Here is a 57,671-nt window from a genome sequence, read left to right on the forward strand (position 1 = left end):
AGTCCTAGAGTGCAACGCTTTATTTATGTGATGCATGGTAACCACCACGAATATCCGAGAGACAAGCAGCGTTTGTTCATGCCGCCGGTACCGAGCCTGATCCTGGCTTCAGCGATCTTTGGCAGCCAGTACATTTTCCTGCGGCAGTACACGTTTATGTTCTTCCCGGGTTTTCTGCTGGGCTATCTCATTTATGGCAGCATGCACTATGCTATTCATGCCTGGAATCCTCCTTTTAGATTTATGAAGCCGCTGTGGCGTAACCACCACCTGCATCACTACAAAAGCGAGGGGAAAGGTTTCGGCGTAAGTTCTGCTTTCTGGGACCGGGTATTCGGCACTTTCTTCGACCTGGACAAGGAAAAGGAAGACAAAGAGAAAGTAAAAGAGCTGATGTTTTAGTGTTGTCTGATTTAACTGATTATAAAAAAAGCAGGTGTTTGCGAACACCTGCTTTTTTTATAATCAGATTTTACCACCTTTCTTCATCGTCCGGCAGGTTGTCTTGCCGGAAAGCTTCGCGGGAAGCTATTTTCTGCAGCTGCCTTTCTATGATCAGGCCAGCGATGGGCCGGTAAGGATCAGTGCCCTGCTGGGCGGCGTATGCGAGTATCTGTTTTACTTTTTTCTCTGCCACGTCTATACGGTAGAGGAGAAAGATAAACTGTTGTAAATCGTTGCTGATCAGATATTCCAGTCTTCTGCCCAATATTTCCTCCAGTTGATCGTAGCTGATATTGCCCGGAGGCACACTCACCTCAAATGTTTGTTGTGCCCAGATGGCTGTCTCCTGAAGATATGGTGCAGGGAAGCTGTTCATTATTTCATCTGTTTTATTTTATAGGAAGCGTTGGTGATTACTTTCACCGGCACTTTCAGATCGTGTTTAATGCCTTTGGCTTTGTTCACTTTATAGGTATAGTTACCATTCATTTCCGTATTCTGTACGCAGATGCTGGGCATGCCGCTGCTGCGCATTATCAGATAGTTAGACGAAGTGGTGCCGCTGATTTCGGCTGTGGCTTTGATGTCATCGTCGAGGGTCAGGGTTTGCACCTTGTCGGTATTTATTTTGGAGGTACCACCAATCTTAGCGGTCTGGGAGTCCCAGGTCTGGAGATTCCAGTAAAGATCTATCCTGCCTATGAGGCCGCCGCGGAGAGGTACGCTTTCTTCCCATTGGGTGCCGGTTTTAATGCCATGTGCCGGATACATAATGAGCAACTGCTCCAGCCAGGCGCGGAAGGCATCGGTGCCAAACTGGTCTTTCATCAGTTTTTTATAGGCTTCCTGTTCGTCTTTTTTTAGGGAGCTGAAGGCTGCTTCGGCATTGTTGAGCAGGTTATCCAGACCGTCGACCTTGGTGATCACACCGGTGCTTTGCAGTTCCACGGTAAACGGTTGGTCCAGCAGTTTTTTCAGGCCGGCCTGAAAAGGTTCTTCTGCTTTGTTCACTTTGGCGTCCACAAAGATGTTCTGGTTTTTAGCGTTGAAATTGAATCGCAGCTCTTTATACCGGAACGTGAGTATGGCTTTGCCGGGTATTACATCGGTGATATCGATGGTGATAATATTGTTGTAGTCGCGTGTAACCCGTTGTTGTGTTTCATTGATCGTGGTATAGGTTTCCGTACGGCTTTTCTGTTCCAGTTCAAACTGTTCTCCCTTGTTGAAGTTGTAATTGATGGACATATAGTCCTGAGCCTTAGTGGTAAAGGACAATGTCAGCAAGGTTGCAATGGCGCCCAATAATTTTTTCATTACCGTAATTTATTTTAATCAAACATATTTTTCGATCACACCTAATCCAAACAGGGCGAAGTCGTATTTGGCCGGGTCTTCCGGGTCCAGCTTTTTGAGCTCATGGGTGAGCGATACGGCTGTTTTCCAGTCAGACTTCGCGTCTGATATGAGTCCCAGTCTGGTAGCCACGCGGCTTACGTGAACATCCATCGGGCATATCAGTTGTGATGGTGAAATATGTTGCCACAGCCCAAAATCCACGCCATTTTCATCTTTTCGCACCATCCAGCGCAAATACATGTTCAATCGTTTGCATGCAGAGTGTTTGGCAGGAGAAGAGATATGTTTTTCAGTACGGGCGGGGTGCTCGAGGGAAAAAAACATTTTATGGAAGCCGGTAAGAGCTTTTTCAACGTTTTCATCTTCAGGGTTGAGATGTCCGCTGAAGGCGAATTCAAGGGAAGTGATGTTGGTGTAGTAGTGCTGCAGGAATTCCACGAAATACAGGAGGTCTACCCCATTAAAGGTCCGGTGGCAGAAGGTCATCAGCTTCATCCGGTCGCGCGGGTCATGATTGCGGATGTAGTCATAGGGCGCATTGTCCATATGCCGCATCAGTTCCGTGCATTTGTTGATGATGCTGGTACGGTTGCCCCAGGCCAGTATGGCGGCAAAGAGGCCGGCAATTTCTATGTCCTGCAGTTCGCTGAAGCGGTGTGGGATGCAAATGGGGTCATTTGCAATAAAATCCGGATGATTATAGGATGCCGCTTTCGCATTCAGGAAGTCCTTCAGTTGTTGGATCTTCATAGTGTTTCACATGTGCATCTGCAGCCTGGCTATACGCGTCAACCACCTGTACCGCTGCCCTCCGGCAGCAGCGCAGGTGGTTTATGTCGTCAGCGCTCATAAAATAGGCTGTGGATATGGTCCAGGTAAAAATGATATACCTGGTAAAGATAATTTTTAACCGGTAAGAATTAAAATCAGATTGATGAGCGTGTTATCCGATGGCCTGGTTCAGGTCAGCGATCAGGTCGTCCACATCTTCAATGCCCACGCTCAGGCGGATGAGTGAATCGGCCAGCCCGTTTTTAATTCGTTCTTCCCGGGGGATAGACGCATGCGTCATGCTGGCGGGGTGCCCGATCAGCGACTCTACGCCGCCCAGTGACTCCGCCAGGGAGAACAGGTGTGTTTGGCTCAATACCCTGTTGGCAGCGTCCATGTTATCGTCTTTCAGGGTGAAAGACATCATGCCGCCATAGCCCCGCATCTGTCGTTTGGCGATATCGTGATTAGGATGATCGGTAAAGCCGGGCCAGTATACCTTGTCCACTTTATCATGATTACGCAGGAAGTGAGCGATTTTTTCCCCGTTTTCACAGTGCCGCTGCATGCGCACATGCAGGGTTTTGATGCCGCGCAGCACCAGGAAACAGTCCTGAGGGCCTGGCACGGCACCACAGCTGTTTTGTATGAAATACAGTTGTTTGGCCAGTTCTTCGTTTTTAACGATGATGGCGCCATGCACCACGTCACTATGCCCGCCCAGGTATTTGGTGGCTGAGTGCAGTACAATGTCAGCGCCCAGGTCCAGCGGGTTTTGCAGGTAAGGAGACGCGAAGGTATTGTCTACGCACAGCAGTACGTTATTCTTTTGGGCAATCTGTGCCACCGCTGCAATATCAATGATGTTCAACAGCGGGTTGGTAGGCGTTTCAAGCCAGATCATTTTGGTCTTAGGGGTGATATGCGCTGCTACGCTGGCAGCGTCACTCATGCCTACAAAAGAGAACTTAATACCGTACCGTTCAAATACTTTGGTGAAGATACGGTAGGTGCCGCCGTATAAATCGTTGGTTGCCACAACTTCATCACCGGGCGACAGCAATTTCATGACTGCATCGGTAGCGGCCAGGCCACTGCCGAAGTTAATACCATGGGTACCGTTTTCAATGGCTGCCAATGCGTTTTGAAGGGCGTCGCGGGTGGGGTTCTGTGTACGGGCATATTCGTATCCTTTATGCACCCCCGGTGCACTCTGTACATAGGTGGAGGTTTGAAAGATAGGTGTCATAATGGCCCCTGTGGAGGGATCGGGCGCTACACCTGCGTGTATGAGTTTAGTTCCCAGCTTCATGTCTTAAATATTTTATAATGAACAATTTCTGGTGGTTTTTCAAATATACTCCCTTTTGTGATTGGAACATTTTAGCAGGCACAGCAATTATTGTCCAATTTAGCGTTCCGAAAATTGTTGGTGGAATGATTTAGCACGCTTACGAACATTTTTATATCGTTCACCAAATGAACCCTAACGGGTACGGATATTCGATATACATTCGTTTAGGTTTTTCATAGGATATGGTTAAAATTCTTAGGGCGGTAGTCTTACCGCCCTTTCTTTTTGAAACAGTTGTAAATACTATATAAAATACAGCGGCCCAACGATTTTGACATCGTTGGGCCGCTGTATTTTTATCTTGTGAAGGTGTTATTTCTTAGCACCGCCATCTGTCCACCGGATAGGCAGGCTTACGCTTACCTTGTCCCAGGCGATGATCAGGTTGGCGCCGGGATCTCCTTTTTCAAATACCATGGTGAAGGCATCTAACGGGGTGTCCAGCGGTGTTACCGGGAGAGCTGTTCTCACTACATCTTTACGCTGGTCATATTTGAAAGCGCCCCAGATATCTGTTTCCTTGTTCAGGATAATGGTCCATGTTTTTTCGGTGGGAATAGCATACATGGTATACCGTCCTTTCGGCACGTTTTTACCGGCAATGACCACCGGTCTGAAAAATTCTATTTCAGTGGCTTCGTTGGCGCCCAACCGCCATATTTTTCCGTATTCTTCCAGGTTACCAAAGATCTCCCTGCCTTTTGTCTGCGGACGGCTATAGATGACCCGGGCTACCAGTGTACCAGGTTCCCCCTTCACTTTTACCACATACGGGTACATGGGTGGGTAATAAGCCATGTCCATAGGGCTGGCGTCGAGTGGTGGCAATTTTTTATCCTGGGCTCCTGCGTTGGCGGCGAATACTCCGAGTGCAAAGGCGAAAATGATGGCTTTTTTAAACATCCTGTGAGCTTTATTTTCTTTTAAAACAAATTTGCGGCCCCAAACCTAGAGATTTTTAGTGAATCCGGAAAGTGACCCCCGTGCCTTTAACAGGCCCTTAGCGGTTTTCGTTTTGTAACAAATTTTCCACATATGTCTGGAGGGCAGGAAAAAAGGCCTGATAGCAGTCTTTTAAGGCGTCATAATGTTCAAGAAAGATAGCAAAAATAACGGCAGGACTGCTTTCTAAACCTTTGGCCCGGGCGCTGATGCCCCGGAAGGCCCGTTCCATACCATCATTGCCCCGGTAATTGTACAGCCAGTTGTACTGCCGCATGTAGGCAAACATTTCCAAGAACCTCGCCGGCAACACTTCTTCCTGGTGGATAATGACATCATATACCTCTTTGGAAAAATCATAAAGGGTGTCTTCGGAAAAACGGGTACTGTCCGTGGCCAGAAAATGGTCGTATACCAGATCGGTAAATACGCCGCTGTAAAGGCCGCAGGCGGACCGGAAAAAGGTTTTGGCCTGTGCGGTAACCGCATGTTGGTCGGTAAACGTATCAATAGCCCGGTGCAGCCGGATACCCTGCTGTACGTCCGGACTGTATAATGCCAGCTGCTGCCGGCCTTTTACATAATCCGCGATCAGGTTGCCGGTTATCAGTGCCGGCTGATGAAAGGAAAGGTAAGCATGTGCCAGGTAATTCATAATAAAGCCTTTCTGATGGTTTGATGAGACAAATGTAACGATCGTTTTGCCATTGATAGTCAGCGCATACCGGTTTTCACGTTGAACCGTATTTCTCATCCACTTTAACACAACCTTAACACGCGCCCATGCAACATTGGCAAGGTGGCACCAACAAACAGGCCATGGCTGCGGAAGATGCGCAGTTGTCCGCCACCGGCCAGCCGGACGTCCGATAGTGGATACTCCAAGTTATCAAGTGCCTCCACCAGTAAAGTATGCCTTGACCAACCATCCATTCCCGTCGTAGTTTTGAGTCATCAAAGCAAAAAACCAACACAAAAAACATTTAAAAACCTCATAATTTTTTTCCGCCATGAAAAAATTAATCCTTTTGATGAGTGCAGCATTACTGCTTAGTGCAGGCGCCCTCTTTGCAAATCCGTACGAAACTAAAGTTAACAGCAGAATAGAACATTCTTTTAGCGAGACTTTTGCCGGAGCCAGTGAAGTGAAATGGTATACCGATGATAACAAAACCTTCACGGCTAAATTTAACATGCGCAGCAGCAAAGTGACTGCCTTCTTCGATGATGCAGGGACCCTGCTGGCCACTTCCCGCTATCTGGACCCGGAACAACTGCCATTGGCACTGACTTCCAGGCTCAATAAGAGATATCCGAAAGACAGCATCTATTGCATCGTGGAATATGCTGCCAACGGTAATATCGTGTACTTTATCACCCTCGAGGGAAAAGATACCTGGACCGTATTAAAAGCAGATGGAACCGGTAGCACCAGCGTTCGGAGCCGTCTCAAAAAAGCCTAGTTTTAGTTGTGCTTTCCGTTTGATTGAAATGAACAGGTCTGTGGGCGCCGCCACGGACCTTTCTCTTTTATCTCCCTCTCCCCCTTTCGCCTTGGAAAATTATCTTAACTTTGCCAGCTGTTAAGGCTTTATGAGCCAGGCTGTTAATGTATAAATGATTAAATGACATGAATAAGGGACCCATTTCTCAATTTATCCAGCACCATTACCGCCACTTTAATGCTGCTGCATTGGTGGATGCTGCCAAAGGATATGAAACACATTTACTGGAAGGTGGTAAAATGATGGTAACATTGGCCGGTGCGATGAGTACGGCCGAGCTGGGCATTTCTTTCGCTGAAATGATCCGTCAGGGCAAAGTAGACATCATCTCCTGTACCGGTGCTAACCTGGAAGAGGATATCATGAACCTGGTAGCGCACACCCACTACAAAAGAGTGCCTAACTACCGCGACCTGAGCCCGCAGGAAGAATGGGACCTCCTGGAACAAGGCTTTAACCGTGTTACCGATACCTGCATTCCTGAAGAAGAGGCTTTCCGCCGCATCCAGAAACATATCCACAAAATCTGGAAAGATGCAGAAGATGCCGGTGAACGCTATTTCCCGCACGAGTACATGTACAAACTGCTGCTCAGCGGTGTGATGAAAGAGCACTACGAAATCGATCCGAAAAACAGCTGGATGCTGGCTGCTGCTGAAAAGAATATTCCTATCATCGTTCCGGGATGGGAAGACAGCACCATGGGTAACATCTTCGCTTCTTACTGCATCAAAGGTGAACTGAAAGCTTCTACCATGAAGAGCGGTATTGAGTACATGATTTTCCTGTCTGACTGGTACCGTAAAAATTCCGGTGGTAAAGGCGTTGGCTTCTTCCAGATCGGTGGCGGTATCGCGGGCGACTTCCCGATCTGCGTGGTACCGATGATGTACCAGGACCTGGAATGGACTGATGTTCCTTTCTGGAGCTATTTCTGCCAGATCTCTGACTCTACTACTTCCTACGGTTCCTATTCCGGCGCTGTTCCTAATGAGAAAATCACCTGGGGCAAACTGGATATACATACACCCAAGTTCATCGTGGAATCAGATGCTACCATCGTAGCGCCGCTGATCTTCTCTTACGTATTGGGCTGGTAATATTATTTCGATATTTTTTGATTTAGGGATTTGATTATTTGGAAGGCTTTCCAAATGATTAAATCCCCAAATTTTTTCTCCCCAAAAATGATCTCCTGATTAATTTGGATACCTGCATAACATCTTAACCCAGGGCTTCAGCCCTGGGACTGGCTAAATGAACAAATCAGCCGCGATACCGTCTGCAAACAGCCGTCCGGCTTTGGTGAGCCGCAGCGTTTCACCCTGATATTCCATCCATCCTTTGGCAATCAATGCTTTGCTCTCCTGTTGCAGGCGGAGGCTTTGATCTGCGCCAAATTTTTCAGCGACCCACTCCAGGTTGCAACCGGCAGAAGTGCGCAGGGAAGTCATGATGTATTCATTGAACTGCATATCGGTCGTGAGACTTTCTATTTCCGCTGGTATCTCGCCGGCAGTGATGCGTTTAATGTAAGCGGCATTATTGGCAACGTTCCACTGGCGGGAGTGGCCGTTGAAAGAGTGGGCGGAAGGACCGATCCCAAGATAGGACCTGCCCTGCCAGTAGCTGCTGTTATGCCGTGAGTGCCAGCCGGGTAAAGCGAAATTAGAGATTTCGTAGTGCTCATAGCCAGCAGCTTCCAGCCATTGCATCAGCTGCTCAAAATGACGGGCTGCTTTGTCCGGGTCAGTGGCTTCCATCTTTTTCTTGCGGATAAAATGGTCCAGCGCTGTGCCGGGTTCCACTGTCAGCGCGTAGCAGGACAGGTGCGGAACGCCCAGCGCAATGGCCTGTTCCACATTCTGCCGCCATCCCTCGTCGGTGAGCGTGGGGCCGCCATAGATCAGGTCTATCGTGATGTTGCGGAACCCGAGTTGTTGCGCCTGCGCAATACAGTCCAGCGCCTGCTGGCTGTTATGGGCGCGGTTCATCCATTGCAGGTCTGCCTGATGGAAGGACTGTATCCCGATGCTGAGCCTGTTGATACCGGCATCGCGGAGGGCCTGGAGTTTGGCGATGTCCAGATCGTCAGGATTGGCTTCCAGTGTGATTTCCACATCTGGCGCTACGTCGAAGGTGTTGTACAGACGGGATAGCAGCAGTTGCAGTTCCCCGGTATCGAGCAAACTGGGCGTGCCGCCACCGAAGTAGATGGTCTCTATCCGTTCGCCGCCGAGGTAATCCTTTTGCAGGTCGATTTCCTGCAGGAGGCATTGCACCATCTCCGCTTTGCGGGCCAGCGAGGTGGAAAAATGGAAGTTACAGTAGTAGCAAGCCTGCTTACAAAAGGGAATATGTAAATAAATTCCGGCCATGGACGTTTTTTATAATAGCCTGCTGTTGCCGTTTTGCCGGTCAACTATGGACTATTTTAATATCTTTGCAAACAGCAAAATTACGTTTCAGTTTTGTTATGTGAACAGGACGGTGTTAATTGCCCCCTGGTTAGTGTGGTGAAGGGCACACGTTGAATTTGGAAAACCGATTAAAAGTCATTGCAAAATATTTTCCTGGTGCGCAACTGGTTATTGTTTCTATTTATTTTCAGCTACTTACCAATAATGGCACAAACAGCAGACAGTACTGCCGTGCCTGCCCCTGTAAAAAAGAAACCTGCGGCTACCCGTACGGTGCCTGATTCGCTTCGTCCGAAGCCCAAGCCTAAGCCGGCTGCCGTGGCGGTGAAAAAAGACACGACGCGTACCATCAGGAAAGATACGGTGAGAACGGCTGCGGTGCCTGCTACTGCCACGGTGCCTGTGGACACCAGTGCGCACAAAACAGACAGTGCCGCGCTGGCGGCTGCTCCCAAGCCCAGGCCGGTGTCTGACTATGACCTGTATATGAAGAAACTGGCGCAGGAGAACATCTTCCTGAAGCCGGGAAGGCCTGCTTTCAGGGATACGAATATCCTGCGGCCCTTTCGTGATATGGACTGGCTGGTATACCTCGTAGGGGGTATATTGTTGCTGCTGAGCATTATCCGGCTGTCTTACACCAAATATTTTGCGGACCTGTTCCGGGCTTTCCTGAATCCCACGCTGAGTCAGCGGCAACTGAAGGACCAGCTGTCACAGGCGCCTTTCCCGAATATGCTGCTTAATATCTTTTTTGCCGTGTCGCTGGGAGTATATCTTTACCTGGTGTTATACCGGCAGCAGGTGTTCCCGCAGGCGGAGCCTTGGTTGCTGATTCCCGGGCTGATTATTCTGGTGGCGGCTGTTTATGGTATCAAATATATGATGCTGCGTTTCTGTGGGTGGTTGTTTGGTAACAGCGAGCTGGCCGATGCTTATATTTTTATTCTGTACCTGATCAATAAAATTTTGGGAGTACTGCTGGTGCCTTTCCTGGTGGTGTTGGCTTTTTGCGACGTGGAAATTGCCCGTACTTTTCTCTATATTTCGATATTTTTTATAGTATTATTAGTTGTCTACCGTTATATTAGATCTTATTCTTTAGTTAGGCAATACCTATCCTTCAGTAAATTGCATTTTTTTCTTTACCTTTGCGCATTCGAAGTAGCGCCGGTGCTAATATTAACAAAGGTGCTGCTGAATATCTGGTTAACTGGTAATCCTTGATTATCGCCTATTGTTAACACAAGAGCATAAAAAAGTATGATTAAAGGCGGGCCAAAAAAAGATTTGCAAGGTAAACAAATTCAGTCAATTCTAATTTCTCAACCTAAGCCTGAAACAGAAAAGTCTCCCTATTTTGATCTGGCAAAAAAGTTCAACATAAAACTGGACTTTTATCCATTCATCAGGGTGGAAGGCTTACCCGCTAAGGAGTTTCGGAAGCAGAAAATTGACATCCTGGCTTTCACAGCAGTGATTTTTACCAGTCGTAATGCGGTGGATCACTTTTTCCGGATCTGTGAAGAAATGAAGGTTAAGGTATCGCAGGATTGCAAGTACTTTTGTATTACGGAAGCAGTTGCATTATACCTGCAGAAATTCATTCTCTATCGTAAGCGGAAGGTGTTTTACGGAGCTGACGGTTCTACCAAAGGTGTACTGGAAGTGATGAACAAACACCGGGATAATGAGAAATTCCTCTTCCCTAGTTCCGACAGTCAGAAAAAGGACATTGAGGAATGGTTGAAAACGAACAAATGTGAGTATGCCACAGCGACCCTTTATAAAACCGTTTCCAACGATGTAAAGGAGATACTGGGCAAGACAAACTACGACATGATTGTGTTTTTCAGCCCTTCCGGCGTGAAGTCATTATTCGAGAACGTACCTTCTTTTGAACAAAACGGTACGCGTATCGGGGCTTTCGGGCCTACTACTTCGGCAGCAGTGGAAGAAGCAGGATTGAGGTTGGACGTGAAAGCGCCGGCTCCGCAGGCACCGTCTATGGCGGCTGCGCTGGACCAGTACCTCGCAGGTCTTAACAAGAAATAAGCGAAAATGTGTGTCGCATAAATAGTTTACCAGGGATGGCAATAGCCATCCCTGCTTTTTTACTGCTAAGCGGCCGCAGCAGCTGTTCTCCTCCTGTTATTATTATCTCCCCAAAAAATCTTTCCCGGAACTGGTAATTCTGTCAAAATCTTTTTATTCTTGTAGCGTGTATCGTTATCAATCAAAACTATTCCAGTTTCAATTATTTAAGCGGATTCCATGAATAAACTTGCGGGCGAAACCAGTCCTTATTTATTGCAGCACGCGCATAACCCGGTGGAATGGTATCCCTGGGGAGAAGAGGCACTGGAGCGGGCCAGAAGGGAAGACAAGCCCATTTTGGTAAGCATTGGATATGCCGCTTGTCACTGGTGTCATGTGATGGAGCGGGAAAGCTTTGAAGATGCAGCTACTGCTGACATCATGAATGCGTATTTCATTAATATCAAGATAGACCGGGAGGAAAGGCCGGACCTGGACCATATCTATATGGATGCGGTGCAGGCCATGACCGGCGCCGGCGGATGGCCGTTGAATGTATTCCTTACCCCTGATAAAAAGCCGTTTTATGGCGGTACCTATTTCCCGCCGGTAAAGGCTTACAACCGGCCGTCGTGGAAAGATGTGCTGCTGTCGCTGGCAGACGCTTTTGCCAACAAGCGGGAAGATATCGAAACACAGGCCGATAACCTGACCCAGCATATTGACCAGTCGAGCCAGTTTGGGCTGGATGCCGGTGTTAATTTCAATATACCAAGAGAGGAACTGTTTACCCGTCAGCAATGTGATACCATCCGTGAAAACATGCTCCGGCAGGCGGATACGATATGGGGTGGTTTTGGTCGGGCGCCTAAGTTCCCGCAAACCTTTACCATCGCGTATTTGCTGCGGTACCATCATGCGTTTAAACATCCCGAAGCGTTGCAACAGGCGTTGTTGTCGCTCAATAAAATGTTGCAGGGTGGCTTGTATGATCAGCTGGGCGGTGGTTTTGCCCGCTATTCCACCGATGAGAAGTGGCTGGCGCCACATTTTGAGAAGATGTTGTATGACAATGCCTTGCTGATAGACGTGCTGTGTGACGCCTGGCAATTGACCCGGGATAACGTGTACGCACAAACTATAAAGGATACCCTGACTTTTATTACCCGGGAGATGACAGCGCCGGAAGGTGGTTTTTATGCCGCATTGGATGCGGACTCTGAGGGGGTGGAAGGAAAATTTTATACCTGGAGCAAGGCAGAGATACACCATGTGCTGGGAGAACAGGCCGGTCCTTTTTGTGAGTTTTATGATGTGACGGAGCATGGTAATTGGGAAGAGCAGAATATATTATGGATACAACAGCCGCTGGAGCAGTTTGCCGCTGAGAGAGGCTATGATCCGGCAGTATTGGGCGCTATGCTGAAAGGCTGCCGGGAGAAACTGCTGGCCGTGCGGGCCAACCGTATCCGTCCGGGGCTGGACGATAAAATACTGTTAGGCTGGAATGCCCTGATAGTGCATGCCTGCTGCCGTGCTTTTGCGGCGTTGGGCGATGACAGCTACCGGCAGATGGCGGTGCGCAACATGGATTTCCTACTGGCCAATTTCCGGCAAAACGACGGCACACAAGCGTTTTATCATACCTGGAAAAACGGGCTGGCCAAATACCCGGCTTTTCTGGATGATTATGCCTGCCTGATACGGGCGCTGATAGCCTTGCAGGAAATTACCGGCGACACCCGTTACCTGTACCAGGCGCATGATATCACGGCTTTTGTGAACGATCATTTTGGTGACGGTGGTCATCTTTTTTACTACACCATAGACGGGCAGGACGATGTGATCGTGCGTAAGAAAGAAGTGTACGACGGAGCGGTGCCCAGCGGTAATGCTATCATGGTGCAGAACCTTTGGTATCTTTCTGTTGTTTTCGATAATAAAGATTGGGGAAACAAGGCGGTGGCGGCTTTGTCAGGCATTGCCCAGACGGTGACCCGGTACCCTACTTCTTTCGGCGTGTGGGCGAGCCAGTTATTACAGTTTGTAAAAGGTACCCCTGAAATTGCGGTGGTAGGAAAGGATTTCCGCGTGCGGATGCAGGAGGCGGGCAACTGGTTTATCCCTTTCCGGATTTTAATCGGGTCAGAAAAAAATCAGCCGGAAATTCCGCTGTTGCAAGACAGATACCGGGAAAATGATACATTAGTTTATTTATGCAAGGATTATCATTGTATTAAGCCAGTCTTTTATATACAAGAAATTATTAATTTAATAGAATAATTATGTAACTTGCCCGTTATAAGGGTAGTTTAAGTAAAATAAATGTTGGACCGGTGATATAATAAAATGTTAAAAAATACGTTTAAATTAGTTACCGAACCGACGTGTGTAGAATTGAAAAAGTTGTGTAAAAGTTGACTACAAATTAAATTTTATTATTACATTTGCTATCTTTCATATAAACAAAGCGGGTGATAAATATGAGAAATGTGTTCCCTAGCATTCAGGCAAAAAGCACCAGGCTGGTTATAGAAAAACATATTCTGATGAAAGCTACCCTTATGAAGCTTAACTATTTAAGAGGTCTGTTGGCACTTTTGCTGGTTTCCCTGCTGGCCAGCTGTGGCGGTAGTAAAGGCCCCAAAAACGCACAAGGGCAACTGATCGGCGTAAGCCCCAGACCGAAGTACACCCCCCCTGTACCCTATGGGATGGTTTATGTTCCTGCGGGAACATTTCACATGGGCCCCAGCGATGAGGACGTGAACTATGCCTACACTGCGCGTAACAAGTCGATCTCTATTTCCGGCTTCTATATGGATGCCACGGAGATTACGAACAACGAGTACCGCCAGTTTGTGCAATGGGTTCAGGACTCTATTGCCCACATTCTGTTAGGCCATGTTAAACAAGATGATGGACATGACATCATCGACTGGAAGCAGAAAATCAACTGGAAAGACAAAGCGACAGTGGAAAAACTGGACGCGATGATATACACAGAAGCTGACCGTCTATACGGCCGTAAGGACGTAGACGTTGGAAAGCTGGTTTATCACCAGGAAACGTTTAACTGGGACAAAGCCAAGCTGAGGGAAAACTTCGGTAAGCCTCGTTCTACGTTCATCGTAAAGAAAGATGTGCCCATCTATCCGGACACACTGTGCTGGATCAGGGACTTCTCCTACGCGTATAACGAGCCGATGACCCGTATGTACTTCTGGCATCCGGCATTCGACAACTATCCAGTAGTAGGCGTTAACTGGCACCAGGCAACAGCTTTCTGCGAATGGAGAAGTAAGTTCTGGGAAGATTACCGCAATTCTAAAAAATTATTCACGGAAGACAAATTCCAGCTGCCTTCTGAGGCACAGTGGGAATATGCTGCCCGTGGCGGCAGAGAGCAAACACCTTATCCTTGGGGTGGTTACTATATCCGCAATAAAAAAGGCTGTCTGCTGGCCAACTTCAAACCGGGCCGCGGTAACTATCCGGAAGACGGCGGTTTCTACACTGTACGTGCCGATGCTTACTGGCCTAACGATTACGGTCTGTATTGCATGGCCGGTAACGTAGCAGAATGGACTGCTGACATCTTCTATGAAAACGCCTATTCATTCACATCCGATATGAACCCTTATCTCAGAATGGACGTGCCGGATGATGCGCCTTTGAAAATGAAACGTAAAGCCATCAGAGGTGGTTCCTGGAAAGATGTAGGATACTTCCTGCAAACAGGTACCAGAACTTATGAATATCAGGATAGTGCCAAATCGTATGTAGGTTTCAGATGTACGATCGCATTGAGCAGAAGGGCCAAACACAGATAATTAGATAATTGCTGATCCGTTAAACCAGAAAAGCCTTTATTTATGCACACATTAAGCAAATCATTGAGAAATAACTATTCCATACAGAGAACTTTAACACTTATCACTTTAACCAGTAAATTTTAACCTATGGCTATGAATCCTAACAAAGCTAAATGGCTGAACTTTTTCGTATGTATTGCCGCTTCTGTTGTAATTATCGGAGCGTTATTTAAACTGCAACACTGGCGGGGAGCGGATATCGCTTTGATTTTAGGTCTGAGCACTGAAGCGCTCATCTTCTTTGTATATGCTTTCGTTCCTGACTCCGGTGCCTCCCATGCTGAAGGCCAGGTAGTAGCCGTTGCCGGCAGCCCTGCTGTTGCTGGTCTCGACAAAATGCTGCAGGAAGCAGACATCACACCTGCTAATCTGCAACGTCTGAGCGAAAACTTCCAGAAACTGGGCACTACCGTTGATAAAATGAGAGATATCAGCGACGTGGTAGCTGCTACCGGTGACTACACCCAGAAAACAAGAGAAGCTGCTGCTGCTATCGGTAATGTAGCTAACGCCTACACTACTGCTGCTTCCGCAGTATCTTCCTTCAATAGCGCCTCTGAGTCTACCAGAAGCTTCCACGAACAGATGCAGGGCATGACCAAAAACCTGGCTTCCCTCAACGCTATCTACGAACTGGAACTGCAAGACACCAACAACCACCTGAAAGCGATGAACAACTTCTACAGCAACTTGAACAAAGCTGCTTCCGCTATGAGTGGTAGTGTTGACGACGCTAAGAAAACACAGGAGCAAATCACCATGCTGGCCAAAAACCTCAGTAACCTCAATACTGTTTATGGCAACATGTTGACTGCCATGGGCGGAAACAGATAAAGTATTGCTTATAGTTTAATAAACCATTCATTAAATCTGCTTAAGAACTATGGCACTACCTAAAGATCCCAGGCAGAAGATGATCAACATCATGTACTTGGTCTTAACGGCCATGCTCGCGTTGAACGTCTCTGCTGAAATACTAAACGCTTTTAATATTGTAAATAACTCTATCGTTACCTCCAACGGCGCCCTCACTGAAAAAAACAATTTCATCTATGGGCAGTTCCTGGAGCAAATGAAAGATAACGCAGAGAAAGTTGGTCCGCTGAAAGCCAAAGCTGAAGAGGTGAAAAAGGCCTCCGCTGACGCCTACAACTACGTGGAAAGCTTAAAAAATCTCATCATCACCGAAAGTGGTGGTAAAGATGAAACAGGCGAACTTAAATCCAAGTCTGACCTGGACGCTCCTACCCGCGTGATGGAGAACATGAAAAAAGGCCCGGAACTGGAAGCCAAACTGATCGCCCTGCGTAAACAGTTGCTTACTTTCGTAGAACCTAAAGACCAGGCTAAATTTGCAAAAACTTTACCCCTGAAAATCGAAGTGGGAAAATCCAGCGGCGACGATCATGGTTCCGGTCCTAAAACATGGACTACCTACCATTTTAACATGGTACCTACCATCGCTGCGGTAACCATCCTGGGTAAATTCCAGAACGATATCAAAAACTCCGAGTCTGCCATTATCGACGACCTGTATCGTCAGATCAATGCGAAAGACTTTAAGTTTGATAAAATCAGACCGTTCATCTCCCTGAACTCTAAAAATCTGATGTCCGGCCAAACGCTGACTGCACAAATCGCAGTAGGCGCCTACAGCACTACCGTAAACCCAACTATCACAGTTAACGGTCAAACGATTACTGCTACAGACGGTCTGGCTACCTATTCCCTGCCGGTGAGCGGCCTCGGTGAGAAATCCATCTCTGGTACTATCACCCTGCCTAACCCTGCCGGTGGCGAACCTATCACTCAGTCTTTCAATGAAAGCTATAACGTAGGTGCTTCTACTACTTCTATCTCTGCCGACAAAATGAACGTACTGTACATTGGCCTGCAGAACCCGATCTCCATCTCTGCTGCCGGTGTACCTGCTGAAGCGGTATCCGCTTCCATCAACGGTGGTACTATTACTAAGCGCGGCTCCGGTGAATACACTGTAACTGTTAGCCAGCCTGGTAAAGCGGTGATCAACGTAGTAGCTAACATCGACGGTAAAGTAAAACAACTGGGTCAGAAAGAATTCCGTGTAAAACGTGTTCCGGATCCAGTCCTGAAAGTAGGATTTAACAAAGGTGGCAGCATGAAAGCCGCTGACTTTAAAGTTCAGCTGGGCCTCGCTGCTGCGCTGGAAGACTTCGAATTCGAAGGCGTGAAATACGATGTAGTAGGTTACCGTATCGGTGTATCTGCCAAAGGCAAAGAATACCAGGAAGGTGAAGCTAACTCCGCTTATTTCCCGAACAACGTAGCTGCTTCTATCCGTTCACTTCGCCCGGGTGATGAAGTATACTTCGAAAACGTAAAAGTAAAAGGCCCTGATGGCATTGTACGTACAATGCCCAGCACAATATTCAAATTAAATTAACAGGTCATAAATTACTGAAATATGCGAGCAGTAATATTTAACAGAATTGGTTGGTGTACGATGTTGCTGGTGATGCTGGCAACGGCTGCGGAAGCACAAAGACGTGGTGGTACTACCCGCCGCAGAACAGCTACCGAAGCACCGCAGACAGACCCGAATGCGCCGGTGGTAAACCCCGCTACCGGGAATGCTGTAACACCTCCTCCTCCTGCTCCTAACGCCGCGTCCCAACGCCCTGACGGTATCACCGCCCCGGTATCGGACACGCCGCGCAAATCACTGCGCGTAGATGGTGTGGTAGAGAGAAACCTCGCAAGAGAACGCGTTCCCATCGTATACGACTACATCCGTGAGGATGACCGTTTCTGGGAAAAACGTGTCTGGCAGGTAATCGATGTTCGGGAGAAAATCAACCTCCCCTTCCAATACAACGTGGAAGACGAAAGTGGCATTAACCAACTGTTTATTAATATTCTGCTGAACGCTATCAAGAATAAGGAAGTTGAAGCTTTCAACCCTATCGATGACCGCTTCACCACGGTAATCCCTTATGCCGAAATCCAAAATAAGATTTCCGGTGAAGAAAGGACCGTACGCAGTATTGACCCGGTAACCGGCGAAGAGAAAATGGTGACCACCCGCGATGACTTCGACCCCCGTACTATCAGACAGTACAAGGTGAAAGAAGTATGGGTGTTCGACAAAGAAGCTTCTGCCCTTAAAGTCCGTATCCTCGGTATCGCGCCTATGGTGTCCCGTATGAACGAAGATGGCAGCGTACGCGCTTCTATCCCCCTGTTCTGGGTGTATTATCCTGACCTGCGTCCTACACTGGCTAAGTACGATGTGTACAACCAGAACAACGACGCATCCACTATCAGCTGGGAAGACCTCTTCGAGATGCGTTTCTTCGGCAGTTATGTCGTGAAGGAAAACAATACCTACAACCGCGAGATCAAGGACTACATTAAAGACGGTGTGATGCGCCTCCTCGAAGGCCAGTCCATCAAAGACCGTATCTTTAATAAGGAACAGGACCTCTGGCAATACTAAACAATCTGTCTTACGTACTTACGTATAAAAAGCAAAGACCCGGCATCGTCCGGGTCTTTGCTTTTTATACGTAGTTATTTGTATTTTGCTGCACATGGAACTTCTGCGTAAAACAGCCTTCAGTATCATGCCCCTGCCGGATAAAGAATGGGAGGAACTTTCCACCTGCTGGACACCAGTGACCTTCAAAAGAAAGGACATGATCACCGTCGCCGGCGAAGTGGAGAAATACATCTACTTCGTGGAAGAGGGCGTGCAACGGCTGTTTAGCCTGGAAGACGACCGGGAAGTGACCATCCTGTTTTCCTACACCGGCTCTTTCTCCGGGGTGATAGACTCCTTCCAGCTGCAACGCCCCTCCCCTTGGTACCTGGAGGCGCTGACCCCCAGCCGGATGCTGCGCATGTCATGGTCAGATTTTGATGGTCTTACCCGGCAATATCCGCTGATCGACAGATGGGTGCGTCTTGGCTCTGTCGCCGCACTGGGAGGCATCCTGGAAAGACATAAGGAAATCCTCTCCTACAGCGCGGAACAGAAATTCAGGACACTGCTTACCCGTAGCCCGCACGTGCTGCAGCTGATACCGCAAAAGTACCTCGCCTCTTACCTCGGCATAGACCCGGCCACCTTCAGCAAACTCCTGAAGTCTGTAAAATTGTAAAATCTTGATCTGCGCCAACTTTTTCCGTTGCCGCCTAAAGTAGCTTTGTTGTAAATCTTTTGACTATGGCATCCATTGATACCGGCGTGCTTTTAAAGCAACTTAGCATACAGATCTTAGCAGCGCAATATAAAGCAGAAGACCGCTTCGGTGGCCAGTCTGTGGAGGTGTTATCTTATACGCCCGAAGCCGGCAAATGGAGCGCGCTCCAGTGTTTGGAACACCTGAATACCTATGGCCGGTTTTACCTGCCCGCGTTGGACGAAGCCATTACGGCCGCAGAACAAAACAACAGCCGGCCACTGGATACTTTTAAAAGCAGCTGGCTGGGCGCCTGGTTCACCAAACAGATGCAACCCACGCCGGAAGGAAAACTCCGCTCCCGCATGAAATCTCCGAAAGGCCACCTGCCTTCCATACAACCCGATGCAGGACCCGTACTCAATGAGTTTATCCAGCAACAGGAAACGATGGAAGCCTTGATGGATAGGGCGGCGAAAATCAATCTACAAAAAGCAAAAGTGGCCACTTCTCTCTCCAGTCTGATCAAATTGTCTGTGGGCGATACTTTTGGCTTTATGACAGCACATATCAACCGGCATGTATTGCAGGCAGAAAATATGATCCGCAGTTGTCCGCAAAAAGTGGGAAAAGCGGTGTAGCATTAGCTTTTATGGAAATGGTCCCATACCAGTTTGGCTTTGGCGCTGCCGATTTCCTGCGCCAGGTCTTCTTCCGTGAGCTGCTTGATTTTGGCAACAGAACGGAATGTTTTCAGTAGCTGCGTAGCGGTTTGATCGCCGATGCCTTTAATGGTTTCCAGTTCATTTTTAAACGTGCCCTTGCTGCGTTTCTGACGGTGGAAAGTGATACCGAAACGGTGTACTTCGTCACGGACACGGCGTATCAACTTCAGGCTCTCACTGTTGAATGGAAGCTTGATACTTTCCGAATCGCCAGGGAAGAAGATCTCCTCTTCATTCTTAGCCAAACCAACAACGGTCATGCTGCCAATCAGGTCCAGCTCCCGGATGCTTTCCATGGCTGATCCCAGCTGTCCTTTACCACCATCGATGATAACAAGCTGCGGCAGTGGCTGTTGCTCTGCCAGCAGGCGGGAATAACGCCGGTACACGACTTCTTTCATGGATGCGAAGTCGTTGATACCTTGTACTGTTTTGATATTAAAATGCCGGTAGTCTTTTTTGGATGCCACGCCGTCTTTGAACACCACGCAGGCTGATACCGGATAGGAGCCCTGAAAGTTGGAGTTATCGAAACATTCGATGTGTTCCGGCAGTACCGGTAATTCAAGATCGGCCTGCAATTGATAGAGCACCTGTTTACGTTCCAGGTCACTCTTGCCTTCGAGGTGAAGTATTTTTTTACGGTATAATTCCTCTTTGAAGTAATTCACATTTTTCTCCGACAGTTCCAGCAACTTTTTCTTGTCACCACCTTTGGGAACGGTAATGGTGATGCTGCTGTCCGGGTATTCTAACGGGAAAGGCACAACGATTTCTGTCGTGATGCTTTTAAATACGTCACGCAGATAGGCGATAGCGTAGCTGAGCACTTCTTCGTCTCCTTCTTCCAGTTGTTTCTCGAGTGTAACGGTTTTGGTGTCGGAGATAGTACCATTGAGAATGCGGAGATAATTGACGTAGGCATGATTACCATCACTGATAATGGAGAATACGTCTACATTGCCCATGCGGGTATTGACAACCGTGGATTTAGCGGAATAGTCCTCCAGGCTGGAGATCTTTTTACGCATGATCTCTGCTTTTTCAAATTCCATAGCCGCAGCGTACTGCTGCATTTGGTCCTTGAACAGGTTCACCACCGGTGACAGGTTGCCTTTCAGTACGTTTTTAACCTGTGCCAGTCCTTCCCGATAATCTTCTTCTGTTTGAAGTCCTTCACAGGGACCTTTACAGTTGCCCAGATGATATTCGAGACATACCTTGTACTTTCCTTTTTTGATGTTCTGATCGCTCAGGTTGAGATTACAGGTGCGTAACGGAATATTGTACCGGATTACTTCCAGTATTTCGCGGACGCGGCCTACAGAGGTAAATGGCCCAAGATAATCCGAACCGTCTTTAATCACATTGCGGGTAAAGAACACCCGTGGAAACGGTTCATGTTTGATGACGATATAAGGATAGGTCTTGTCATCTTTCAGGTTGATATTATACCGGGGCTGGAACTGTTTGATCAGGGAGTTTTCCAGCAGAAAAGCGTCCTGTTCGGAATCTACGATAGTAAACTCAATATGGTGGATATGCTCCACCAGTTTACGAGTCTTAAAGTTATCGTGATATTTAACGAAATAGGAACTTACTCTTTTGCGGAGGCTTTTGGCTTTGCCTACGTACAGCAGGGTGCCCTCCTTGTCGTAATATTTGTAGATACCGGCGTTGAGCGGTATGGTATGTGATATTTGCTGAAACTCTGCTGCTGTCATGTGTTACATCCTGTTTTTAGGTGTGACTGCTACATTGACTTCAATCTCTTTCGGTGTCAGAAAAGCTATTTTCTGGTAAGTAGCGATACGGATGTTTTTATTCCGTTGATATAACAGGTCCTGTCTAAACTCGTACACCATATTGACGGTATAGCTGTGAACGTTAACCTGCTGTATGGTCCCGTTTTTATCCAGTTCCATAGTGACTTCAGAAGGGAATGTTTGTTTTCCTTTGGACTTATAGATAACTGATTTCCGGCCGGAGAAAGGATCATATAAGCTGGAGGTATCGTATTCGTCCCGCAGGGAAGGTTTGTTCAGATCGATATCGGCGAAAGGTTTCAGGAGGTCCTTTAATGCAGTGCTGTCGGTCCCGTCGATATGGGCGGTATCGCTAACGCCGTTCAGGGTGACTGTTTTATGCAGACTGAAACTGCCGGTGCGGATATGTTCCCGTTCTCCGTTGAAATAGGCCGGTAATGGCTCAAATTTGGCTGCGGCCGTTGTTTTTCCCGTTGTATTGTTGTCCTGATGGCAGGCTATAAAACCGAATATGGTTAATAGTACCGTCATGTAGCGGTAATGTCTCATACAGCAAAATTAGTACTTAAATACGGGTCAGAAAAAATGCGCCGTAAAAACGGCGCATCGATGCATGAGCAAATCTGTCGAGAGCACTAAAAATATGAATATCAGTCAGTCTGACTGAGAAAAAATCAGAACGGTGATAGTTAAACGGGAGGGGTAAAAGAAAAGTTACACGCCATGAAAATATTTTTTTGATAAAAGTGCAAAAAAAAGCGATGACCATGGGTCATCGCTGAGTGATGTGATGGGTGTTGCTGCACAACTATACCAGCAGTGTGCCGGTCATTTCCTTTGGCGCGGCCAGGCCCATGAAATGCAGGATGGTAGGAGCGATATCGCCCAGTTTACCATCTTTCACTTTACCCTGGAAATCGTTGCTGATGATGAAGAAAGGAACGAGGTTCAGGGTATGTGCTGTATTAGGGGTGCCGTCTTCGTTGATCATATAGTCGGCATTGCCATGGTCTGCGGTCAGGAATACGGTATAGTTGCTGGCCAGTGCGGCAGCCACTACCCTGCTCACGCAGTGGTCTACGGTTTCCACGGCTTTTACGGCAGCGGAGAATACGCCGGTATGGCCCACCATGTCCGCATTGGCGAAGTTGAGGGCGATAAAATCGGCGGATTTTTCCTGGAGTACGGGAATGATGGCGTCGGTGACTTCATTGGCGCTCATTTCCGGTTTCAGGTCGTAGGTGGCCACTTTGGGAGATGGTATCATGATCCTGCGTTCGCCTTCAAATTCTTTCTCGCGTCCGCCGGAGAAGAAGAAGGAAACGTGCGGATATTTCTCGGTTTCTGCAATACGTACCTGCGTATAGCCGTCTTTCGCCAATACCTCGCCGAGTGTCATGTTGAGGTTATCGTTTTCAAAGATGACATGTACGTTCTTATAGGTTTTATCGTATTCAGTCATGGTGGTGTAATATACTTCCAGCGGTTTCATGTCGAAATCGGGGAAAGCTTCCTGTGTAAGCACCTGGGTTATTTCGCGGCAGCGGTCAGTACGGAAGTTGAAGCAGAGCACTGCGTCACCGTTCTGAATAGTGGCTACGGGTTTGCCGGCTTCGTCCTCTACGATGATCGGTTTGATGAATTCATCGGTTACACCTTCAGCGTAGGAGGCTTTAATGGCGGTGAGCAGGTCGTGGGTACCTGTGCCGGTACCGTGTACCAGTGCATCGTAGGCCAGTTTCACGCGTTCCCAGCGTTTGTCCCTGTCCATGGCATAATAGCGGCCGGTAACGGAGGCTATTTTACCGGTAGACTTTTGCAGGTGTGCCTGCAGGTCTTCCAGGAAGCCTAAGCCGCTTTTCGGGTCGGTATCGCGGCCATCGGTGAAGGCATGGATATATACTTTTCCCAGTCCATGTTCTTTGGCGATGGAAGTAAGTGCTTTCAGGTGTTCAATATGCGAGTGTACGCCACCGTTACTCACCAGTCCGATCAGGTGCAGCGCCTTGTTGTTGTTTTTGGCGTATGCCAGTGTGTCCAGCAGAACGGTGTTGCCGGCCAGTTCCCCGTCACGCGCAGCTACGTTGATCCTTTGCAGTTCCTGATATACGATTCTGCCGGCCCCGATGTTGAGGTGGCCTACTTCAGAGTTGCCCATCTGGCCATCCGGTAAGCCTACGGCTTCTCCGCAGGTAACGAGGTTACTGTGGGGATATTTGTTATATAGGCTGCTTACAAAGGGAGTCTGTGCTTGTGCAATGGCGTCGGAAGTAGGTACTTTACCTTCGCCCCATCCATCCATAATTACGAGAATGGCTCTTTTCTTTTCCATATCCTGTCTGGTTAAGGTTAATAGTTTTTATTGATTTCAACTCGGGAGGTGAAAGTACTTATAATGCAGCTGAATACTTTCTAAATATTTTACAAAAATAAGGCTAATACCAAAAAATATAAATGCCAGGGCTGGTCATCTCGCATCCTGATATTCAATTATTCAAATTAATTTGCATATTATTTTTGACTTATTATTTACGCATTCATTGCTACCACGATGGTGTGATTTTGTTGAAACACAGCGTGTTTGGCATAGTTTTCGCATTTAATTTGTGTTGATTAAGTTACTTTCTAATAAAAAAACTGACAATGAAGAAGCTATTGATTGTGCTGATGGTGTTGTTGGGAGGAATTATTTCAGCATTTGCGCTATCGGCAAGCTCGGATGATGTACTAGTGGCAGGACCGTTTGAAGATGTGGTGGGTGCTATCAAGCAAGGCGATGTAAACAGCTTATCCCGTTACCTGGACAACAATGTCGAAATTAATATCAGCGGTAAAGCGAATTCTTATAGTAAAGCACAGGCAGAAATCATCCTGAAGGATTTTTTCTCCAAAAACCAGGTTAAATCTTTTGAATTGGTACACCAGGGAGGGGAAGCCTCCAGGTTTGGTATCGGTAATCTGAGCACCAGCGGTGGTAATTACCGCCTTTCCTTTTTCCTGCAGAAAAAGGGAGGATCAATGGTCCTCAACGAACTAAGATTTGAGAATAAGTAAAATTGACAACATAAATTCATTGAAAAGGCCTAAGTGCTCCGCGATTAATTGCGGAGCACTTTTTATTTTTGCACTAGTTTTTACGCGAAGATGGAAAGAGAGCAGAGCAATCAGGCCCTTTAAAGCGCGCGATTCCTGGTAATACGCTCAGGGACATCGGCCCTTTCCCCTTTGCGTACTTTGCTAACCTGTTTGCTTTGCGAGCCTGAACAACTTGCCCGGCGAGCTTAAATTACGCACCTATGTTAGATGAAGCAGCGCTGAACGCGTTTATCAGAAGCGCCCTGGCAGAAGATATCGGAAACGGTGACCATTCCACCCTGGCCTGTATTCCGCCGACTGCCAAAGGGAAGGCCGTACTGAAAATAAAAGAAAACGGCATCCTCGCCGGAATGGAAGTGGCTGCCGCTATTTTTAAATGGCTCGACATGCACACGGTATTCACCCCGTTCAAAAAAGACGGTGATGCCATGGTTGCCGGTGAAACAGCCTTTGAAATTGAAGCTGCCGTACATACCCTGCTGATGGGAGAAAGGCTGGTGCTCAACTGCATGCAGCGTATGAGCGGTATCGCTACACTTACCCATCAATATGTGGAACTGCTGAAAGGGTACCATACCCGTATCCTCGATACCCGTAAAACCACTCCCAATTTCCGCATGCTGGAAAAAGAAGCGGTTCGTATAGGCGGCGGCGTTAACCACCGCATGGGGCTCTATGATATGGTGATGCTGAAAGACAACCACATCGATTTTGCCGGTGGCATCACTGCGGCTGTCAATAAAACCGTGGCCTATCTGGCGGAACGTAAGCTGCCACTGAAAATAGAAGTGGAAACCCGCAACCTGGAAGATGTGAAGGAAGTGCTGGCGGTAGGACAGGTGGACAGGATCATGTTGGACAATTTTACGCCTGAACAAATTACCGCCGCGCTGGTGTTAATTAATGGAAAGGTGGAAACTGAAGCCTCCGGTGGTATCAACCTTGATACTATCCAGGCATATGCTGAAACCGGGGTGGATTTTATCTCTGTAGGAGCCATCATCCATCATGCTGTAAGTCTGGACCTGAGTCTGAAAGCGATTATATCTTAAAACAGTTTTTTTGAAGAAGATCCTTTTTATCATAAACCGCAAAGCGGGCACAGATCGTGAAAAACGACTGGAGGGAGCCATCAGCAGACATTTCCCGGCAAATCAGTTTCAGGTGAGCATCACCCATCTGGCTTACCTGGGACATGGCGCTGACCTGGCCAGGGAGGCTGTGAAAAACGGCGTGGATACTGTTGTGGCCGTCGGCGGCGATGGGTCTATCAATGAAGTAGCCCAGGGCCTCATCGGCAGCAATACCGCGATGGCAATCCTGCCGCTGGGCAGCGGCAATGGTCTGGCCCGTGCGCTGAAAATACCGCTCGATATTGATAAAGCGCTGCGGCTGATCGTGAACAATAAACAACGTCCCATTGATGTGGGATATGCCAATGAACATTTGTTCCTCAGCAATGCCGGCGTTGGTTTCGACGCCCTGATCGCAGAGCAGTTCAAACATACAAAAAAGCGGGGCCTCGTGGGATACGCTAAATTGGTGCTTAAAAGCTTCAGCAGCTACAACCCGGAAGCCTACCACATTAGTATCGATGGCCGTCAGCTGGATGAGAAAGCATTTCTGCTCACCGTGGCCAATGGCAATCAGTTTGGCTATGAGTTTAAACTGGCGCCGGGCGCCAGTGTTTTCGACGGGCAGCTGGACCTCTGTATTATGCCACCCGTGCGCTTTTATCACCTGCTTCCTGTAAGTTTTCATTCGCTGATAGGCAACATCGATAAAACGCGGTATCTTAAACACCTTACTGGAAAGGAAATCACGATTCGTAGTAGTTCCCTGCAATACCTGCAGGTAGATGGCGACGCAGTGCCGATCAACGGTGACGGTATGGTACGGTTGTCGGTAAAGCCAGCCGCTATTAAGGTGGTCGTGAATGAATAACCTCTAAACTTTTGTACAATGACCAAGAAAAAAAATACCCCTGGCAACGGGATTGTATATTCTACTGATCCTAATTTTTCTTTTGAACCGGAACATAGGGAAGAACAGGAAACCCTCTCCCCTGCTGAGCAGCAGCTGAGAGTGAAACTGGATACCAAACAACGTGCGGGCAAAGTAGTGACGCTGGTAGATGGTTTTATAGGGAAAGATGAAGATGCAGAGAAACTGGGGAAAGACCTGAAGACAAAATGTGGCACCGGCGGCAGTGTAAAAGATGGCCAGATACTGATCCAGGGAGACTATAAAGAGAAAGTGATCAAGTGGTTGCAGGATTGGGGCTATAAAAAAACCAAATAAAACTATTTAGACATTTAGGTATTTGGTTATTGAAGAACGCTTGCCCATAAGGCTCTTCAATAACCAAATATCTAAATGTCAAAATGATCAAATGATTACCGGTTTACCAGTTGCAGTCCCGCATCTGTATATCTGGAGCCAGCGATGCCGTCTTTCAGGATGGCATTTATTTTTTCAAGATCAGCGCTGTTCAGTTGAACATCAGCAGCAGCTGCATTTTCCTGTAAATATTTCCTGCGTTTGGTGCCGGGGATCGGTATGATATCTTCTCCCTGAGCGAGCAGCCATGCGAGAGAGAGCTGTGCGGAGGTAATCCCCTTCTCTTTCGCAAAACTTTCCAATGCAGTAACGGTTTGCAGGTTCTGTTCGAAATTACCGCCCTGGAAGCGTGGCAGTGTTTTGCGGAAATCATTGTCTCCCAGTGTAGCCGTATCCGTGATAGCGCCGGTGGTCATGCCCCTTCCCAGCGGGCTGTAGGCGACTAAAGAAATACCCAGTTCGCGGGTGGTTTGCAGGATTTCTCCTTCCACATCTCTGGTAAACAGGGAATATTCACTTTGCAATGCGGCAATCGGGTGTACAGCCTGTGCTTTCCGGATGGAAGCTGCGCTGGCTTCTGAGAGGCCGAGGTAGCGTACTTTACCGGCTTTTACCAGATCAGCCATAGCGCCTACGGTTTCTTCGATGGGCACGTTTTCATCCACACGGTGGGTGTAATACAGATCAATCACGTCCACATTCAGTCTTTTCAGACTGTCTTCAACGGCTTGTTTCATGTGTTTGGGAGAGCCATCAAAATAATAGGAGCCATCTTCCCGGAATCTGAAGCCGAATTTAGTGGCGATGAATATTTTATCTCTTTTGGTAGCCAGTATTTTGGAGAGCAGGATTTCGTTGGCGCCCTGCCCGTACATATCTGCGGTATCCAGGAAGTTGATGCCCAGTTCCAGGGCCAGTTCCAGTGTTTTGAGAGATTCTTCTTCGTTGGTGTCGCCGTAAGCAAAGGACATACCCATGCAACCCAGTCCTATCGCGGATAATGATTCGCCTGTTTTTCCAAGTTTTCTGTACTGCATATAGTTAAATTTTTATGATGTCAAAATTAACCAGCGGTAAGGGGATGGCAATTGTAGCAGGCAAAGTATTACTTGTAAAAATCAAAGTATTACTGTATCCTGTAGATGTGGGGGGACTGCCCGCTATGGTTTTTAAAGAAATGCGTGAAGTTCCCGGGCTCTTCAAAGCCGAGGCACCAGGCTATTTCCGCAATTTGCCAGTTGGTGTGGATCAATAACAGCCGCGCTTCCAGCAGCAGGCGCATGCGGATATGTTCGCTCACGGTACGGCCGGTAGCTTGTTTTACGCAGGCATTCAGATGGTTGGGATGTGTATTCAGGTTCACCGCAAATTCTTTCGCGGATTTCAGTTTCACCTGGTGATGATTGTACTCGATAGGAAACTGTTTTTCCAGCATATCGGTAAAGCGGTGGGCAAGTGCCTGTGCAGCGGTTTGTGACCGTTGCGGAGCCTGCGCTTCTGTGGCCAGCCGCTTGCCTTCCAGCATCAGTAACCGCAGGTAAATGAGAATGGCTTCCTGTTTAAAGGCTGCATTTTCATGATACTCCTTCAGTAGCTGCCGGAAGATAGATTGGAGGTAATCACTTTGCTGCTGGTTGAGTTTGAATACCGCCCTGGCGCCCAGTTGTAATAACGGATGGTGGAGCAGGTCTTCGTGCGGTGCATGTACTGAGTCAAACAACAGATCGGTGAAAAGGCAGAAGTAGCCTTCCTGTTCGTCTGATGTGGCCCTCCATGTTTTTATCTCATGTGGATTAAGAAACAGCAAGGTAGGACCATCTATGTCAAAACGATCTTCTCCCATGGTGAATATACCGGAGCCTTTGCTGATAACGCTGATTTTGTAATAATCGCGCCTGCTGGCGGTGACTTCGTCCACGCAAGGGTGATCTGTCCGGTCATGTACGGCAAAGCTGCCTTTCAGCGGTGCTTTGGGTATCATGTGCGGGGAATACAGTTTTTCAGTGAAGTCCTCCATTCTTTGCAGCAGAATGGAAGGGGTTTTTTGAGTAGACATAATCAAATGTAGGGGTTTCCCGATAAATTTTTCACTGTCAGATTAACTGACTATGTTAAGTTTTTATACGAGCTGATGTCTTCAAATCCTTTACTGTATTGAATGATCTTATTAAGTGCAACAGTGTTGCGAATTCATTTTTGATTTATTTCTAAAAATTTCACAATTTGTTAACGCCTTTATCAACCAAAATCTTGTTATCATCGATGCCCTTGATGATCCCTTGCAAAGAGCGTCCTGCCTTGCATAGCGGATAAGCAAGATATTAAAGTTACCTGCGGAACGACTGTGCTTTCCAAGACAGTTTTCCGCTTTTTTATTTTGCTGACAATTTAATCATGTCGCTGACATTTGATCAATCAAAATCGCATTCTATGGAGCTGAGCCAGCGTCGTACTTCCCTGTTATTGCTCTTGCTGTTTCTGGTGTTTAAAATAGTGTTTCAGTTTACGGTGGTGAATCCGGCATACGGTCTGCACCGCGATGAGTACCTGCATCTGGATATGGGATATCATCTGGCGGCAGGGTATTTATCGGTGCCGCCTTTTACCGCATTCAGCTCTCTTCTGATCAGATGGCTGGGCGGCGGTGAGTTTTGGGTCCGGTTTTTTCCGGCATTGTATGGTGCGCTGACCATGGTCATTATATGGAGAATGGTACGTTTCCTGGGTGGCGGACTGTATGCTCAGGCACTGGCGCTGTCAGTATTTGTTTGTTCCGCTTTTTCCCGCTTAAATGTGCTTTATCAGCCCAACTCTTTTGATGTGCTGATATGGGCGCTGATATGCTGGCTGATGATGCGTTATCTGCAAAGTCTGCAGGGCAAATGGCTCTTGTGGGTTGGTGTAGTGACAGGCATCGGGCTGCTCAATAAATATACGGTGGCGGTATTGGTGGCCGGCTGGCTGCTGGCATTGCTGTTGTCATCGCACCGGCGCATATTCCGGGAGAAAGATTTGTACCTGGGAGGACTGATTGCACTGATATTGGCGGCGCCGAACCTGATATGGCAGATACAACAAGGTTTTCCGGTGCTGCATCATATGAATGAGCTGGCTGCTACCCAGTTGGTGCTGGTGAACCGGATGGATTTTGTAGTGGACCAGTTTGTGTATTTCCTGGGTGGGGCTTTTCTGATTGTGGCAGCGTTGGTAGGGTTGTTGTTCTACTGGCCCTACCGGTTGTACCGCGTAGTTTTGCTGATGTATGTGCTGGTGATATTGCTGCTGGTCTATATGCGGGCCAAGAGTTATTATGGCCTTGGGTTATACCCAGTGTTGATTGCCTTTGGTTGTGCTTACTGGGAGCGTGTTTTCCGGAATGGTTGGAGCCGTTATCTGCGGGTATTATGGCTGGCTATCGTCGTCATTCCTTTTGTGTATTTGCTGAATGTGATGTTCCCGGTGCTGAGCCCGGAAAAAGCGCAGGAGAAAGGGCACAAGTTTGCGGCCTTGGGGATGTTGCGCTGGGAAGACGGGAAAAGTCATGTGCTGCCGCAGGATTTTGCAGACATGCTTGGCTGGAAAGAAGCTTCTCAGTTGGTCATGCAAGCCTGGCAGCGAATACCGGAGCAGGCCAGAAAAAACACCCTGGTAATCTGCGATAATTATGGGGAGGCCGGAGCGCTCAATTATTACAACCGGGGCCAGATGCCGGCGGCGGTATCTTTCAGTGCAGACTACGTGTACTGGTTTCCCAGGCTGGACACACTGCAATATATTGTGTTACTGGGCAAGGAGCCCTCTGAAGCCTATCGTCCGCTGATTGGGCGGACAGAAGTGGTAGGCGCGGTGCAGGATACACTGGCCCGGGAATATGGCAGCAGTGTGTACCTGCTGTCTGAGCTGTCGCCCCAGGTGCCGGTGTTGCTGCAGAAAGGTGTGCAGATGAAACAGCAGAGCTACCGCTGGAAACAGGGTGGGCGCTGATTGTTTCCGAAAACCGCTTTGCTGCCGAAATAAGTGTTTGCGCCGCAGCGATAACAGCCTGATGGGCGGTGTCGCTGCTGTTGCTTAGTATAGTATCTGGAGGTTGAGGATGTTTAACCCTGTTAACGATATATCCCGTTGTGTTGGATGGTTTCTTGACCAGGAGGAGAGTACTGTTATCTGTTCAGTACAAATTCCACCTCTCCGAAGCCAAATTGCAGGATTTCGCCGTCCCGCTCGAGGCAGAGGTGTCCATCGGGCAATACGTCCCGGATGGTGCCCTGAAAAACGATGCCGTCTTTCCGGTACAGGCCGGGTTGTTGCCAACGGAAGAGTTTCGATCTGTATTCTGCCAGTAGTGTATCAAGAGCGGACATCTGCAGTGTCCGGATGCGGGCATCCAGGCAGCGGCAGAGTTCCTGCGCCATGGTGGCAGCGTCCCAGGTTTTGCCGGTGATCTGTTTTAATGAGACTGCATTGGGGAGGTCGTCAGGGAATTTCCCCTGATTCAGGTTGAGCCCGATTCCAATAATGGCATAATGCCACATATTGCCCCGTAATACATTTTCTATCAGGATCCCTCCTGCCTTTCTGTCACGCCAGTAAATATCATTGGGCCATTTGATAATGGTTTCATCGCCGGCATGGGCTGAGAGGAAATCATGTGTGGCGAGGGCTACCGCCATGCTCAGCATGAATTGACGGGAAAGCGGTAACATGGCTGGTTGCAGCGCAACAGAGAGCGCCATTATATCGCCGGGCCGGGCTATCCATTGTTTGCCACGGGTCCCTTTTCCTGCTGTCTGGTTGCTGGTAAACCAGGCTGTGCCGGATGTCACCTGGCCCGAATTTACCTGCTCCATGGCATAGTTATTGGTGCTGTCAATTTCGTCTAAAATATAAAACGGGTGTCCTACCACATGAACCTTTTTTAGTCTGAAAACAGCCGGAAAAGTAATTCATTTTATTATTTTCTTAACATTTGTAGGCCCTGAAGCATGATATTTCTGCATGTTATATTAGTGCTTGTTTAGTAACTTTGACAATTAAAGTTTATTTTTAACAAAAACGAGATTTATTGGCACCCTTAACCGTTCTGAGCACGAGGAAAAAGGCCCAAACGCGCCTGACCAGAGAAAGTGAAATTTTTACCACCATCATAAAAGCCATACAGGAAAAGAAGGGGGAAAATATCGTATCCCTGGATCTACGCCAGATTCCTGAAGCTGTGGCCGATTTCTTTGTAATATGTGAAGCCAATTCCAATACCCAGGTAAGAGCTATCGCCGATTTTGTAGCACACGAAGTAGAACTGAAGCTAGGTGAAGCCCCTTATAAACACGAGGGTTTTACTGCTCAACAGTGGATACTGGTGGACTACGTAAACATTGTAGTGCATATTTTTCAGCCGGAAACAAGGAAGTTCTATAATCTCGAAGAAATGTGGAGTGATGCCGACAGGATGGACCACAACGATGACTGAACAAAACAGTCGTGAAAGTATTAATTATTATATAAATATTCTGATTGTAATAAACATCCGTAAAGGAGCGTAAGATTATGGAAAAAGGAGGCAATAACTTCAACAAGGGTTCAGAGAAATCTCCAAAGAAAGGACCGAAGTTCAATATATACTGGGTATATGCTTTTATTGGCATCGCCCTGCTCGCAATGAACTTCTTCCCCGATTTCAGACCCTCTACCAAAGAGATCAGCTTCCAGGAATTTCAGGTAAGTTATTTGAAACCTGGGGACGTAGATAAATTGGTCGTAGTAAACAAGAAATATGTAGAAGTCTACATAAAACAGGACAGTCTTAAACTGCCTAAATTCACGGAAGTGGCCAGAAGCCGTTTTGGCGGCGGCCTGAATCCGGGTCCTCACTACCGTTTCTCTATTGGTAGTGAAGAAAGTTTTAAAAAGGATATCGACAAAGCCCAGGAAGGGGTACCTATTGAAAATCAGGTTAAAATCTCCTATGACGAACGTCAAAGCTGGTTTGAACCGATCTTCCAGTTACTGTTGCCCATTATCCTGATCATTGGCCTGTGGGTATTGCTGATGCGTAAAATGGGCGGCCCTGCCGGCGGTAGCGGTGGCCCGGGTGGTATCTTCAATATCGGTAAGTCAAAAGCCACTTTGTTTGATAAAGGTACCCGCGTGAACATCACGTTCAACGATGTAGCCGGCCTCGACGAAGCGAAAGTGGAAGTGATGGAGATCGTGGACTTCCTGAAAAATCCGAAAAAATACACCGCTCTGGGTGGTAAAATACCGAAAGGCGCCCTGCTGGTAGGCCCTCCGGGTACCGGTAAAACCCTGCTGGCGAAAGCAATGGCAGGTGAAGCACAGGTACCTTTCTTCTCCATGTCCGGTTCCGATTTCGTGGAACTGTTCGTGGGGGTAGGTGCCAGCCGTGTACGTGACCTGTTCAAACAAGCCCGCGAAAAAGCGCCTTGTATCATTTTCATCGATGAAATTGATGCGATCGGTCGCGCCAGAGGTAAAAACGTGATGATGAGCAACGACGAAAGGGAAAACACCCTGAACCAGCTGCTCGTGGAAATGGACGGTTTCGGTACCGACAGCGGTATCATCATCCTCGCGGCCACTAACCGCCCGGATGTACTGGACAGCGCCCTGCTGCGCCCAGGCCGTTTCGACCGTCAGATCTCTATCGACAAGCCAGATCTGGCCGGAAGAGAAACCATCTTTGAAGTACACCTGAAGCCGATCAAAACATCCCCTAACCTGGATGTGAAGAAACTGGCCTCCATGACGCCTGGCTTTGCAGGTGCCGATATCGCCAACGTATGTAACGAAGCGGCCCTGATCGCTGCCCGTAAAGGCAAAACCCAGGTGGAAATGGAAGACTTCAACGACGCTATTGACCGTGTGATCGGTGGTCTCGAGAAGAAAAACAAAATCATCTCCCCGGAAGAAAAAGAAGTCATCGCTTATCACGAAGCCGGACACGCTATCTGCGGATGGTACCTCGAACACGCTAACCCGCTGGTAAAGGTGACAATCGTTCCCCGTGGTGTGGCTGCGCTTGGATACGCACAATACCTGCCGAAAGAACAATACCTGTACAATACCGAACAACTGCTCGACGATATCTGCATGACCCTCGGCGGCCGTGCGGTAGAAGAACTGGTATTCGGTAAAATATCCACCGGCGCACAAAACGACCTGCAGGTAATTACCCGCATGGCCTACGCTATGGTGACCGTATACGGTATGAACGATAAAATAGGCAATGTGTCTTTCTATGATCCAAACAGCGATCAGTCGTTCACCAAACCTTATTCTGAAGAAACATCCCGGATGATCGATGAAGAGGTAAGGAAACTGATCGATGCGGCTTATGTCAGGACTAAAAACCTGCTGACCGAAAGAATGGAACAGGTGAAAACCCTCGCCAAGGAACTGCTGCAAAAAGAAGTTTTATACCAGGCCGACCTGGAAAGACTGATTGGTAAACGCCCTTATGATGTGCCGAGAGAACATCACCTGGGTAAAGAAGGCATGACTACTGACGGTGTACATCCGACAGACATCATCAACCCTTCTCCTTCACCTGCTAATGCATAAATTTTGATATGAAGATTTCTCCTGCCAAGGAAAATATTCTGAAGAGAGTACGGAATGCGTTAAGCCAGCCGGTACAGTTGCCCTTCCCAAATTCGGAGGGCAACTCCTCTGTTTTTAAGACAGAGAACGAAGGACTGGAGCTGAGGTTTGCAGAAGAATTTGCCAGGTTACAGGGGAAATTTGTTTTCTGTACCAGCAAGGCGGAACTGATCGAGAATCTGCGCTTGCTGTCAGACAATAAGGATTGGCGGAACGTGTACTGCCAGACTCCTGCCCTGCTGAAAGTGATAGGTAAGAACGATCTGCCTGTGCTGAATCAGGGTAACATACACGAAGCGGATGCAGCCATCACAGATTGTGAGTATCTGGTGGCCCGCACCGGTACAGTAGTGCTCAGCGCCGCTCAACCCAGCGGAAGAGTTGTGCCGGTTTATGCGCCTGTCCACATTATGGTGGCTTATACCCATCAGCTGGTGTTTGACCTGAAAGACGCTTTCAGCAGACTGAAAGACAAATACGGTAATGACCTGCCTTCAGCAGTTTCTTTTGCTACAGGCCCCAGCCGTACGGCAGACATCGAAAAAACACTGGTAGTGGGCATCCACGGACCAAAAGAAGTATACGTATTTTTAGTAGACGAATAAATCATCACCAGTAGCCTTCCGCTTACAGGTTTTAACAGAACATCCCGTTCTCTGAAAACCATATGCGGAAGGCTATATGTTTGAGGGGTAACGCAAATTGTCACATGGAAATTCCTTTACCAGCCAATAAGAAAATATACTTTGCTTCCGACTTTCACCTCGGAGCGCCCAACATGACCGTCAGCCGGGAGCGGGAAAAACTCATCGTGCAATGGCTGGAAATGGTGGAAAAAGATGCTGCGCATATCTTCCTGGTAGGAGACCTTTTCGATTTCTGGTTTGAATATAAACATGTGATCCCCAAAGGATATACCCGCCTGCTGGGCAAACTGGCGGACCTGACAGACAAAGGCATCGGGATATCTGTATTTATCGGTAACCATGATATGTGGATGAACGGCTACTTTGAAGATGAGCTGAACATCCCGGTTTATTACGAGCCCCAGGAGTACTCCATAGGAGGCAAAAAATTTTATATTGGCCATGGTGACGGGCTCGGCCCCGGCGACCATGGATACAAATTCCTCAAAAAGATTTTCCGCAATCCTGTATGCCGCTGGTTGTTTTCCTGTATTCATCCGGTAATGGGCATCTCACTGGCCAACTACTTCAGCCGGAAAAGCCGGGCCGCTACCGGTCAGGAACTGGAACATTTTCTGGGAGAAGACCAGGAATGGCTGGCTATCTACAGCCGTGAAGTATTACAACGGGAACATTTCGACTATTTTATTTTTGGTCACCGGCATCTGCCGCTGGACCTGAAGGTGGGGCCTGACAGCCGTTATATCAATCTCGGAGAATGGCTGAACTATACCTCTTACGCGGTTTTTGACGGCAGCACCACTACGCTGGAGTTCTTTACCCAAGCGGGTGCGAGGCTGGCGCAATCAGGCGTCAAGGATCTCGTGCAGGATAGGCGGTGAATGTAATTCCGTAAAATCCGGCATATGCAGCCGGAGAAAATCCAGATAAGCGTATAACAACTTTCTTCTTTTTTCTTTTGTCATGCTGACGGCCGCCAGCTGCTGTACCTCGCTGCACTGGATCAGCCGGTCGGTGAGCTCACTGTATTCCGGGTCCAGGTGGTCTGTATGGTGTGGTGGCAGATAGGTGAACGTTCCCTCCTGCAAGTCCAGGTAGGGCGTATATTCAGAGAAGTGGCCATTGAGCCGGAAACCCAGGAACTCCGCCAGTTTCAGTGTGTAAAACAGGGGCAGGTTAGCGATGACGGCTGTAGGAGACCCATCCAGCAGTTGCAGCGTATTTTCCGTAAAATAATACAGATCGAGGTGTTGCTCCGGTTGCTTCAGGCTTTTCTGCAGCAGCTCGATGAGATACAGCGCAATGGTGTTTTTGACCACATTGTAATGCAGGGAGGTGTAGATATAGCCCAGTTTGAACTCAGCAATACGGTGCAGGTTTTTGACCTCATGATGGTACACCACCATTTCGAGGATATTACCGGGTTGGAGCAGGTTGCCTTTAGCTGCTTTGGGTTTGGAAGACCGGACACCATTAACGATATACGATTGAAGCCCGAACAGCTCCGTGAAAATACCCACGATCACGCTCGTGTCGCCATATTTCACCGTACGTAATACTATGCCGCGTGTTTTGTGAAGCAACTGTCTCTGTTTTAATGATGCCGCAGGAATAAAGTTGCAATTTAGGGCAAACAAATGTAATTCATCTGCCGGCAGCGGGTTAGCTAATGGGGATTTTAACTACCTTTACCCCATTTAACAAATTGAAAAATCCTTATGTGGCAACGTTTGGCCAGCTTTGTGCTAAAATTCCGACTAGCGCTCCTACTCCTGTTATTGGTCGCCACCGGCGTCATGGCATTTTATGCCTCCAAGGTGCAGATGTCTTACGACTATGTGGCTACTATACCGCATGATAATCCCAAATTCCTGGAATACCAGGAGTTTAAGAAGAAGTTTGGCGGAGATGGTAATATGCTGGTGCTGGGCGTACAGACCGATAAATTTTTTCAGGCAGACTTTTTCCGCGATTATTTGCAACTGAACCATGATCTAAAGAAGATCAGCGCTGTGGAAAATATCCTGAGTGTGCCGTTGGCCATCAATCTGGTGAAGAACGACAGTACACAGAAACTGGAAGCCGGTCTGCTGTTTAAGAACAGTAGCTATACACAGGCGCAGATCGACAGTTTAGCGGGTGTTTTCAGGACGTTGCTGTTTTATAAGGGATTGCTCTACAATCCTGATACAAAGGCCTATATGATGGCCATTTATGTTAACAAAGACGTTTTCAATTCCCCTAAACGTACCGCCGTTGTTGCAGAGATTACCAAACTGGCCCAGGCGTTCCAGGACAAGCATCATACAGAAGTGCATTTGAGCGGTCTCCCACTGATTCGTACAGTCATGGCCGTTAAGGTGGCAGATGAACTGAAACTTTTCCTGAAGATCTCATTCCTGTTGACGGGGCTTATCCTGTTTTTATTTTTCCGTTCTTTTGGCGCAGTACTGATGTCGATGGTGGTGGTTGCGATCGGCGTGGTATGGTCAGTGGCGACTATTGTGTTGATGGGATACAAGATCACACTGTTAACCGGGTTGATACCATCGCTGATTGTCGTGATTGGGATTCCCAATTGCGTGTATTTCCTCAGTAAGTACCACACGGAATATGCGAAGCATGGTAATAAGACGAAAGCGCTGGTACGCATGATACAGCGGATGGGTATTGTAACGTTGTTTACCAATCTTACCGCCGCTATTGGTTTTGGCGTGTTCTGTTTTACCAACAGTGCCATCCTGAAAGAGTTTGGTGTGGTAGCGGGACTGAACATTATGTTCATCTTCCTGATCTCCTTTATTTTCCTGCCATCCGTATTGAGTTTCCTGCCTCCTCCGAAGACCAAACACACCAATTACCTGGAGAACGGTTTCCTGGGCTCTGTGCTGGATTTTCTTACTACGCTGGTATTTAAATACCGCAAGTCGGTATACTTTGTCACTGGTGCGCTGGTGATTGCCGCATTGGTGGGCATGGGCCGTCTGAAATCTGTGGGATATATGTTGGACGATATTCCGAAGACCGACAAGCTGTATACCGATCTGAAGTTTTTTGAAAATAATTTTAAAGGGGTGATGCCGTTGGAGATCGCTGTGGACACCAAACGTAAGAACGGTGTGGTGAACCTGCAAACGCTCAACAAGCTGGATGAATTGACCCAGTTGATCGCAGCGCAGCCTGATTTTGCGCGGCCTTTATCCGTAGTGGAAGGTATCAAGTTTGCGAAGCAGGCTTACTACAATGGAGACAGTTCCAACTATGCGGTGCCTAATACGTTTGATCTGGGCTTTCTGGCGCCTTATCTCCGGATGAAGTCAGCCAATACCGGTGCCAATGCTTCTGCGTCTACTTTTTCAAAGCTGCTAGCTTCCTTTATGGACAGTACCAAACAGGTGGCGCGGGTGAGTGTGAATATGAAAGACGTAGGGTCGCAACGGTTACCGCTGCTGATGGACTCCCTGAAGCCGAAAGTGAACGCTATTTTTGACACTGCGCATTATAAAGTGACCTTCACAGGTACCAGTGTTATTTTTCAGGAAGGAACACGGTTCATTATCAACGGGTTAACAGAAAGTATTTTGTTGGCTTTTGTATTGATCATGGTGTGCATGCTTTATCTGTTCCGTTCCTGGAGGATGTTACTGATCTCCCTGATTCCGAATATTATTCCGTTGGTAGTAACGGCCGGTGTGATGGGATGGGTTGGTGTGGCATTAAAGCCTTCCACTGTACTGGTGTTCAGTGTGGCATTGGGTATAGCCATTGACGTTACTATCCGTTTTCTGGTGAATTTCAAGCAGGAGCTGCCGCATCATGATCTGGACATATCGGCTACCGTGAAGCAGACCATTCATGAAACGGGCATGAGTATTATTTATACATCGATGATTCTGTTTGCTGGGTTTATGATTTTCAGTTTCTCTGAATTCGGAGGTACGAAGGCGTTAGGATGGCTGACGTCCTTGACGTTGGTAGTGGCGATGATCACGAACCTGACTATCCTGCCGGCTTTATTGCTGTGGATGGAGAAGGCGTTGTTAAAGAAAGCGCGGAAAAAGGAGTTGTGGAAACCGCTTGATGAAGAGGAAGATATTGAGATGTCTAAACTGGGTGTAAACGACACCGAGTAAACTTTAAATAGGAAAGCGTAAAGCAGCAAGGATGCCGAAGTATTTTAAAAGCGGCGCCCTTGCTGCTTTGCGCTTTTTATGCACTATGCTAAACAAATTTATTTTTTTAGCTAAAATGGACAAAAAAAGGCCTTAAAATAATCTAGTGGGCAGCATTCAAATACCCTTATCGCCGCTTGTATAAAAGCTGCGCGTATACCGGATAAAAAATAAGAGGTTTATAATGCCATTCTAACCACTAGTTCATGAAAAACAAGTACTTAAAAGGTGCTCATTTATCCGAGCGCAAGTTTAAGGAGATCCTGCGGCTGTTCGCCGATGATCTCACTGCGACGCAGATTGCGGATATCAGCGGAGTAAGCAGAGTAACGATTAACAGTTACCTGAAAAAGCTTAGAAACCAGATAGCCCGTTTTTGTGAGGCGCAGCATCCAGCGCCGGTTCCGGTCGTAGCCTACGACAACCGGCTCGTTGAGACCCAGACAGACCACGACGGCGACACGCTGGTGGCTGTCAAACCCGAAGTTGACCGCATTGTAAAGCCGGTCATTTTTGGTATCTGCAGAATTGCTGACCGGTTACACACCGAAATTTTACCTGATGTAAGCAGACCTATGATCCATGCCGCTACCCGCGGCCGTTCCGTGTTGGAAACACTGGACACGACGGAGCGTTTGCGTCGGTTTAACGGGGTGGTGGACCTGGGCCAGTACCGTTTGTACAGGTTGGGCAGCTCAACAACAGACACTGTTAACGGCGGTCCGTTAATGGACGAAGTAGATGCATTCTGGGGACTTACCAAGCACCGCCTGGCCAAGTTCAAAGGATTGAACCGTAATACGGCTTACCTGCATCTGAAAGAATGTGAGTACAGGTTTAATCATCGTAATGAAGACCTGTATAGCGTGTTGCTGGAGTTGTTAAAAAACTTCCCGCTCACCCTTTCCTAATAACTTATTTGTCCCACCAACCGGTGGGACAACATTTATTTTGATTTAGATTTTGTAGATGAGTACAAGTGGTAATCCTGCCGCCTGTTTGTTTTCATAAACATACACATTTATAAAAAATACTATAAGTTAACATTGTGTTAAAAAGATGTTATCTGAATGTTATAGCCAATTTTTCCAGCTTAATTTTTTGTTAATAAAAACTATATTTACAGCTGGTTGAAAATTTGTTAAGGAAACTGCTTATGAGAAAGAAGTTGACTACTTCTTAAGGCGATTTATTAAATAAATCGCAATGGAAGAGGTCGGTTTTTGCGTTTTTGTACTGTTTTTGTACTGCCGCTTTAGTTCTCCACAATTACATCAACTTTTATTTACGGGAAAGAAACCAAAAGAAATTGGGGCGAGAGGCCTCGATATAGATTAGTATTTATTGAAGGTTAAAAACTAGGAAACAAAATCATGCTTATGAGGAAAGTTTTATTTCTCCTCCTGGCCGTGCTCTGCGTGGTCGGTCAGGCTTTTGCGCAAAGTCGCAACCTAACGGGGAAAGTTACCGACGGGAAAGACGGATCTCCTATACCTGGCGCAACCATCCAGGTAAAAGGTACCACCAGAGGTACTGCCACCACTCCAGATGGCACATTCAGCCTGCAGGTATCTGCGAACGATGTATTAGTAGTATCATTTATTGGCTATGAAAGCAAGCAAGTGCCTGTTGGACCAGCCACCACACTCAAAATCGCCCTCTCTACAGACTCCAAGAGCCTGGACGAGGTGGTAGTAACCGGTTACACCCTGGAGAAAAAAACCAACTCCACGATCGCTGCATCTACTATTACCGGTGCAAAGGTGAACAACATCTCCCTGCCCGATGTAAACCAGATGCTGCAGGGTAACGCTCCTGGTCTTTCTGTATCAACCAACTCCGGTCAGCCTGGCTCCAAAACTGAAGTAAGGGTACGTGGCGTTGGTTCCGTATCTGCCGGTACCAGCCCGCTGTATGTACTGGACGGTATCATTATGTCCTCCGGTGATTTCACGCAGAACACACCTTCTCAGGACATCCTCTCCAGCCTGAACCCTGCCGACATCGAAAACATCACTGTTCTGAAAGATGCGGCTGCAACAGCACTCTACGGTTCCCGTGGTTCAAACGGTGTGGTAGTTATCACTACCAAAACCGGTAAAAAAGGCCAGAGCAGAATTAACTTCAACGGTAAATTCGGTTTCCAGAACCTGGCGAAGAGCATCCCGATGATGAACGCTACTGAGCTGCTCCAATTCCAACGCGAAGGACTGGCCAACGTTCTGAACGCAAACGGCACCAGAAAATACACTGATGCTGACATCCAAAAATTCCGTCCTGACCACCTGGCTGATTACAACACAGACTGGATGGACCTGGCTTTCCGTACTGGTAAAACCCAGTCCTACGGTATCAATGCCAGCGGCGGTAACGAAAAAACTACCTTCTACGCTTCCGGCGACTACTTCAAACAGGACGGTATCCTGATTGGTAGCAGCTTTAGCCGCTATTCCGGTCGTTTGAACGTAGATCACAAGTTCAACGACAAATTTGACCTGAGCGTGAAAATGAGCGGTAGCTATACTGATCAGTCCAGCGCAGGTCAGGGTAACTCCTTCTCTTCTCCCCTGATGGGCGCCCTTGTACAGGTTCCCTGGATTCCGGCGAAAGACGAGAACGGTAATCCTTATATCGGTTATGTAGGCGGTCAGCCTGGTTCTCCTACCTGGTCTGGTGTTGCTGATATCCCGGATTCATGGCGTCCAACCTTGCAGGGTGGTAACTTCCTGCATACGGTTGCCAACAACTACCGTAAAAACAATAACACGCAAACTATCTTCAACGCGGCCCTGGGTTACAACATCATTGATGGTCTGCGCTTAGTAGTAAAAGGTAATGCAGAACTGACCAATATCCGTGAGAAACAATGGACAGCTCCGAACTCTTACGATGGCCGTAACTATGGCGGTTATCTGTACAACGGTGCTTCTTTCATGGGCCTGTACACTGCTCAGCAGTTGTTGACTTACAACTTCAGCATCAAGAAAGATCACAACTTCCGCCTGTTGGCCGGTAACGAGTATTCTTATCAGAACAGGGCTTATTCCCTGTATGCGAAAAATGGTTTCCCTGGCAATCAGCTGCAGGTACCTGACGTAGGTGCTAACCTGTTTGATGGTTCCGGTAATGAAAGCGCTTATGCTTTCCAGGGCCTGATTGGTAAAGCCGACTACGACTATAAATCCAAATACTTCCTGAGCGGTAGCTTCAGAAGAGACGGTTCTTCCCGTTTCCGTAAAGATTCCCGCTATGGTAACTTCTACTCTGTAGGTGCTGCATGGCGTATTACAGAAGAGGAATTTGCTAAAAATATCTCCTGGCTGAACGATCTGAAACTGCGTTCCAGCTATGGTATCATGGGTAACGCAGAAGGACTGGGTAAATACCCTGACTTCCCTTACCGTGGTCTGTATAGCCTTTCCGGTGCGTATCTCGGTGAAACAGCCGGATTCGCCAGTCAACCTTTTAATCCTAACCTGAGCTGGGAAAAACAAAACCTGTTTGATATCGGACTGGACTTCAGCGTGCTGAATCGTCGTGTATACGGTAGCATTGGTTTCTACGACAAACGTTCCTCCGCACTGTTGATGGAGCTGCCGCTGTCTATGACCACCGGTTTTGAAGCGATCAACATGAACGTTGGTAAAATGATGAACCAGGGCTTTGAAATATCTATCGGTGGTATTCCGGTAGCTACTAAAAACTTTACCTGGACTTCCGACCTGAACTTTGCTACCCTGCGTAACAAAGTATTGGACCTGGGTGGCCAAACTGCTATCCCTGCCGGTACCAGACAACGTATTGAAGTGGGCAAACCACTGGGCTCCTGGTATATGCCGGTATGGTATGGTGTAGATCCGCAAACTGGTAACCCGCTGTGGGTTGGCAACGATGGTAAACCTACCACCAGCTACCTGGAAGCGCAGGCCAACAGACAATTTGTAGGTCAGGCATTGCCTAAAATCACTGGCGGCTGGACCAACAAAATCAACTACAAAGAATTTGACCTGTCTGTGTTGATCACCTTCAGCGCTGGCAACAAAGCATACAACTCCAACCGTGCTAACCTGGAAAGCGATGGTAGTAACACCCGCAACCAGGCAAGAGACGCAATGGACCACTGGCAGAAACCTGGCGATATCTCCGACAGACCGAAAGTAATATTTGGCGGCGCCGGTGCAAACGCTGGTAACCAGTCATCTACCCGTTACCTGGAAAGCCTGGATTATGCCAGAGTGAGAAACGTTACCCTTGGTTACACACTGCCTAAAAAACTGCTGACCAGCATGAAGTTGCAGTCCCTGCGTGTATATGCTCAGGCTGAGAACCTGTTCACGCTGACTGGTTATAAAGGATGGGACCCGGATATTAACACCAACCCAATCCCTCCAACCAGCACTGCTTCCCCTGCTTTAAACAACGCGGGTAGTGATTTCTATCGTTATCCTACTTCCCGTGTGTTCACATTTGGTGTCAGTGTAGGACTGTAATTGAAGAAGTTGATTAACAAAAATCTTGGTTAAATTATGAAATATCCAAAACTTTCTATACTTGCGTTAACAGCCATCACTGCGTTCTCTGCTTGTAATTCAAAGATGGACATCGTACCTGGCAATGCGCTGGACGATAAAGATGCCGTTACCGAAGGTAATGTTCGTATCCTGGCCAACGGTCTGTACGAGCGCGCTCAGGAGCTGGAGTATTATGGCCGTGACTTCAACGTGGTAACAGATGTTACCGGTAATGACATGAAGATCACAGCTGCGAACTCTAACCGTTTCACGCTGGAGTTTAAATATACTTTCACGCCGCTTACCTCCGCACAAAGCAAAACCTGGCTGAACGCTTACCGTGTAGCCAATCAGGCGAGCGTGATCATTGATAAGCTGCCGGACAATACTAATACTGCACCATACAAAGGTGAAGCATATTTTATGCGTGCGCTGGCTCACTTTGATGTGGCGAGAAGATTTACCCGTCCGTATTCCCAGATGCAGACCAAAGCAACAGACGCGAATACCGGTGTGCCACTGGTTGTGAAAGCACAGGATAATCCTGCTACTTTCAAACCTTCCCGTGCTACGCTGAAAGCAACGTATGATGCGATCATCAGCGACCTGAAAACTGCCAAAGGAATGGCGCCAGCAGGTGGCTCCAAAACAGAAGCCGTTTTCCGCGCTTCTAAAGAGGCTGCATCTGCACTGCTGACCCGTGCTTATCTCTACATAGGTGATACCACTAAACCTGCTGATCCTAACTGGCAGCTGGTGATTGACGAAGCAACTCCGCTGATCAATGCTTTCCCGCTGTGGGGCGATGCTAATTACCTGGCTAACTATACCACTAACTCCGCTACTACTGAAGATATCTTCAGCCTGCGTTTCCTGACGCCGGAGAACAGAGGTTCAGATAACTTTGGTAACATCTACCTGCCTAACGACGGTACTCCTACCAGTGGTTATGGTGATGTTCGCCTGACAGAAAGCTTCATGGCGCTGTTAGATCCTGCCGACTACCGTAAATCTATGGTGAAAGCCTTCTCTGGTAATAACTATATGATGAAATGGGTAGGTAATGGTCTCGGCCTGACAGGTATGTCCAATGTGAAAATCCTCCGTGTGAGCGAAGTGTTGCTGAATCGTGCCGAAGCGTATATGCGCAAAGGTGACCTGCAACTGGCAGTAGCTGATCTCAACAACCTGCGCCAGCACCGTGGCCTGGCTGCCATTGCTGCTGCTGATCTGGGTACTGTAAGAGCTGAGCTCATCAAACAACGCAGACTGGAACTGGTAGGTGAAGGTTTTGCCGCTACTGACCTGTTCAGATTGGGTGGTGTGCGTCACGTAGGTGATGCGGATGCATTACTGCAGAATGATGTGCTGCCAACTGATGCACGGGTAGCCTTCCCTATCTCACAAATTGAAATTGATGCTAACCCGAACATCGTACAGAATCCGGGTTACAACAAATAATATTCAGCAATTGCTGTTATGAAGGGGCGCCATTTGGCGCCCTTTTTTTGTTTTAAGACCCTGTTTGGTATCCTGACAACCTTATTATTGACACCTGCCCCATCTGTAAAAAATTTCTTTTATACAGTTTTCTTCTTATTCGCATAAAAAAAATGTATTCCCTCAGGCTGTATTTTTCTCAACATTTTCTAATGTCTTCATGTTATCTAGATGTTATTTAACGAATATTTATATCTACTCATATAGCAAAATATCTGAAATCATCTGATATTATTTTAACCAATCTTGATAATATATCAGCTTTTTTTATCGTAATTTAACTGAGTTAACTTCTATTTATCAATCAAAACCAAAGTTGCTTATGAAAAAAGAGCTACTACTATGGCTGTTCGTGTGCAGCAGCGTTCTCAGCGCAGTAGCCCAGACACGAACGATTAGCGGAAAAGTTACGGATGCAAAAGATGGTTCTGCTCTTCCCGGCGTTACAGTAGTAATAAAAGGCACTACCAAAGGGGTTTTTACATCCGGTGACGGTACTTACAAGCTAAATAATGTGGCTGGTGGTGCAACACTCGTGTTTTCCTTTGTGGGATATCTCACGAAGGAAGTCCCTGTCGGTCCAGGCAATGAAGTTGACGTAGCGCTGGACGCTGATAAAAAACAATTGGGAGAAGTAGTGGTAACCGCCGTGGGCTTGAAACGGAACGAGACGTCACTGGGTTATTCGGTATCCACGGTGAAGCCTGATCAATTGGTGCAAAAATCGGAACCAGACATGTTGAAAGGGCTGCAGGGCAAAGTGGCCGGTGTGGACATCAGAACATCACAAGGTACACCTGGCGCCGCCACCCGCATCAATATTCGCGGTAATACCTCCTTTTTTGGCAGTAACGAACCTTTGATCGTAGTAGATGGGATTCCTTACAATAATGACCAGGTAACCACCTCCAGCCAGACATCCGGTGGCGGCGCCTATTCCAGCGGTCTTTCATCCCTCGACCCCAATGATATTGCTTCCATGACAGTGTTGAAAGGCGCCGCCGCCGCAGCCCTCTATGGTTCAAGAGCATCCAATGGCGCGATCATCATCACTACCAAATCAGGCAGTGCCAATATGGGCAAACGGAAAACGGAAGTGACCTACTCCTCCTCCCTGTCTATGGAAAGAGTGGCCAATCTGCCCAAATATCAAAATGAATTCGGTCCCGGCGCCAGCGGTGCCTATCAGAACGCCAACGGGTCATGGGGCCCCAAGTTTGGTACCCTGGATTCAATACCGGTATGGCCCGACTATCTGAAGGCTTTCCCGGAATTGTTCCCTGCTTCCGGCAGAATGGCTTACCGCGCGGTCCCGAATAACGTAAAAGATCTGTTCCGTACCGGTTATATTACGGAAAATTCCATAGGCGTGAATGGCGGTAATGATAAATCGGCCCTTAGTGCCACCGCTTCCTATCTCAGTCAGGATGGTTATGTGCCTCACTCCTTCTTCAACAGAGGGAATATGTCTATCGGTGGTGTAACCCGCCTCACTAACGGATTGACGGTAAATGCAAACTTCAGCTACAGCACCAGTAATCAGGGTGGTAGTATCTTTGGTGAAAACCAGGTTTCCGGCGCTGCTTCTTCCTTCGCCCGTAACCTGTTCCTGGGCAGAAACTGGAATATTGCCGGACTGCCTTTTGAAAATGCTGCCGGCCGGCCGGTATCTACCAACAACGCACAGTATGACAACCCGCTCTGGGCTTTCAAACATAATACTATCACTACCGCTACTGACAGGTATGTGGCTGGTCTGAAACTCAATTATGAGGTGTTGCCCTGGTTTAACCTCAGTTACCAGTTTGGTGTGAACCAGAATTCCTTCCTCCGTAAAGAAGTAACAGATATTGGGTCCAGAGGAGCGGAAGGTAACGGACAGATCGTACAACAGAACTATCGTTTTACAGAAATAGAATCCAACCTCATTGGAACGTTCACCCCTAAACTGAAAAATGAGGATTTCGGGCTGAAAGTGCTGGTGGGGCATAACGTGAATCAGCGTACCACCAAGTCGCAGATCAATACCGGTAAAACAATTGTGGTTCCGGGTATATTTACCCTACTGAACACCAAGACGGTGATCCCCACAGAGGATATCTTCATGCAGCGCAGGTTGTGGGGTATTTTCGCGGAAGTAGACCTTGACTATAAGAAGTGGTTGTTCCTCACCCTGACAGGCAGAAACGACTGGTCTTCCACCCTGCCATCCAGCAATCGCAGCTACTTTTATCCCAGTGTGGCGGCATCATTTGTGTTTACCGATGCGCTCAAATTGGACAGCAAGGTGTTGACCTTTGGTAAACTGCGTGCCAGCTGGGCTAAGGTGGGCCGCGATGCAGACCCTTATCAGCTGTTTAATATTTTCAGGGTGAACCCTGCGTTCCTTGGGCAGTCAGGTGTGATGCAGGACTTCGCAGCGGGCAACCCCAACCTGAAGCCTGAGTTTACCCAGGATTTTGAAGTAGGAACCAACCTGGAGTTCTTCGAAAGAAGGATCACGTTGGATTTTGCCTGGTATACCCGGGTGTCCACCAACCAGATCGCGCCGTTGTCCCTGCCTCCTTCTTCCGGCTTCGGACAAGTGATCGATAACTATGGGAAGCTGACCAATAAAGGTATTGAAATAGACCTGAATGTGGTTCCCATAAAGAACCAAAACCTGACCTGGAATATACACGGGATCTTCACCAGAAACAGAAGTGTGGTGAAGGAACTGAAGCCAGGAGTTACCCGCCTGTTACTGGGAGGCGTACTGGATGAAATTTCTCCCTTCCTGGAAGCGGGCAAGCCATATGGTTACCTGCGCGGAAGTGCTGACGTAAGAGATAAGGACGGAGCACTGCTCATAAATCCGACCAATGGGTACCTGATTCGTGACCCCGAGCAACGAATGGTGGGTGACCCTAACCCGGATTTCAAAGCAGGTTTAGGTACTACATTAAACTATAAAGGGTTTTTCCTCAATGCACTCTTCGATCTGACAAGAGGTGGTGATATCTATTCCGTAACTGTCAGCTCGCTGCTTGGACGTGGTGTGACCAAAGATAATGGTGCAGAACAACGTGAAAACGTATACGTCATTCCCGGGTACTATGGAGATGTAAATACAGGTAAACCATTACTGGACGATAAAGGTAACAGGATTCCTAACCATACTGCGATTAGCCGTTTTGAAATGTTCTTTGGTGAAACCTTCGCGATCAACTCAGCAACAGAATGGAATATATACGATGCGACCGTTTATACTTTCCGTGAGCTGACGCTGGGATATGATTTCCCCAAGAAGTGGTTCAGCAAAACGCCGATCGGTGCGCTCACGCTGACCCTGACGGGAAGAAACCTCTGGTACTATGCACCAGATTTCCCCAAGTACACAAGATTCAATCCTGAAGTGGGCAGCTTTGGTTCTACCAACATACAAGGTATAGAATTGTCCGGCGCACCTACTACCAGGCGTTATGGTGTAAACGTGAAAGTGACATTCTAGTTTATTACTAAAAATTGAACCGATGAAAAGACTAAGCAGTATAATTTTGGTTACGCTCGTTGTCGTGACGGGATGTACAAAAGGGTTTCTGGATATCAACAAAGATCCTAATAACCCTTCCACGGCATCTTTAAATTTATTACTAACAGGAGCAGAACAAGGGTTGGCATATGATATGGGATTTACCAACGATGCCCGTGGTGCAAGGGGACTTACAGAAGTACTGTCTGTATACGTGCATCAGATAGTGGTAAGGGAAGATCAGGACCAGTATGGTGCCACCGGCTCACAGTTCGATATTAACAATGCGTGGTCAGACTTCTATAGCTCACAGACGGTGAGTGGTCTTCCTGACTATATAGGGATGTTGGAAAACGTGAATGTATTGATTACGCAGGCTACTGCGAATGGTTATCGCCATTATGCCGGTATTGGCAAGCTGCTGAAAGCGTATGGTTTCAGTCAGTTTGTGGATGCTTTTGCAGATGTTCCTTTTTCAGAAGCCAATCAATTTGCGTCTAACGGTGTGCGCTATCCGAAATATGACAAAGGTGCTGATATTTATAAGCAGTTATTCCCGCTGATTGATGCGGCGATCGCGGACCTGCAGGCCCCGAATGGTTTGTTGGAGCCTGGTAAAGACGATTTGTTTTATGGCGGTGATGTGAAAAAGTGGATCCGGTTTGCCAATAGCCTCAAATTGAAATTGTACAACCAGGTGCGGTTGGTGCAAGACGTGTCCGGTCCCGTAAGCCAGTTGGTGAGCGGCGGTAACCTGATCAGCCAAACGAGTGAAGGGTTTATGCTGAAGTATGGTTCACAGGTAGCTCCGGACGACAGAAATCCGGGATTCAGTGAGTATTACGCGACCCAGAAATCACATTATATCAGTCCCTGGTTTTATGAAATCATGAAGGGCTATAACCCGCGGCTGTTTACCGGTATTAAGGATCCCCGAATTCCGTATTACTTCTACAATCAGAATTCTAAAGCTGGAGGTTCCCAGAACCCTACTGAATATCGTGATTCCGCCTTTATTTCCATCTATTTCGGGTCTACTGGTACGAATAGAAATGCTTCGCAGGATAACAGTATGACAGTATTCGGGTTGTATCCTGTTGGCGGTCGCTATGATGTGGGTGATGCAATAACGGTGACAGCTGGCAGTGGTACCGGTGCCGCGCCATTAAGGCTGCTTACCTACGCTGATGTGCTTTACATAGAAGCGGAGCTGATAAATGCCGGTGCGCTGGCAGGAGATGCCCGCCAGAAATTATCTGATGCTATCGATGAGTCTTTCAAACAGGTGGATTTTGTTGCCAATCTTGCTAAGGGGGCACAGAATGTACCAACCATTGTAGGTACTGGTGCTACTAACTACCGTAATAGTATCCTGGGAGTATATGATGGCAGAGCCTCTGCCAAAGACAAGCTGGAGGTGATTGTCACACAAAAATGGATACAAGCCTTTGGTTTTAGTGGCGATGCTTATTCGGATTACCGCCGTACAGGCTTCCCGATACTGTTTAATCCGAATGATCCGACCATGGCTCCCGGCGGCTTTGCGCAGCCTCCTCTCCTGGGTAATCCTACGCTGCCGCCTCCGCAGGCGAAGGTGCCTGTTGCGCTGGGCAGAAACTATCCGCTTTCACTGCCCTGGCCCAATGTTGACATACAGGTAAACCCGAATGCCCCGGCACAGAAGCGCCCTGACGTAACGCCTGTATTCTGGGATAAATAACTTCCACATTCACGGTACAAAAAAATGTAAGTATGAAGAATAAGATTATCTATATAACAATGTTGGCGGTTGGCGTGGTGATTTTTTATGCTTGTCGGAAGAATGATAACCCGAAGCTGCCGGATGACATTACCACTCGCCAGGTCCCGCAGTTAACGCAGGATAAAAGCAAAGCCCTCCTGATCCAGTCAGACAATCTGCCTGATTTTAGTACAGCCTTCAACGTGGCCCTGTATTTTCCGTCCGGTACGCAGCCTAAAGCGACAGATGTCGTGGTGGCGATGAACGGAAAATACAACAATGTGAAAGTATTACAAGGGGGCATTGGCTCATTACCGACTACAGTGACCATGACCGGAACGCAGCTGATGCAGCTGTTTGGCCTCGGCGCCAATGCGCTTAAAGCGGGCGATTTTTTTGAAGTGACCACCAATTTCACCATGAATGATGGTAGCCAGATACATGGATTTGGAGATACCGTTACGTTGTCAGACGGCACCAAAAAATTCCTGCGTCCTTATGGTTCCGATGTACTGAATGCAGCGGGTTTGAACCGGATACTGACCTATACAAAGGTGTGCCCGTTGACCGTAAAGACTTATCTGGGTAGTATGACAGTAGATGATCCTGGTGTTACAGAAGGCACTTATCCGGTGACCGTATCTGTTAATTCGGACAGCACTGTATTCACTTTCACCGGGTGGGCAGGTCTGGCAGGGGTGGCCATGACAGCCAAGTTTGACAAGGCTAGTTACCAGTTTACTATCGCTAAACAAAAAATTGCAAATCTCTTTCAGGGATTTCACAATCTGACGGTTTCCGGTACAGGCCAGATCAACCCCTGTAATACCACTATTGTACTGAATGTTACGACCGATGTGGATGAAGGAAGCTTTGGCAACAATGTTACCACTTTATCCAAGCCCTGACAATGGGGGTAAAAACAATTAACAGGAACGCGTCATCCTTATGGGTGGCGCGTTTCACGTTGGTATATAAGCAGGTTAACTTATCAAGAATTATTTAGCGTTAAACTGATTTGTTAAAAATATTACCTTCGCCTTGTAGGAAATATTTTTTTGTTTTTATATCTTGTGTCCGTTTTTAAACAAAAATTAACATTTTAAACGAAAATCAAAATCTGAATTCGTATTAATACCAAATCTGAATTAAGAATTAAAATCTGAACTGTGTGATGTTGTAACCCGTTACTTACAGGCTTTGCTTATGATGCGTTAGAATCCTATGCTGTGGAATAGTGCACCTACTCTAGTATCGTGTAATTAAACAGCTAGTATGCCACCTGCGTTTTCCCGGAATGATGTTAAGCACCTAGTAATCCAACGACCCTGTGTTTTAGGTTAACTGAAATATTTATCAAATCTAAATTGCTTATGAAAAGAGGACTACTCTTGTGGCTGCTCGTGGCCATTAGCGTCATGCATGCTGCTGCGCAGACGCGAACGATTACAGGTACGGTAAAAGACAGCAAGGGCAATTCTCCGATACCAGGAGTTTCCGTGGCTGTCAAAGGTAAAGGTACCGGTACTTCCACCGGACCAACCGGTACTTACAAACTCCAGGTAGCCAACGGTACTACGTTGGTGTTTTCATTTATCGGCTACACTGCTCAGGAAGTGGTAGTAGGTGATCAAACTGTAGTGGACATCTCCCTGGAAGAAGATAAGAAACAGCTCAACGAGGTGGTTGTAACCGCGTTGGGTATTACCAGGGAAAAGAAAAGCCTGGGTTATGCCGTACAGTCGGTGAAAGGCGAAGACCTGGTACGTGCCGGTGAAAACAACATCATCGAGTCACTGTCTTCCAAAGCTGTAGGTGTTCAGGTAATTGGTTCCGGTGGTACTCCTGGTGCTTCCGCCAAAATCCTGATCCGTGGTAACTCCACCTTCACCGGAGATAACCAGCCGCTGATCGTAATTGATGGTGTGCCTATCGACAACTCTACCAACTCCACTGTAGCGTTGACTTATCCGTACAACGCCAACCTGGCTGGTGTAAACAACTCTAACCGTGCATTGGATATCAACCCTGATGATATCGCTTCTGTGACTGTACTGAAAGGCCCCTCTGCCGCCGCTCTGTATGGCGCCCGCGCAGGTAATGGTGCTATCGTGTATACCACCAAAAGAGGTAAAGCCGGTGGCGTGCGTGTTACCTATGACTTTAACGCCGCTTTTGATAAAGTAAGCCAGCTGCCTAAAGAACAAAATATTTATGCACAAGGAACCTTCGATGAGAATGGAGTACCTGTTTATCAACCTAACTATACACCTGGTGTAAAAGCTGCCGTTGCCAGCTGGGGCCCTAAAATCAGCTCCCTGCCTGGTGTTAAGGTTTATAACAATACCAAAGACTTCTTCCGTACAGGTACCAACTATACACACAATATCTCTGCCACAGGCGGAAATGAGGTGTCTACCTACCGCATCTCCCTGGCGCGTACAGACCAGAGCGGTATTGTTCCCAACACCAACTTCTACCGTACAGCTGTTCGCGCTAACTTCGATTCAAAAGTTACACAACGACTGACTGTGAATGCTTCTATGAGCTATACTGCTACAGAAGGCACCAAAGCGCAGAATGGTAGCAATACCTCCGGTGTGATGTTACCATTGATGAGAACTCCTGTGACCTATAACCTGAAAGATTATGTGAACAAAGACGACGGTACCAACAGAAACTTCTACAGCCCTTACGATAACCCGTATTGGACAACAGAATTCAACCCGTTCAAAGATAAAATTGACCGCTTTGTAGGTAATATCGGCGCTAATTTCGAAATCAACAACTGGCTGAAAGCCACCTATAAATTAGGTGCTGACATCTACTCTGATGGCAGAAAACAGGTGTTTACCGTGGGTTCCAACAACAACCCCGGTGGTATGATCGAAGAGAACACTATCAGAAGCAGGCAGTATTATTCTGACCTGATCCTGAGCGGCCACAAAGAATTTAACGAGAAATACTCTATTACTGCTAACGTTGGTGGTAACCTGACCCAGACAAGTTTACAGTCCTTATACGGCCGTGGTACAGACCTGGCTATGCAGAACTATAACAACCTGGGCAATGCTTCCACACTGTATGCTGACGAAACGCTCACTTTCCAGCGCTCTTCCGCATTGTTCTACGACGTACAGTTTGGGTATAAAAACATTGTTTTCATAGGTACTACCGGTCGTAATGAGTGGGCTTCCACTTTCTCTGATAAGGTAAAAAACAACTTCTTCTACCCTTCAGTGAACGCATCATTCGTGTTTACAGATTTGCTGCCGAAGAACAGCATCCTGAGCTACGGTAAACTGAGAGGAGCCATTGCCCGTGGTGGTCTGGCCCCTACGGCATATTCTACCAAGACTTATTATGTAAAGCCTTTCTTTGCTGATGGCTTTACCGATGGTAACTCTTTCCCATACAAAGGTCAGACCGGTTTCATTTACAACAACGTTTTCGGCAACCCGGGTCTGAAAGCACAGTCCGCTCTTGAAAAAGAAGTTGGTTTGGATGTAAAACTGTTTGATGGCCGTATCGGCATTGAAGCAACTTACTACAACAAGAAAACTTCTGACTTGCTGGTATCCAAACCACTGGCTGGTTCTTCCGGATTCCAGAAAATACTGGCCAACACAGGCTCAATGGTAAACAAAGGATGGGAAATCGCCCTTTCCGGTGATGTGATCCGTTCCAAGGACTTCAACTGGGGCGTGAACATCAACTTTACCAGAAACAAAAACGAAGTATTGGAGTTAGGACCAGACGTTAAGGAAATTGATGTTGAACCTGCTTTTGCTTCTATCGGTTCCTTCGCTATTGTGGGCCAGCCTTATGGTGCGCTTTATGCTTCCAAATGGAAACGTACAGACAAAGGAGAGCTGATCATTGGTGCGAACGGCCTGCCAATCGTAGCTGATGAACGTGGTAACATCGGTAATCCGTTCCCGGACTGGACTGCTGGTGCAAGATCCACTTTCAACTATAAAGGCATCACACTGGGTGTTCTCTTCGATATCCGTCAGGGTGGTAAAATCTGGAACGGTACTATTGCGAGAATGCACCAATTGGGCAGGACCGCTGAATCTGCTGACAGGGAAAGAACTTACCTTATTCCTGGTGTAACTGATGATGGTACTGGTAAAATGGTGCCTAACACCAAAGAGGTTTCTGCAGAAAAATATTTCAAAACTTACCTCGGTGACGGCGCCGGTTCTGCAACTGAGAACGCTGTTTTCGATGGTTCCTGGGTACGTTTGAGAGAAGTATCGCTGTCTTACCGCTGGAATTTCAAAGGACAGAAAATACTTCGTTTTGTTGAGCTCACCGCTTCTGGCCGTAACCTGTGGTTATCTACCAAATATCCTGGTGTAGATCCTGAAACCAGCCTGACTGGTGCAGGTTCCAACCTGACTGGATTTGACTACTTTAATAACCCCGGCACCAAATCTTACGCAGTTGGTTTGAAAGTGGGCTTATAATAAAGTAACAAAGTGAGATTTTTAGCGATACTAAATTTGGTAATACTAATAACGAGATAATGAAAAAAGTCATCATAGCATTAACATTGCCCTGCGTCATGCTTGCTACTTCCTGCAGCAAGTTTGTAGACGGGTATGAAACCTCTCCCAATAACACGACCAAAGCCACGGGGCCATTAGTGCTCTCCGGTGCGGAACTGGGATTGATGTCAGTTTATACAGGAACGCCTGCACGCGCTGCAGCCATTTTAACCCAGCAGTTGGGTGGTACCGCCGATCAGATGCTGGCTTACGATACGTATGATATCAAGGAAGGAGATAACTCCAATGATTGGAATAATATCTTCAACAACATCATACAGCCTTGTAATGATATCGTTGCCAATTACAGCAACGGGAACTCTCATAACAAGGGAATCGCGCTGATCGTGAAAGCAATGGCGCTCGGTGTTGCTACTGATTTATGGGGTGATATTCCGGCCCAGGAAGCTGGTATGGGGATCATTACCGGTAACTTTACTCCAAAATATGCAGCACAGAAAGATGTGTATGCTTATATACAGTCTTTGTTAGACGAGGGTATTACTGCTCTGAAAGAAAGCAAACCGGATATCCGGGAAGTAGGCGCGAACGATTTCTTCTTCGAAGGAGACCTGGACAGCTGGACAAATACTGCTTACATACTGAAAGCAAGATTTGCTATCCATTTGTCTAAAAAGAATGCGAGTGACGCAGCGACCCAGGCATTAGCTGCATTGACACATGTAACAAATGTTGGTGATCTTCGTACTGTATATGGTACTTCTACCAACGAAAACAACCAGTGGTATCAGTTTAAGCTGGGCCGTGCCGCCTTACTCAGAGTAGGTGCTCAGTTGATCAACATGATGAATGCCAGCAATGATCCCCGTCTTAGCGTATATGCAGACAAAGACAAAAATGGTGTTTATAGAGGTGCGGCTCCCAGCTCTGAAGATCTGGCTGCTTCCGGAATTGGTTCTTATATGACAGGTCAGACTGCTCCTATCACTTTGGTGGGTTATGTAGAAGCACTCTTTATCAAAGCTGAAGCTAACCTCATCCTGGGTAAAAAAGCTGAAGCAGCAGCAGCTCATAATGAAGCGGTGTTAACACACGTTAAAATCGCTACTGGTAAAGATGCACCTGCCGCTTTCGTAACTGCTTATGCCAGCGAAACAGATGCCACCATTACCCTGGAGAAAATCATGAACCAGAAGTATGTTGCGCTGTTTGCACAGATTGAATCATATGCCGACTGGCGCCGTACAGGATTCCCGGTACTCACCCCGAATCCTGAGAACGTGTTGAACAAACCGGCTATCCCCCGTCGTTTCCCCACTGATATCAACGAACGTCTGTACAATCCAAATACAATACGTGTAAATGATATCCTGAAACCAGTATGGTGGGATGAATAATCAAAAGCACCTCTTTTCATAAAGCTGACAGGCTGACCATTATTGGTCAGCCTGTTTTTTTATTACACTTTCCGGTGATATCGTTGGTACTCCTGACATCTGTTACAAACACAAAGGGCTGGCCCGTTTTAAGGCCAGCCCTTTGCATTGATCAATATTATCAGAAGATATTATTTCAGTACTGCTTTCAGTTTAGCTATCAGTTCATCGCCTCTGAGGTTGCTGGCGATCACTTTGCCCTGAGGATCGATCAGGAAGTTGGTCGGGATAGCGTTGATGCCATACAGTGGCACTACAGAAGAATCCCAGAACTTCAGGTCGCTCACATGATTCCAGGTGAGGCCGTCTTTAGCGATAGCCGCCAGCCATTGATCTTTGGTTTTGTCCAGCGATACACCTAAGACCGTGAAGTTTTTGTTTTTGAACTGCTGGTAGGCTTTTACCACGTTCGGGTTTTCTTCGCGGCAGGGACCACACCAGCTGGCCCAGAAATCGAGCAGCACATATTTACCACGCATGGATTTCAGGCTGATCATTTTACCGTTAGGGTCCGGAAGGGTGAAATCAGGAGCTTCCATGCCTACTTTTACGGCAGTTGCTTCTTCGTCTCCGCCGCCGGCTGCATCACCATTGCTCAACTGGTTGTTTTTTTCCAGCTCCGCGATTTTGTCGGTCATGCTTTTTACTAAAATATTTTTCGGGAACCGGGTAGTTAAACCGGTGATGATTTGTTTATGGGAGATGATCTCTTCCGGGTTTCTTACCTGGCTGATAGCAAATACGGCGTTGGCCGGATTTTTTGTTTTTTCAGCCATGTTAAAGAATTCCTGTTCGAAATCTTTTTCTTTTTTCTGGATAGCGGTCAGCTGAGGCTGGAATACGCTGTCCGGCACTTTTGCGCCGTGCAGGCTGTCCACCTTGCGCATTTCTTCTGTCAGGGCGATGGATTGTTTGCTGATATCCTGCAGGAACTGCTGTAGTTCGGAAGTAGCTTCGGAGCCGCTTACTTTCAGGGCATCGAGATTGTTGACATCCCCTTCGAGTTTCATATCGCCTGCATCGAGAGAGAGCAGGATGAATTTGCCATTATCAAAACGGATACGGTAGAGACCTTGTTCAGGCACCATACCTTTCAGGGTAAATTTACCGCTGGCATCTTTTACGCTGGTGGAATCCACCACTTTCAGGTTGTCCAGCGTGAGTTCTTCCAGTACTACAGGTCCGAGGGGAAGATTGGTAAAATGTCCTTCGATTTTAAACTCTC

45 protein-coding genes (2 of these 45 running past the window's edge) are annotated in these 57,671 nt (G+C 47.5%); 30 read left to right on the plus strand and 15 right to left on the minus strand.

The annotated features are described in order from the left end of the window. A protein-coding gene (locus HHL17_RS04445; RefSeq protein WP_169223564.1) for a sterol desaturase family protein crosses the window boundary here: on the plus strand, positions 1–402 show its 3' portion. Its footprint begins 255 nt before the window's first position; 402 of the gene's 657 nt are visible here — the last part of the coding sequence; its start codon lies beyond the left edge, outside the window; it ends in the stop codon at positions 400–402. A 70-nt stretch (positions 403–472) separates the two neighbouring features. Here the strand turns inward: HHL17_RS04445 and HHL17_RS04450 are convergent, their stop codons facing one another. From HHL17_RS04450 to HHL17_RS04475, 6 genes are all read right to left on the minus strand, one after another. Then, positions 473–820 carry a hypothetical protein gene (locus HHL17_RS04450; protein WP_169223565.1) on the minus strand — a complete coding sequence of 116 codons (348 nt, stop codon included), beginning with the start codon at positions 818–820 and terminating at the stop codon, positions 473–475. Further along, on the minus strand, positions 820–1,761 hold the full coding sequence (locus HHL17_RS04455) for a DUF6263 family protein (RefSeq protein WP_169223566.1): 942 nt from the start codon (positions 1,759–1,761) through the stop codon (positions 820–822). The genes HHL17_RS04450 and HHL17_RS04455 overlap by 1 nt, the downstream gene beginning before the upstream one ends. Positions 1,762–1,779: 18 nt before the next feature. Further along, positions 1,780–2,553: a TIGR02757 family protein gene (locus tag HHL17_RS04460; RefSeq protein WP_169223567.1), complete on the minus strand. Its 774-nt coding sequence runs from the start codon at positions 2,551–2,553 to the stop codon at positions 1,780–1,782. Between the two features lie 193 nt (positions 2,554–2,746). Then, positions 2,747–3,886 carry a cystathionine gamma-synthase gene (locus HHL17_RS04465; protein WP_169223568.1) on the minus strand — a complete coding sequence of 380 codons (1,140 nt, stop codon included), beginning with the start codon at positions 3,884–3,886 and terminating at the stop codon, positions 2,747–2,749. Positions 3,887–4,240: 354 nt separating this feature from the next. Further along, positions 4,241–4,831 (minus strand): DUF2911 domain-containing protein, encoded by a 591-nt coding sequence (locus HHL17_RS04470; protein WP_169223569.1) that lies wholly within the window; start codon positions 4,829–4,831, stop codon positions 4,241–4,243. 97 nt (positions 4,832–4,928) lie between these two features. Then, the gene (locus HHL17_RS04475) at positions 4,929–5,624 is read right to left on the minus strand and encodes an acyl carrier protein phosphodiesterase (protein WP_240975087.1); all 696 of its coding nucleotides are present in this window, start codon (positions 5,622–5,624) and stop codon (positions 4,929–4,931) included. A gap of 256 nt (positions 5,625–5,880) precedes the next feature. Between HHL17_RS04475 and HHL17_RS04480 the strand changes: the two genes are divergently transcribed. Together HHL17_RS04480 and HHL17_RS04485 are read left to right on the plus strand one after the other, a co-directional pair. Beyond that, positions 5,881–6,333: a hypothetical protein gene (locus tag HHL17_RS04480; protein WP_169223570.1), complete on the plus strand. Its 453-nt coding sequence runs from the start codon at positions 5,881–5,883 to the stop codon at positions 6,331–6,333. A gap of 167 nt (positions 6,334–6,500) precedes the next feature. Continuing rightward, positions 6,501–7,475, plus strand: coding sequence for a deoxyhypusine synthase family protein (locus HHL17_RS04485; RefSeq protein ID WP_169223571.1), 975 nt, complete (start codon positions 6,501–6,503; stop codon positions 7,473–7,475). A gap of 153 nt (positions 7,476–7,628) precedes the next feature. Here HHL17_RS04485 and hemW read toward each other — a convergent pair whose 3' ends face one another. Further along, a complete protein-coding gene (gene hemW / locus HHL17_RS04490; RefSeq protein ID WP_169223572.1) occupies positions 7,629–8,753 on the minus strand; it encodes a radical SAM family heme chaperone HemW in 1,125 nt (374 codons plus the stop codon). Positions 8,754–8,999: 246 nt separating this feature from the next. Here hemW and HHL17_RS04495 point away from each other — a divergent pair, with 246 nt between their 5' ends. From HHL17_RS04495 to HHL17_RS04535, 9 genes are all read left to right on the plus strand, one after another. Further along, the gene (locus HHL17_RS04495) at positions 9,000–10,022 is read left to right on the plus strand and encodes a DUF4271 domain-containing protein (protein ID WP_169223573.1); all 1,023 of its coding nucleotides are present in this window, start codon (positions 9,000–9,002) and stop codon (positions 10,020–10,022) included. A 36-nt stretch (positions 10,023–10,058) separates the two neighbouring features. Beyond that, positions 10,059–10,850 (plus strand): uroporphyrinogen-III synthase, encoded by a 792-nt coding sequence (locus HHL17_RS04500; protein WP_169223574.1) that lies wholly within the window; start codon positions 10,059–10,061, stop codon positions 10,848–10,850. Positions 10,851–11,069: 219 nt separating this feature from the next. Continuing rightward, positions 11,070–13,115: a thioredoxin domain-containing protein gene (locus tag HHL17_RS04505; protein ID WP_169223575.1), complete on the plus strand. Its 2,046-nt coding sequence runs from the start codon at positions 11,070–11,072 to the stop codon at positions 13,113–13,115. A gap of 266 nt (positions 13,116–13,381) precedes the next feature. Beyond that, positions 13,382–14,665: a T9SS ring complex lipoprotein PorK/GldK gene (gene porK / locus HHL17_RS04510; protein WP_240975088.1), complete on the plus strand. Its 1,284-nt coding sequence runs from the start codon at positions 13,382–13,384 to the stop codon at positions 14,663–14,665. Positions 14,666–14,800: 135 nt separating this feature from the next. Then, the gene (gene porL, locus HHL17_RS04515; protein ID WP_240975089.1) at positions 14,801–15,541 is read left to right on the plus strand and encodes a type IX secretion system motor protein PorL/GldL; all 741 of its coding nucleotides are present in this window, start codon (positions 14,801–14,803) and stop codon (positions 15,539–15,541) included. A 49-nt stretch (positions 15,542–15,590) separates the two neighbouring features. Continuing rightward, a complete protein-coding gene (porM, locus tag HHL17_RS04520) occupies positions 15,591–17,132 on the plus strand; it encodes a type IX secretion system motor protein PorM/GldM (RefSeq protein ID WP_169223577.1) in 1,542 nt (513 codons plus the stop codon). A 21-nt stretch (positions 17,133–17,153) separates the two neighbouring features. After that, the gene (porN, locus tag HHL17_RS04525; RefSeq protein WP_169223578.1) at positions 17,154–18,185 is read left to right on the plus strand and encodes a type IX secretion system ring subunit PorN/GldN; all 1,032 of its coding nucleotides are present in this window, start codon (positions 17,154–17,156) and stop codon (positions 18,183–18,185) included. A 94-nt stretch (positions 18,186–18,279) separates the two neighbouring features. Continuing rightward, on the plus strand, positions 18,280–18,849 hold the full coding sequence (locus tag HHL17_RS04530; protein ID WP_169223579.1) for a Crp/Fnr family transcriptional regulator: 570 nt from the start codon (positions 18,280–18,282) through the stop codon (positions 18,847–18,849). Positions 18,850–18,914: 65 nt separating this feature from the next. Continuing rightward, a complete protein-coding gene (locus tag HHL17_RS04535; RefSeq protein WP_169223580.1) occupies positions 18,915–19,511 on the plus strand; it encodes a DinB family protein in 597 nt (198 codons plus the stop codon). Positions 19,512–19,513: 2 nt separating this feature from the next. Here the strand turns inward: HHL17_RS04535 and uvrC are convergent, their stop codons facing one another. The 3 genes from uvrC to gpmI form a co-directional block, all read right to left on the minus strand. Beyond that, positions 19,514–21,319, minus strand: coding sequence for an excinuclease ABC subunit UvrC (gene uvrC / locus HHL17_RS04540; RefSeq protein ID WP_169223581.1), 1,806 nt, complete (start codon positions 21,317–21,319; stop codon positions 19,514–19,516). Between the two features lie 3 nt (positions 21,320–21,322). Further along, positions 21,323–21,910 carry a hypothetical protein gene (locus HHL17_RS04545; RefSeq protein ID WP_169223582.1) on the minus strand — a complete coding sequence of 196 codons (588 nt, stop codon included), beginning with the start codon at positions 21,908–21,910 and terminating at the stop codon, positions 21,323–21,325. A gap of 259 nt (positions 21,911–22,169) precedes the next feature. After that, entirely contained in the window at positions 22,170–23,693 is a 1,524-nt protein-coding gene (gpmI, locus tag HHL17_RS04550) for a 2,3-bisphosphoglycerate-independent phosphoglycerate mutase (RefSeq protein WP_169223583.1), read from the minus strand. A 311-nt stretch (positions 23,694–24,004) separates the two neighbouring features. Here gpmI and HHL17_RS04555 point away from each other — a divergent pair, with 311 nt between their 5' ends. The 4 genes from HHL17_RS04555 (at position 24,005) to HHL17_RS04570 (ending at position 26,758) form a co-directional block, all read left to right on the plus strand. Then, on the plus strand, positions 24,005–24,415 hold the full coding sequence (locus HHL17_RS04555; RefSeq protein WP_169223584.1) for a DUF4783 domain-containing protein: 411 nt from the start codon (positions 24,005–24,007) through the stop codon (positions 24,413–24,415). 242 nt (positions 24,416–24,657) lie between these two features. Continuing rightward, positions 24,658–25,509: a carboxylating nicotinate-nucleotide diphosphorylase gene (gene nadC, locus HHL17_RS04560; RefSeq protein ID WP_169223585.1), complete on the plus strand. Its 852-nt coding sequence runs from the start codon at positions 24,658–24,660 to the stop codon at positions 25,507–25,509. 10 nt (positions 25,510–25,519) lie between these two features. After that, positions 25,520–26,401: a diacylglycerol/lipid kinase family protein gene (locus HHL17_RS04565; protein ID WP_169223586.1), complete on the plus strand. Its 882-nt coding sequence runs from the start codon at positions 25,520–25,522 to the stop codon at positions 26,399–26,401. An 18-nt stretch (positions 26,402–26,419) separates the two neighbouring features. After that, the gene (locus HHL17_RS04570) at positions 26,420–26,758 is read left to right on the plus strand and encodes a translation initiation factor (protein WP_169223587.1); all 339 of its coding nucleotides are present in this window, start codon (positions 26,420–26,422) and stop codon (positions 26,756–26,758) included. A 95-nt stretch (positions 26,759–26,853) separates the two neighbouring features. On the opposite strand, the gene HHL17_RS04575 is transcribed toward HHL17_RS04570, so the two are convergent. Beyond that, positions 26,854–27,834 (minus strand): aldo/keto reductase, encoded by a 981-nt coding sequence (locus HHL17_RS04575; protein WP_169223588.1) that lies wholly within the window; start codon positions 27,832–27,834, stop codon positions 26,854–26,856. An 89-nt stretch (positions 27,835–27,923) separates the two neighbouring features. Beyond that, complete coding sequence (locus HHL17_RS04580; protein ID WP_169223589.1) at positions 27,924–28,853, minus strand: helix-turn-helix transcriptional regulator; 930 nt, start codon at positions 28,851–28,853, stop codon at positions 27,924–27,926. Between the two features lie 374 nt (positions 28,854–29,227). On the opposite strand from HHL17_RS04580, the gene HHL17_RS04585 reads away from it, so the two are divergent. After that, the gene (locus HHL17_RS04585; protein ID WP_169223590.1) at positions 29,228–30,781 is read left to right on the plus strand and encodes a glycosyltransferase family 39 protein; all 1,554 of its coding nucleotides are present in this window, start codon (positions 29,228–29,230) and stop codon (positions 30,779–30,781) included. A gap of 176 nt (positions 30,782–30,957) precedes the next feature. Here the strand turns inward: HHL17_RS04585 and HHL17_RS04590 are convergent, their stop codons facing one another. Further along, the gene (locus HHL17_RS04590) at positions 30,958–31,701 is read right to left on the minus strand and encodes a biotin--[acetyl-CoA-carboxylase] ligase (RefSeq protein ID WP_169223591.1); all 744 of its coding nucleotides are present in this window, start codon (positions 31,699–31,701) and stop codon (positions 30,958–30,960) included. A 158-nt stretch (positions 31,702–31,859) separates the two neighbouring features. Here HHL17_RS04590 and rsfS point away from each other — a divergent pair, with 158 nt between their 5' ends. The 4 genes from rsfS (at position 31,860) to HHL17_RS04610 (ending at position 35,942) form a co-directional block, all read left to right on the plus strand. Continuing rightward, positions 31,860–32,264, plus strand: a complete 405-nt coding sequence (rsfS, locus tag HHL17_RS04595; protein WP_168870582.1) for a ribosome silencing factor — start codon at positions 31,860–31,862, stop codon at positions 32,262–32,264. A 77-nt stretch (positions 32,265–32,341) separates the two neighbouring features. Next, positions 32,342–34,375: an ATP-dependent zinc metalloprotease FtsH gene (ftsH, locus tag HHL17_RS04600; protein WP_169223592.1), complete on the plus strand. Its 2,034-nt coding sequence runs from the start codon at positions 32,342–32,344 to the stop codon at positions 34,373–34,375. An 8-nt stretch (positions 34,376–34,383) separates the two neighbouring features. Further along, positions 34,384–35,019 carry a LutC/YkgG family protein gene (locus tag HHL17_RS04605; protein ID WP_169223593.1) on the plus strand — a complete coding sequence of 212 codons (636 nt, stop codon included), beginning with the start codon at positions 34,384–34,386 and terminating at the stop codon, positions 35,017–35,019. Between the two features lie 104 nt (positions 35,020–35,123). Beyond that, entirely contained in the window at positions 35,124–35,942 is an 819-nt protein-coding gene (locus HHL17_RS04610) for a UDP-2,3-diacylglucosamine diphosphatase (protein WP_169223594.1), read from the plus strand. Here the strand turns inward: HHL17_RS04610 and recO are convergent. Beyond that, positions 35,907–36,644 (minus strand): DNA repair protein RecO, encoded by a 738-nt coding sequence (recO, locus tag HHL17_RS04615; protein WP_169223595.1) that lies wholly within the window; start codon positions 36,642–36,644, stop codon positions 35,907–35,909. The two genes, HHL17_RS04610 and recO, sit on opposite strands and share 36 nt — an antisense overlap. A gap of 135 nt (positions 36,645–36,779) precedes the next feature. On the opposite strand from recO, the gene HHL17_RS04620 reads away from it, so the two are divergent. The 9 genes from HHL17_RS04620 (at position 36,780) to HHL17_RS04660 (ending at position 56,407) form a co-directional block, all read left to right on the plus strand. After that, on the plus strand, positions 36,780–39,194 hold the full coding sequence (locus HHL17_RS04620; RefSeq protein ID WP_169223596.1) for an efflux RND transporter permease subunit: 2,415 nt from the start codon (positions 36,780–36,782) through the stop codon (positions 39,192–39,194). 245 nt (positions 39,195–39,439) lie between these two features. Beyond that, positions 39,440–40,144 carry a LuxR C-terminal-related transcriptional regulator gene (locus HHL17_RS04625; protein ID WP_169223597.1) on the plus strand — a complete coding sequence of 235 codons (705 nt, stop codon included), beginning with the start codon at positions 39,440–39,442 and terminating at the stop codon, positions 40,142–40,144. A 468-nt stretch (positions 40,145–40,612) separates the two neighbouring features. Next, positions 40,613–43,723, plus strand: coding sequence for a SusC/RagA family TonB-linked outer membrane protein (locus tag HHL17_RS04630; RefSeq protein ID WP_169223598.1), 3,111 nt, complete (start codon positions 40,613–40,615; stop codon positions 43,721–43,723). Positions 43,724–43,759: 36 nt separating this feature from the next. Beyond that, positions 43,760–45,205 (plus strand): RagB/SusD family nutrient uptake outer membrane protein, encoded by a 1,446-nt coding sequence (locus tag HHL17_RS04635; RefSeq protein ID WP_169223599.1) that lies wholly within the window; start codon positions 43,760–43,762, stop codon positions 45,203–45,205. Positions 45,206–45,566: 361 nt separating this feature from the next. After that, entirely contained in the window at positions 45,567–48,734 is a 3,168-nt protein-coding gene (locus HHL17_RS04640) for a SusC/RagA family TonB-linked outer membrane protein (protein ID WP_169223600.1), read from the plus strand. Between the two features lie 22 nt (positions 48,735–48,756). Further along, entirely contained in the window at positions 48,757–50,475 is a 1,719-nt protein-coding gene (locus HHL17_RS04645; protein ID WP_169223601.1) for a SusD/RagB family nutrient-binding outer membrane lipoprotein, read from the plus strand. A 32-nt stretch (positions 50,476–50,507) separates the two neighbouring features. Beyond that, positions 50,508–51,404: a hypothetical protein gene (locus HHL17_RS04650; RefSeq protein ID WP_169223602.1), complete on the plus strand. Its 897-nt coding sequence runs from the start codon at positions 50,508–50,510 to the stop codon at positions 51,402–51,404. A gap of 465 nt (positions 51,405–51,869) precedes the next feature. Next, on the plus strand, positions 51,870–54,968 hold the full coding sequence (locus HHL17_RS04655) for a SusC/RagA family TonB-linked outer membrane protein (RefSeq protein ID WP_169223603.1): 3,099 nt from the start codon (positions 51,870–51,872) through the stop codon (positions 54,966–54,968). Positions 54,969–55,027: 59 nt separating this feature from the next. Then, a complete protein-coding gene (locus HHL17_RS04660; protein WP_169223604.1) occupies positions 55,028–56,407 on the plus strand; it encodes a SusD/RagB family nutrient-binding outer membrane lipoprotein in 1,380 nt (459 codons plus the stop codon). 170 nt (positions 56,408–56,577) lie between these two features. Here HHL17_RS04660 and HHL17_RS04665 read toward each other — a convergent pair whose 3' ends face one another. Then, on the minus strand, positions 56,578–57,671 hold the 3' portion of the coding sequence (locus HHL17_RS04665; RefSeq protein ID WP_169223605.1) for a TlpA disulfide reductase family protein. The gene runs 70 nt beyond the window's last position; 1,094 of the gene's 1,164 nt are visible here — the last part of the coding sequence; the start codon falls outside the window, past its right edge — the gene reads right to left on this strand; the stop codon is at positions 56,578–56,580.

The organism is Chitinophaga fulva (assembly GCF_012927205.1).
GTDB classification, from domain to species: Bacteria; Bacteroidota; Bacteroidia; order Chitinophagales; family Chitinophagaceae; genus Chitinophaga; species Chitinophaga fulva.

Excerpts from the sequence above, each read along its gene's own strand:
- HHL17_RS04475 (WP_240975087.1), bottom strand. The coding sequence starts at position 5,624 with ATGAGAAATACGGTTCAACGTGAAAACCGGTATGCGCTGACTATCAAT.
- HHL17_RS04465 (WP_169223568.1), bottom strand. The coding sequence starts at position 3,886 with ATGAAGCTGGGAACTAAACTCATACACGCAGGTGTAGCGCCCGATCCC.
- HHL17_RS04620 (WP_169223596.1), top strand. The coding sequence starts at position 36,780 with ATGTGGCAACGTTTGGCCAGCTTTGTGCTAAAATTCCGACTAGCGCTC.
- HHL17_RS04530 (WP_169223579.1), top strand. The coding sequence starts at position 18,280 with ATGGAACTTCTGCGTAAAACAGCCTTCAGTATCATGCCCCTGCCGGAT.
- HHL17_RS04640 (WP_169223600.1), top strand. The coding sequence starts at position 45,567 with ATGAAAAAAGAGCTACTACTATGGCTGTTCGTGTGCAGCAGCGTTCTC.
- HHL17_RS04575 (WP_169223588.1), bottom strand. The coding sequence starts at position 27,834 with ATGCAGTACAGAAAACTTGGAAAAACAGGCGAATCATTATCCGCGATA.
- HHL17_RS04650 (WP_169223602.1), top strand. The coding sequence starts at position 50,508 with ATGAAGAATAAGATTATCTATATAACAATGTTGGCGGTTGGCGTGGTG.
- HHL17_RS04655 (WP_169223603.1), top strand. The coding sequence starts at position 51,870 with ATGAAAAGAGGACTACTCTTGTGGCTGCTCGTGGCCATTAGCGTCATG.
- HHL17_RS04630 (WP_169223598.1), top strand. The coding sequence starts at position 40,613 with ATGAGGAAAGTTTTATTTCTCCTCCTGGCCGTGCTCTGCGTGGTCGGT.
- HHL17_RS04585 (WP_169223590.1), top strand. The coding sequence starts at position 29,228 with ATGGAGCTGAGCCAGCGTCGTACTTCCCTGTTATTGCTCTTGCTGTTT.
- HHL17_RS04555 (WP_169223584.1), top strand. The coding sequence starts at position 24,005 with ATGAAGAAGCTATTGATTGTGCTGATGGTGTTGTTGGGAGGAATTATT.
- ftsH (WP_169223592.1), top strand. The coding sequence starts at position 32,342 with ATGGAAAAAGGAGGCAATAACTTCAACAAGGGTTCAGAGAAATCTCCA.
- HHL17_RS04495 (WP_169223573.1), top strand. The coding sequence starts at position 9,000 with ATGGCACAAACAGCAGACAGTACTGCCGTGCCTGCCCCTGTAAAAAAG.
- HHL17_RS04570 (WP_169223587.1), top strand. The coding sequence starts at position 26,420 with ATGACCAAGAAAAAAAATACCCCTGGCAACGGGATTGTATATTCTACT.
- HHL17_RS04480 (WP_169223570.1), top strand. The coding sequence starts at position 5,881 with ATGAAAAAATTAATCCTTTTGATGAGTGCAGCATTACTGCTTAGTGCA.
- uvrC (WP_169223581.1), bottom strand. The coding sequence starts at position 21,319 with ATGACAGCAGCAGAGTTTCAGCAAATATCACATACCATACCGCTCAAC.
- HHL17_RS04635 (WP_169223599.1), top strand. The coding sequence starts at position 43,760 with ATGAAATATCCAAAACTTTCTATACTTGCGTTAACAGCCATCACTGCG.
- HHL17_RS04535 (WP_169223580.1), top strand. The coding sequence starts at position 18,915 with ATGGCATCCATTGATACCGGCGTGCTTTTAAAGCAACTTAGCATACAG.
- HHL17_RS04605 (WP_169223593.1), top strand. The coding sequence starts at position 34,384 with ATGAAGATTTCTCCTGCCAAGGAAAATATTCTGAAGAGAGTACGGAAT.
- HHL17_RS04580 (WP_169223589.1), bottom strand. The coding sequence starts at position 28,853 with ATGTCTACTCAAAAAACCCCTTCCATTCTGCTGCAAAGAATGGAGGAC.
- porK (WP_240975088.1), top strand. The coding sequence starts at position 13,382 with ATGAAAGCTACCCTTATGAAGCTTAACTATTTAAGAGGTCTGTTGGCA.
- porL (WP_240975089.1), top strand. The coding sequence starts at position 14,801 with ATGAATCCTAACAAAGCTAAATGGCTGAACTTTTTCGTATGTATTGCC.
- porN (WP_169223578.1), top strand. The coding sequence starts at position 17,154 with ATGCGAGCAGTAATATTTAACAGAATTGGTTGGTGTACGATGTTGCTG.
- HHL17_RS04470 (WP_169223569.1), bottom strand. The coding sequence starts at position 4,831 with ATGTTTAAAAAAGCCATCATTTTCGCCTTTGCACTCGGAGTATTCGCC.
- HHL17_RS04450 (WP_169223565.1), bottom strand. The coding sequence starts at position 820 with ATGAACAGCTTCCCTGCACCATATCTTCAGGAGACAGCCATCTGGGCA.
- porM (WP_169223577.1), top strand. The coding sequence starts at position 15,591 with ATGGCACTACCTAAAGATCCCAGGCAGAAGATGATCAACATCATGTAC.
- HHL17_RS04505 (WP_169223575.1), top strand. The coding sequence starts at position 11,070 with ATGAATAAACTTGCGGGCGAAACCAGTCCTTATTTATTGCAGCACGCG.
- HHL17_RS04460 (WP_169223567.1), bottom strand. The coding sequence starts at position 2,553 with ATGAAGATCCAACAACTGAAGGACTTCCTGAATGCGAAAGCGGCATCC.
- HHL17_RS04500 (WP_169223574.1), top strand. The coding sequence starts at position 10,059 with ATGATTAAAGGCGGGCCAAAAAAAGATTTGCAAGGTAAACAAATTCAG.
- HHL17_RS04455 (WP_169223566.1), bottom strand. The coding sequence starts at position 1,761 with ATGAAAAAATTATTGGGCGCCATTGCAACCTTGCTGACATTGTCCTTT.
- HHL17_RS04645 (WP_169223601.1), top strand. The coding sequence starts at position 48,757 with ATGAAAAGACTAAGCAGTATAATTTTGGTTACGCTCGTTGTCGTGACG.
- nadC (WP_169223585.1), top strand. The coding sequence starts at position 24,658 with ATGTTAGATGAAGCAGCGCTGAACGCGTTTATCAGAAGCGCCCTGGCA.
- HHL17_RS04610 (WP_169223594.1), top strand. The coding sequence starts at position 35,124 with ATGGAAATTCCTTTACCAGCCAATAAGAAAATATACTTTGCTTCCGAC.
- hemW (WP_169223572.1), bottom strand. The coding sequence starts at position 8,753 with ATGGCCGGAATTTATTTACATATTCCCTTTTGTAAGCAGGCTTGCTAC.
- HHL17_RS04545 (WP_169223582.1), bottom strand. The coding sequence starts at position 21,910 with ATGAGACATTACCGCTACATGACGGTACTATTAACCATATTCGGTTTT.
- HHL17_RS04660 (WP_169223604.1), top strand. The coding sequence starts at position 55,028 with ATGAAAAAAGTCATCATAGCATTAACATTGCCCTGCGTCATGCTTGCT.
- gpmI (WP_169223583.1), bottom strand. The coding sequence starts at position 23,693 with ATGGAAAAGAAAAGAGCCATTCTCGTAATTATGGATGGATGGGGCGAA.
- HHL17_RS04625 (WP_169223597.1), top strand. The coding sequence starts at position 39,440 with ATGAAAAACAAGTACTTAAAAGGTGCTCATTTATCCGAGCGCAAGTTT.
- HHL17_RS04485 (WP_169223571.1), top strand. The coding sequence starts at position 6,501 with ATGAATAAGGGACCCATTTCTCAATTTATCCAGCACCATTACCGCCAC.